The following is a 57,671-nucleotide window of genomic DNA, read 5'->3' as shown; positions in this document are numbered from 1 at the left end:
GGTCATACGGACCTGGTGGGAGCCCAGGAACGTGTACGCGAGGTTGCCGGTGAGCCCGGCCGTGGTGAGCGTGCCGTAGTCCGTGAGGTACTTGCCCACCCCGTCGACACCGCTGAGCGTGTAGTCGTACATGTAGGTGTGGCCCAACTTGTACTCCCCGGTCCGCTGCAACTCCCTGAGGAAGTACTCGAGCGTCCCCTTCGTGTGCGCGTGCTCGCGGTAGAGGCGGGTGAACTCGTCGTTCGGGCCGAAGCACTGCGACCTGGGGCCGCTACCGGTGAGCCAGCTCCATCCCAGCTCCCACGGGTTGGTGTTGTTGCGGTGCTCGATCGGGTCGCCGAACGGCGTCAGGCAGCTCTCGGCGCCGTCGGGCAGGCCGGTCTTGCCGTCGATCGGCACCTTCGAGTTGTCGATCGCGTCCTGGATCGCCTGCCGGATCGCGGCCTGGACGACCTCGACCCACGCCTCGGTCGCGGCAATGGCCGCCTCGGCGAAGGACTTGCCGGCCGCGAGCTCGGCCTGCCGGGCGCGCGTGGCGGAGGCCTGCGCGTCCGCGGCATAGGACGCGGCCGTCTCGGCGGAGCGCACGGCCCGGTTCGCCGCGTCCCGCGCCACACTGCTCGCCTTACGGGCCTCAGCGGCGGCGTTGGCGGCGGTCTGCGCGGACTGCGCGGCGGCCGCGGCGGAGGCTTCGGCGGCCTCCGCGTTCTGCCGGGCCTCCTCGGCGGAAGCCTTGGCGTCCTTCGCCCAGCCCTCGGCCTTGCTGGCCCAGTCGGTCGCCTCCTGGGCGGCCTGGCGTGCGATGGCCGCGGCCTCGGAGGCGCGCGCCGCGTCCTCGAGAGCGTCCTGGGCGATCTTGGCCGCCCGCGCGATCGCCGCACGGATCGCGCTGATGTGCGTGGCGTGGTCGTGGTCGATGCGCGCGAACTCGTGCTGCGTCGTGCCGATGAACTGGCGCAGCATGTGCGTATCGCCCTCGAGGGCGACCTTCGCCGCGGCCTGTACGTACGGGCCGCCGCTCACCAGGAGCGTGGTCGCCGCCACCTTGTCGTCCTCGTGGACGGCCGCGGCGCGCTCCACGTGCAGGAAGGTGTGCAGCGCCTCGGCGGAGCCGTCCGCCAGGGCCGCCTCGGCGGCACGCCGTACGGCGGTACCGGTGGAGGAGTCCGCGAGGAGCGTGGTGATCTCGACCTCGTTGTCGTCCCTGGCCGCCTCGACCGCGCCCTTCTCCAGGAAGGTCCTGATGGTGCCGGCGTCCTCGGTCTGCAGCGCCGCCGCGGCTGCCGTGGCCACGTTCTGCGTGGAGATCGCTGCGGTGGCCGCGACGAACTCCGCGTTGTCCTGCTGCAGGGCGATGAGCCGGTCGGCCTCGATCCAGCGCAGTACGTCCTCGTCCACACCGGCCAGCGCGTACGCGGCGGCCTCCCGGGTCCACGTGCCCGACCCGTCGAGCAGCTGGACGGCGGCCTGCCGCCCCTTGCTCACGGCCTCCCCGGTCCGGCCGTCCTTGAGCGCCGCCTCCATCGCGGTGATCAGCGCGACGAGTTCCTCGGACAGCCGCGCCTCCTGCGTACGCTCCCGGTTGGCACGCTCCAGACGGTCGGTCTCCTCGCGCCGCTGCTGCTTGGCGACCTCGATCGCTTCCTCGGTCTCCTCGTTCAGCCGGGCGATCTCGGCCTCACGGGCCTCCTGCTCGACCTCCCGCGCCTCGGTGACGGCGTCGTACGCCTTGTTCGCGGCTTCCACGGCGGCGTTCGCGGCGGCGGTGGAGCGGTTGGCGTAGTCCACGGCCTTGCCGGCGTTCCGGGCCGCTTCCTCGGCGGCATCGGCCGCCTTCTCCGCATGGTTGGCCGCGCTGTCGGCGGCCGCGGACGCGGTACGCGCGGCGGCGGCCGACCTGCGGGACAGGGTCGAGGCCCGGCTCGCGGCCGCCGTGGCCCGGCCGGCGGCGGCCTCCGCGATGGCGGCCTGGCGCTGCGCCTCGGCGGCCTGGGACTGCGCGGCACCGGCGGACACGGCGGCGTCGGCCGAAGCGCGCGCGGCGGCGGCCGAGTTGACCGCGGCACCCGCGGCGGCGTTGCCCGCGGCCTCGGCCGCGTCGGAGGCGAGGGCCGCGAGCTTGGCCTTGGCGGCCACGGTGCGCACCCAGTCGACCATGAGCCGCGCGGCCTGCGCCGCCTGGTTGGCGGCCTCCGCCATGTTCGCGTTCTTGGAGGCGCTGATCGCGGCACTGTAGGCACGCGATGCGGCGCGCCCGGCAGCGGCGGCGGCTGCCGCGGCGGCGTTCGCGGCGGACACCGAACGACGGGCCGCGGCCTGCGCGGTACGCGAGGCGGACACCGCGGTGGATGCGGCAGCCGCGGCGCCCTGGGCGGCCCGCGCCGCCTTGTTCGCGGCCCTGGCCGAGCGCTGCACGTCCTGCTCGGCGGCCTGCGCCTCGGCCTTCGCCTCAAGCGCCGCCGCCTTGGCCTTCTCGGCGGCCTGGACTGCCTGCTCGGAGAGCTCGACCGCTTCGTCGGTCTTGCGCTCGGCGATCCGCCCCTCCGACTCCACGATCTTGACCAGCTGCTGGATCTCCGCCGACTCCTCGTCCCGCGCCCGGGCGATGTACTGCCCCGTCGTCAGGAACCACTGGATGGCCCGCGGCGATCCGTCGTCGAGCGCCCGCTCCGCGTACTCCCGCACCTGCGGCGAGGCGGTCACGAGGATGGAGGTCACCTGGACCCGCTGGTCCTCATGGTTCGCGTCGTACTGCCCGGTGGCGAGGAAGGCCCGCAGCGCGAAGTCCGTACCGGTCGCGAGCGCCTCGGAGGACTCACGCTTCACGGCCCTGCCGCCGTGCGCGTTGACCGTGGTCACGGCCACTTCCAGGTCCTCGTGCACCGCCGACTCGAAACCACCCTGCAGATAGGCGGCGACCGCCGCGTCCCCGCCGGACAACGCCTGCCCGATCCCGGCACGCGTCGCCTTGCCCGCGGTGACCAGGGCCTCGGTGAGCGTGAACCGGTTGTCCTCGGCCGTGGCCGCGGGCAGCCTCTCGCCGAGGAACGTGGCCACGTCGTCCGCGCTGCCCACGAGTGCCGCCGCCGCGGCCGCGCGCACCGCGCGGCCGCCGGTCCGGTACGCCTGCACGACCTTGCCGCGGTCGGTGTCGGGCAGCCCTGTACCGCCGTCGGCCGCCGGCGTGTCGGCCGCGTACACGGGCCGGGACCCGAACATCCCCAGGGGCAGCGCCGTCCCCGCCGCGATACCGCCGAAAATGGCCAGTGACTGGCGTCTGCTGAATATCCGTCGTGATTGTGACACCACGACTCCCTTCTCGGTCACGAGGGGAAATCTCGCCGCCCCCTGCGGTACAAGCCCCTTATCGAAGCCCGCGCCCGGTGGACTCGTCCAATGCAGAAACCGGGCAGAACTCGGCTAAGCTTCGGGAATCCTTCGTGAACTGCGTCACACTCCGAAAGGGTTGTGGCGTTCTTGGTAACGAATTGATAGAGGACCGAATTCACTCGACCTTCGCCGACCGGATGCAATTGAACCTTCCGGGCATCGCGACATGACGCTGTCGGTCAATTCGGGTGCAGGCCGGTTCCCGGCCCCGCCGGGGACGCGACCCGCCGAGGACGCGACCCGCCCCACCCCACGGACCCTCGAAGCGTCCGCGACGGCACGCCCGGCCACCCCTTGGACACCTCTCGGCACCCTCTTGCTGCTAGCGTGCACTTGCAAGCCTTTTGCAATAAGAGGTCGGAGGGGATCCGCCATGCCCGTCTACACACTTCCTGAACTGCCGTACGACTACTCCGCGCTGGCCCCCGTGATCAGCCCCGAGATCATCGAGCTGCACCACGACAAGCACCACGCGGCCTACGTGAAGGGCGCCAACGACACGCTGGAGCAGCTCGCCGAGGCGCGGGACAAGGAGACGTGGGGCTCGATCAACGGCCTGGAGAAGAACCTGGCCTTCCACCTCTCCGGGCACATCCTGCACTCGATCTACTGGCACAACATGACCGGTGACGGCGGCGGCGAGCCGCTGGCCGCCGACGGCGTGGGCGACCTCGCCGACGCGATCACCGAGTCCTTCGGCTCCTTCGCCGGTTTCAAGGCGCAGCTCACCAAGGCCGCCGCGACCACGCAGGGCTCCGGCTGGGGTGTGCTGGCGTACGAGCCGCTGAGCGGGCGGCTGATCGTCGAGCAGATCTACGACCACCAGGGCAACGTGGGCCAGGGTTCGACCCCGATCCTGGTCTTCGACGCCTGGGAGCACGCCTTCTACCTCCAGTACAAGAACCAGAAGGTCGACTTCATCGACGCCATGTGGGCCGTCGTCAACTGGCAGGACGTGGCGAAGCGTTACGAGGCCGCCAAGTCCCGCGCGGACGTGTTGCTGCTGGCGCCGTGAGGCGTGCCTGAAGCGTCCTGCCTCGTGATCGTCTTCTCACCCTTCACGGCGGCAGGCGGAATGAGGGAAGCCCCCGCGAGGACGTGACTCGCGGGGGCTTCCTGTATGCCGCTGGGCGCCTCAGGGCTTGCGGGCGAGGCCTCCGTGCTGGCCGATGGGCCGCGGCTCCGTGCCGTCGGGGGCCGGGTCCGGGCGCCACAGCGGGACGGACACCACGCCGGGGTCGACGAGGTCGAGCCCTTCGAAGTAGGCCTCGATCTGCTCCACCGGGCGCAGGAAGTAGGGGACGGCGCCGGTCTCGTTGTAGCCGTCCTGGGCCGCCTCGTAGTCCGGGTCGGTGCCGCGGGAGCCGTCGTTGACGCAGAGGTGGCTGCCGGAGGGCAGGCCGGCCATCAGGCGGCGGACCAGGTCACGGGCCCGGTCGTGGTCGGCGACGTGGCCGAGGATGCCGCTGAGGATGAGGGCGGTGGGGCGGGTCAGGTCGAGGGTGCGGCCCGCGGCCTCCAGGATGCGCTCCGGCTCGAACAGGCTCATGTCCTCGTAGGCGGTGGCGCCCTCGGGGCTGGAGGTGAGCAGGGCGCGGGCGTGCGCGAGGACCAGCGGGTCGTTGTCGACGTAGACGATCCGTGCCTCGGGGGCGTGCCGCTGGGCCACCTCGTGGGTGTTGTCGACGGTCGGCAGTCCGGTGCCGACGTCCAGGAACTGGCGTACCCCGGCCTCCCGCACCAGGTACCGGATGCTGCGGCCGAGGAAGGCGCGGCTGCTGCGGGCGATGGTGACGATGCCGGGGAAGACCGCGGTGTAGGCGTCGCCGGCCGCCTCGTCCACGGGGTAGTTGTCCTTGCCGCCCAGCCAGTAGTTCCAGATCCGGGCCGAGTGCGGCACCGAGGTGTCGATCTCCGTCATGGGGTGGGACTCGCCTCCAGGGTCGGTGTTCGACACATGGTGCTACGTCCGGGCGGGGCGTGCGGCACAACTGCGGCGACGGCGGGCTTCCCGGGATGTGGAGGAAGCCCGCCGCCGAGTGGTGCCGCCGGAGCGGTCCTACAGGTTGCTGAAGTCCGGCCCCTTGGTACGGGTGCGCTTGATCTCGTAGAAGCCGGGGACGGAGGCGACCGCGAGGGTGCCGTCCCAGAGCTTGGCGGCGTCCTCGCCCTTGGGGGCGGGGGTGACGACCGGGCCGAAGAACGCGATCTGCTCGCCGTCGGCGCCGGGGACGGCGATGACCGGGGTGCCGACCTCCTGGCCGACCTTGTCGATGCCCTCCTTGTGGGAGGCGCGCAGCTGGGGCTCGTAGGGGGTGTCGTCCCAGTGGTCCATGAGGGACTCGGGCAGGCCCACGTCCTTCAGGGCGGCGGCGACCGTCTCCTTCTCCGGGCCCTCGCCCTGGTTGTGGAAGCGGGTGCCGAGCGCGGTGTAGAGGTCGCCGAGGACGTCGGCGCCGTGCTCCTCCTGGGCCGCGATGACGACGCGGACCGGGCCCCATGCCTTGGTCTCGAGCATCTCCCGGTACTCCTCGGGCAGCTCGTCGATCTTGTCCTCGTTGAGGACCGCGAGGCTCATCACGTGCCAGCGGACCTCGATGTCCCGGACCTTCTCCACCTCCAGGACCCAGCGGGAGGTCATCCAGGCCCACGGGCACAGCGGGTCGAACCAGAAGTCGACGGGGGTCTTCTCCGACATGTCTCTCCTCAGGAGGCAACAGGGCCGAGCTTTTCTCCTGGCAACCGGCCGCACGCCGTGGCCATTCCCGGCTGCCGCCCGTCAGGGGCACATGGCAGGATCGGTGCTGTCCGCATACTGAACACCACCCGAGGGAGTGCCGCCCGTGCCCGGTGAGAATCTGTCCCGCGACGAGGCCCGGGAGCGGGCCGCCCTGCTCTCCGTCGACGGGTACGAGGTGTCCCTCGACGTACGCTCGGCCACCGGAGAGGCGGAGGTCGCGGGTCCGCGCACCTTCCGTTCCGTCACCACGATCCGCTTCCGCTGCAACGAGCCCGGCGCGAGCAGCTTCGCCGACCTGGTCGCGCCGAGCGTCACCGCCGTGTCCCTCAACGGCCGCGACCTCGACCCGAGCGAGGTCTTCGACGGCTCCCGGATCGTCCTGGAGGACCTGGCCGCCGACAACGAGCTGGTCGTCGACGCCCAGTGCGCCTACTCCCGCACCGGTGAGGGCCTGCACCGCTTCGTCGACCCGGAGGACGGCGAGGTGTACCTGTACACCCAGTACGAGCCCGCCGACTCCCGCCGGGTCTTCGCCAACTTCGAGCAGCCGGACCTGAAGGCACCGTTCCGCTTCGAGGTGCGGGCGCCCGAGGAGTGGACGGTGTGGTCCAACGGCGTCGGCGAGCGCGTCGACGGGGTGTGGCGGTTCGCGGAGACGAAGCCGATCTCGACGTACATCACCTGCGTGGTCGCGGGGCCGTACCACTACGTGACGGATTCCTACGAGCGCGTGTTCGAGGACGGGACGCGACTGGAGATCCCGCTCGGCGCGATGTGCCGCAAGGGACTCGCGCCGCACTTCGACGCCGACGACGTCTTCCTGATCACCAAGCAGGGCCTGGACTTCTTCCACGACCGCTTCGACTTCCCGTACCCCTTCGGGAAGTACGACCAGGCGTTCGTGCCCGAGTACAACCTCGGCGCGATGGAGAACCCGGGGATGGTGACCTTCCGCGAGGAGTACATCTTCCGGGGCAGGGTGACGCGGGCGTCGTACGAGGGCCGCGCCAACACCATCCTGCACGAGATGGCGCACATGTGGTTCGGCGACCTGGTCACCATGGAGTGGTGGGACGACCTGTGGCTGAAGGAGTCCTTCGCCGACTTCATGGGCGCGTTCGCCAACGTCGGCGCGACCCGCTTCAAGGACGCCTGGATCACCTTCGCCAACCGCCGCAAGGCATGGGCGTACCGCGCCGACCAGCTGCCGTCCACGCACCCGATCACCGCCGACATCCGCGACCTCCAGGACGCCAAGCTCAACTTCGACGGCATCACCTACGCCAAGGGCGCCTCCGTGCTCAAGCAGCTGGTGGCGTACGTCGGCCAGGACGCGTTCCTCGAGGGCGCCCGGCGCTACTTCAAGCGGCACGCGTACGGCAACACGCGCCTCGGTGACCTGCTGTCGGTGCTGGAGGAGACCAGCGGGCGGGACATGGCCTCCTGGGCCCGGTCCTGGCTGCAGACGGCCGGCGTCAACTCGCTGACCCCGCAGGTGCTGCTGACCGCCGAGGGCCGCGTCGACGAGCTGGCGGTGGTGCAGGAGGCCGCTGAGTCGCACCCCGAGCTGCGCCCGCACCGCGTGGCGGTGGGCCTGTACCGGCGTACGGCCGAGGGCGCGCTGGAGCGGTACGCGCGCGCCGAGGCGGACGTCGACGGTCCGCGCACGGTGGTGGCGGAGCTCGCCGGTGCCGAGGCGCCCGAGCTGGTCCTCGTCAACGACGACGACCTCACCTACTGCAAGACCCGCTTCGACGAGACCTCGCTGGCGACGCTGCGCGAGCACCTGGGCGCGCTGACCGACCCGCTGGCCCGCGCCCTGTGCTGGTCGGCGCTGTGGAACATGACGCGGGACGCGCTGCTGCCGGCGCGGGACTTCATTGCCCTGGTGCTGCGGTTCGGGGGGCGCGAGTCCGACATCGGGGTGCTCCAGATGCTGCACGCCTGGGCGGAGTCCGCGCTGGTGCACTACGTGGCCCCCGACTGGCGGGAGGCCGGGGGCCGGCTGCTCGGCGAGGGCGCGCTGCGCGAGCTGCGGGACGCGGCGCCGGGCAGCGAGCAGCAGCTGGCGTGGGCGCGGTTCTTCGCGGCGGTGGCCTCGGCCGAGGACGAACTGGGGCTGCTGCGGGGGCTGCTGGAGGGTACGGAGAAGATCGACGGCCTGGACGTGGACCAGGAGCTGCGCTGGACCTTCCTGGAGCCGCTCGCGGCGCACGGCGCGGCCGACGAGAGCGTGCTGGCCGCCGAGCTGGCCCGCGACGACACGGCGTCCGGCAAGCGCCACCAGGTGCGCTGTCTGGCCGCCCGCCCGTCGGAGGCGGTGAAGGCGCAGGCCTGGGCGCAGGTCGTGGAGTCGGACGCGCTGTCGAACGCGCTGGTGGAGGCGACCATCGCGGGCTTCGCGCAGCCCTCGCAGCGGGAGCTGCTCGCGCCGTACGCCGAGAAGTACTTCGCGGCGATCGAGCGGGTGTGGGACGAGCGGTCCATCCAGATCGGCATGGACGTGGTCCGGGGCCTGTTCCCGTCGTTGCGGGACTCCCGGGAGACGCTCGACGCGACGGACGCGTGGCTGTCCGCGCACGAGGACGCCGCGCCCGCGCTGCGCCGGCTGGTGCTGGAGGCGCGGGACGACCTGGCGCGGGCGCTGCGCGGACAGGCGTGCGACGCGGCTGCCGCCGGTCGTTGAGAGCCGGCCGAAGCGACGGGGCCCCACACCCTTTGAGAGCCCATAGCTCTGGCCAATGATTTGGCGCTGCGTCATCGTTACAAGATGCGTGCACTCCGGCCGTAACCCCTGGCCCCGGCCAACCGGACCAGGGGTTTTCGGCATCCGAACACCCGTCCTTTAGGGCGAGGTTGTCCGGGTTTGGTGATGGGTGTGTAACAGCGGTTAAGGGGCGGATACGGCGCGGGAAATCCCCGGTCATGACGCACAACACCCCGCTCTCCCCGCGCCCCCTCCACCACCTGGCCGACGGCCGGCGCCGCCTGATGACGGCCGCTCAGCTGCGGACGCACGGAGTATCCGCCGCCGAGACCCAGGAGCAGTGCCGGCCCGGCGGCCCCTGGCAGCAACTCCTCCCCAACGTCGTCCTGCTCCACCCGGGTCCGCCGACGAGCGAGGAACGCCTGCACGCGGTGCTGCTGTACGCGGCGCGGGACCGGACCGCCGGGGGGAGCGCCGGGGTCACCGCCGGCGTGCCGGTCCAGCCGGGCCGGGAGGAGACGCCCGCACCCGCCTACGCCGAGGCGATGATCACGGGCCTGGCCGCGCTGACGCTGCACGGCTTCGTCACCGCTCCCCCGCTGCCGTCGCTGGACGCCATCGACGTCCTGGTCCCTCGGCTGCGCCGACTGCGCACGACGGGCTGCGCGCGGATCGTACGCACGACCGCGCTGCCCACCGCCGAGCAGGTCACCGGGGTGCCGGTCGCGCCGGTGGCGCGGGCGCTGGCCGACGCGGTGGCGGAGCTGACGGACGCGGGCGCGGTCCGCCGGCTGCTGACGGAGGCGGTGCGCTCCGGGCACTGCGAACCGGCCGCGGTGGTACGGGAGCTGAACCGGGCCCGGCTGCTGAGCCGCCCGCACGTGGTGGACGCCGTGGACTCGCTGGTCGCCGAGGGACGGGCCCTGGCGGAGCAGCGGCTGTACCGGATGGTGCGCGAGCACGGTCTGCCGGAGCCGGTCTGGAACGTCGACCTGCGCCTGCCCGGCGGCCCCCACCTCGGCGGCCTGGACGCCTACTGGCCCGAGCAGGCGGTGGCGCTGGAGCTGGACACCCGCGGCCACCGGCAGCAGCAGGACGACGCGCTCTGGGCGGAACACGCCCGCAAGCGCGAGCACCTGGAACGACTGGGCATCACCGTCGTGCACGTCACGCCGCGCAAGCTGCGGGACTCCCTGGAGCACCAGGCGGCCGTCGTCCGTACGGCGTTGATGGCGGCCGGGGACCGGGCACCCGCGGCGTACGTCGTGGTGTTGCCCCGGTAGTGACGGCCGGGAGCGGCATCAGGAGGGGAGAGGAGGGACCGCGGGGCGCGTGCCGCCCGGCGGTCCCTCCTCACGTGTCCGGCAGGACTACAAGTCTCACAGGATTGTCACAGCGCGCCCCATACGTCCCCGATGGCGTATGGCGGAAGTACGCCATGACTCCATCCCGTCCCGGACAACTCTCCCCAAACAGTGATCCCTTGAGTAAAGCTGAGCGGTCGTCCGGGATCGGATTCCGGACTGCTTCGGCCAGGACCGATCGGGCCCGGTCGTTGACGCACGTTCCTTTACCTACAAGGGATGCCGATGACCCACACCCCCCAGCGCGAACCGATATCGGGCGCGAGACGCGCGGCCCGCACAGCCGTGGCCGCGGGTCTCGTCGCCGCCCTCGCGGCGGCCGCACCGATACCCGCGGCCTTCGCCGCCGACGACCCGTGGACCGCGCCACCCGCCGACGCCTCCGTGAAGTCGGCGCACGACAAGCTCGGTTCCGACGACGCCGACCTGCTCGCCGAGGCGAAGGCGGACGGCGCCAAGAACGTCACGCTGATGGTCGCCACCGCTCCGGGCCGGACCGAGCAGGTGGCGAAGGAGCTGGACGCGGTCGGCGGCGGCACCGTCGGCCGGACCTACGACGAGCTCGGCTACGTCCGCGCCACCGTCCCCACCGCCAAGGCGGACTCGGCCATCGCCGCCGCCGCGAAGCTCTCCTCCGTGCACGGCATCGACCTGCGCGACGAGATCCCGCTGGACGACCCGACGCCGGGCGCGGACATGGCCAAGGGCGCCGCCGAGAAGGGCCGTTCCTACCCGGCGCCGGACCGCGGGACCCCCGCCGAGAACCCGTACAACCCGTCCTTCGAGACGGGCGCCGTCGACTTCGTGAAGAAGAACCCGAAGGCGGACGGCCGCGGCATCACCATCGGCATCCTCGACTCGGGCGTCGACCTCGGCCACCCGGCGCTGCAGAAGACCACCACCGGCGAGCGCAAGATCGTCGACTGGGTGACCGCGACCGACCCGGTCGTCGACGGCGACCGGACCTGGCGCCCGATGACCGCCTCGGTGACCGGGCCGACCTTCACCTACGGCGGGCAGACGTGGACGGCACCGGCGGGCTCGTACCGGGTCAGCACCTTCCTGGAGTCGTACACCACCGGCGGTGACGCCGCGGGCGACGCCAACCGGGACGGCGACACCACCGACTCCTGGGGCGTCCTGTACGACGCGGCGGCCGGCACGGTCCGCGTCGACCTGAACAACAACCAAGACTTCGCCGACGACACCCCGATGAAGCCCTACAAGGACGGCTTCCAGATCGGGTACTTCGGCACCGACGACCCGAAGACGGACGTGGCCGAGCGCCAGCCGTTCGTGGTCGAGATCCGCAAGGACGTCGTCCTCAACGGGGCCGGCGCGAAGGCCGACTTCGTCAACATCGGCGTGATCGAGGGCTCGCACGGCTCGCACGTGGCCGGACTCGCCGCCGCCAACGGCCTGTTCGGCGGCCGGATGGACGGTGCCGCGCCCGGCGCGAAGATCGTCTCGTCGCGCGCCTGCACCTGGAGCGGCGGCTGCACCAACGTCGCGCTCACCGAGGGCATGATCGACCTCGTCGTCAACCGCGGCGTCGACATCGTCAACATGTCGATCGGCGGCCTCCCGGCGCTCAACGACGGCAACAACGCGCGCGCCGAGCTGTACACCCGGCTCATCGACACCTACGGCGTCCAGCTGGTGATCTCCGCGGGCAACTCCGGCCCCGGCGCCAACACCATCGGCGACCCGAGCCTGGCCGACAAGGTCATCTCGGTCGGCGCGTCCATCTCCCGCGAGACCTGGGCCGCCAACTACGGCTCCGCGGTGGAGAAGAAGTACGCGATGATGCCGTTCTCCTCCCGCGGCCCGCGTGAGGACGGCGGCTTCACGCCGACGCTCACCGCGCCCGGCGCCGCGATCAACACCATCCAGACCTGGATGCCCGGCGCCCCGGTCCCCGAGGCGGGCTACGACCTCCCCGCCGGCTACGGCATGCTCCAGGGCACCTCGATGGCCTCCCCGCAGGCCGCCGGCGCCTCGGCGCTGCTGCTGTCCGCCGCGAAGCAGGCGCGCATCGACCTCACCCCGGCGAAGCTGCGCACGGCGCTGACCTCCACCGCCGACCACATCAAGGGCGTGCAGGCGTACGAGGAGGGCGCGGGTCTGATCAACATCCCCGACGCCTGGCGGTCGATCCGCAAGGGCGCCACCGCCCACGAGTACACGGTCAAGGCGCCGGTCGACACCGCGATCGACCAGTTCCTCAAGACCCCGGGCTTCGGCACCGGCCTCTACGACCGTGAGGGCGGCCTGAAGCCGGGCGAGCGCAAGACGTACGAGATCACGCTCACCCGCACCTCCGGGGCCGACAGGGCGATCCGGCACGAGCTGCACTTCGAGAACAACGCCGGCGGCACCTTCCGCATCGTCGGCTCCGACGAGGTGAAGCTGCCGCTGAACGAGCCGGTGACCGTCGAGGTCGAGGCCAAGCCGCGCTCCGAGGGCCTCAAGAGCGCGATCCTGGAGGTCGACGACCCGCGCACCGAGGGCACCGACAAGCTGGTCATGACCACGGTCGTGGCCGCGGCCCCGCTGGAGTACGACTTCTCCGCGAAGGACTCCGTGCAGCGCAACAGCACCGAGTCGTACTTCGTGACCGTCCCCGAGGGCGCGAAGACGCTCGAGGTGGCGATGGGCGGGCTGAAGGGCGAGAGCCAGACCCGGTTCATCGCCATCCACCCGTACGGCGTCCCGGTCGACAACACCTCCACGCCGTACTGCTACAACAACTACCTCGACGGCAACGGCTGCCGCCCCGACGTGCGCGCGTACGCCGACCCGCAGCCCGGCGTCTGGGAGATCGAGGTCGAGTCGCGGCGCACCTCGCCGCTGCTGGACAACCCGTACACGCTGGACGTCACCGTCCTGGGCGCCACCTTCGACCCCGAGGTCGTGACCGTGCCCGAGGCCAAGGCCGGCACCCCGGCCGCCGCCTCCTGGAAGGTGACCAACCGGCTGGCCGCCCTCGAGGGCAAGCTGGTCGGCGGCCCGCTCGGCTCGGCCGAGACGACGCGTCCGACGATCAAGCAGGGCGAGAAGGCCACCTCCACGGTGGAGGTGCCCGAGGGCGCCACGTCGCTCGACGTCGCCATCGGGGGCGTCTCCGACACCGCCTCCGACCTGGACCTGACGGTCTACGACAAGGACGGCAACGTCGTCGGACAGTCCGCCGACGGCGACTCGGAGGAGTCGGTCTCCGTCCCGAAGCCGGCCGCCGGTACGTACACCGTCGAGGTCGTGGGCTACTCGGTGCCGTCGGGCAGCACGGAGTACGACTACCGGGACGTGTACTTCGCCGCGTCCCTCGGCTCGGTCACCGTGGACGACTCGGCGCCGGTGGAGCTCGGCACGGGCGCCTCGGCGACGTTCTCCGGCAGCGTCACCGCGCTGGCCGCCGCGCCGGAGGGCCGTGAGTTCTTCGGCCGGGTCCAGCTGGTCAACGCCCACGGCACGGCCGCGGGCCTCGGCAGCGTGCGGATCGGGAAGGTCGTGCCGTAGTCCGGTGCGGTGCGGTGCGGTCAGGGGCGGGTGCCTTGTCGGGCGCCCGCCCCTTCGTCGTGGCACCCCGCATCGGGGCGAGGCATACGTCACATCGTCGTGTGGAGCGGGAAGGGATGGGCAGGGGCCGGAACAGCACAGCTTGCGGCGCGGAGACCGGTTGAGGTGAATTTATGCAGCTCAACCGGGTTACCGTCGAAGGACCGCGCCTGCTGTCCGAGCCGCCGCGTCCCAGGGTGCGGGCACTGGGCGCAAAGAATTGGACAGGTGGGCCGGGCTGAGCCCCATGATGGAAAAGTCTCGGCCGAGCAACGCGCGCGTGAACACACGCGCACAAACGGAGAAGGAGTCACCGTGAGGGTCGGAATCGTCGGAGCCACCGGTCAGGTCGGCACGGTCATGCGCAGGATCCTCACGGAGCGCGACTTCCCGGTCACCGAGCTGCGCCTGTTCGCCTCGGCCCGCAGCGCCGGCAAGGAGCTGGACGGGGTGACGGTGGAGGACGCGGCCACCGCCGACTACTCCGGCCTGGACATCGTGCTGTTCTCCGCGGGCGGCGCCACCTCCAAGGCGCTGGCCGAAAAGGTCGCCTCCCAGGGCCCGGTCGTGATCGACAACTCCTCCGCCTGGCGCCGTGACCCGCAGGTCCCCCTCGTGGTGTCCGAGGTCAACCCGCACGCGATCGCCGACCGCCCCAAGGGCATCATCGCCAACCCGAACTGCACCACGATGGCCGCGATGCCGGTCCTGCGTCCCCTGCACGCCGAGGCGGGCCTCGAGGCACTGGTCGTCGCCACGTACCAGGCGGTGTCCGGTTCCGGGCTGGCCGGTGTGGACGAGCTGTTCGAGCAGGTCAAGAAGGTCGGCGACGACGCGCCGAAGCTCACCCACGACGGGTCGGCGGCCGAGTTCCCGAAGCCGGAGAAGTACGTGGCGCCGATCGCGTACAACGTGCTGCCGCTGGCCGGCTCCATCGTCGACGACGGCCTGCACGAGACGGACGAGGAGCAGAAGCTCCGCCACGAGTCCCGCAAGATCCTGGAGATCCCGGAGCTGAAGGTCTCCGGCACCTGTGTGCGCGTGCCCGTCTTCAGCGGCCACTCCCTCCAGATCAACGCCCGCTTCGCCCGCCCGATCAGCGTGGAGCGCGCCAAGGAGCTGCTGGCCGGCGCCCCCGGCGTGGCGCTCAGCGAGGTGCCGACCCCGCTCCAGGCCGCCGGCCAGGACCCGTCGTACGTCGGCCGCATCCGCCAGGACGAGACCGTGGACAACGGCCTCGCCCTGTTCGTCTCCAACGACAACCTGCGCAAGGGCGCCGCCCTGAACGCGGTGCAGATCGCGGAGCTGGTGGCGGCGGAGCTGAAGGGCTAGGGCCTGTCCCAGCCCCGCCTCACCTCGTAGAGGAAGCAGCCGTACTCGACGGCCCGGACGTGGACGAACGCCACGGCCGGGTCGTCGAACGCTTCCCGGAGGGCGGGCGCGAAGCCGTCGGGCCCGTCGTCGGCCTCGACCAGCCGCCCGCCCAGGATCCGCCCGTCGGTGGAGTAGCGGCGGAGCGTGCGGTGCGCGCCGGTGAAGGCGAGGCCGTCCCCGTCCGGCCCCGCGCACTCCTCGGCGTGTATGAAGACCGGCCCCTGCTCGTCGTACGCGCCCGGATCGGCGCCCGCCCCGGCCGCCCAGCGGCGCAGCGGGGCGTAGGAGACGAGGGCGATCCTTTCACCCGGGCGGCTGCGCCGCAGGCAGCAGCGGAGCGGGGCGCCTCCCTCCTCATCGGTCAGCGGGGCCGGCGCGCGGCCCGCGTCGTCGGTGGTGCGCAGTTCCTTCAGGGCGGCCGGCGGGACGGGCCGTGCGGTGTAGTGCTGCATGACACCCAGGCTCGCGCGCGCCCGGCGCGCGCACCGGCGGGAAACGGACATCGCGTTCCGTGCGGCCCACGTGGAAGGATGGCGCAACCCACACATAACGAGGAGATGACCGCGTGCCTGGCACAAACCTGACTCGCGAAGAGGCGCAGCAGCGGGCGAAGCTGCTGACCGTTGACTCGTACGAGATCGATCTCGACCTCACCGGCGCGCAGGAGGGCGGCACCTACCGGTCCGTGACCACGGTGCGCTTCGACGTGGCGGAGACCGGCGTCGAGTCCTTCATCGACCTGGTCGCACCGACGGTCCACGAGGTGACGCTCAACGGCGACGCCCTCGACCCCGCCGAGGTGTTCCAGGACTCCCGTATCGCCCTGCCGGGGCTGCTGTCGGGGCGCAACATCCTGCGCGTGGTCGCCGACTGCGCGTACACCAACACCGGTGAGGGCCTGCACCGGTTCGTCGACCCGGTCGACGACCAGGCGTACCTCTACACGCAGTTCGAGGTGCCGGACGCGCGCCGGGTGTTCGCCAGCTTCGAGCAGCCGGACCTGAAGGCGACCTTCCAGTTCACCGTGAAGGCGCCCGAGGGCTGGACGGTCATCTCCAACTCGCCGACGCCCGAGCCGAAGGACAACGTCTGGGAGTTCGAGCCGACCCCGCGCATCTCGTCGTACATCACGGCGCTGATCGTCGGCCCGTACCACTCGGTGCACAGCGCCTACGAGAAGGACGGCCAGTCCGTCCCGCTCGGCATCTACTGCCGCCCCTCGCTCGCCGAGCACCTCGACGCGGACGCCATCTTCGAGGTGACCCGGCAGGGCTTCGCGTGGTTCCAGGAGAAGTTCGACTACGCGTACCCGTTCAAGAAGTACGACCAGCTCTTCGTGCCGGAGTTCAACGCGGGCGCGATGGAGAACGCGGGCGCGGTGACCATCCGCGACCAGTACGTGTTCCGTTCGAAGGTGACGGACGCCGCGTACGAGGTGCGGGCGGCGACGATCCTGCACGAGCTGGCCCACATGTGGTTCGGCGACCTGGTCACCATGGAGTGGTGGAACGACCTGTGGCTGAACGAGTCGTTCGCCACCTACGCCGAGGCCGCCTGCCAGGCCGACGCGCCGGGCTCGAAGTGGCCGCACTCGTGGACGACGTTCGCCAACCAGATGAAGACCTGGGCGTACCGGCAGGACCAGCTCCCGTCCACGCACCCGATCATGGCGGACATCCGCGACCTGGACGACGTGCTCGTCAACTTCGACGGCATCACGTACGCCAAGGGCGCGAGCGTGCTCAAGCAGCTCGTCGCGTACGTCGGTGAGGACGCGTTCTTCCGGGGCGTGCAGGCGTACTTCAAGCGGCACGCGTTCGGCAACACGCGCCTGTCCGACCTGCTGGGCGCGCTGGAGGAGACCTCCGGCCGCGACCTGAGGACCTGGTCGAAGGCGTGGCTGGAGACGGCCGGCATCAATGTGCTGCGCCCGGAGATCGAGACGGACGCGGAGGGGGTCATCACGTCCTTCGCGATCCGCCAGGAGGCCCCGGCGCTTCCCGCGGGGGCCAAGGGTGAACCGACCCTGCGGCCCCACCGCATCGCGATCGGCGCCTACGACCTCGACGCGAACGGCAAGCTCGTGCGCGGCGACCGCGTCGAGCTGGACGTGGACGGTGAGCTGACGGCAGTACCGCAGCTGGTCGGCAAGCGCCGCCCGGCGGTCGTGCTCCTCAACGACGACGACCTGTCGTACGCCAAGGTCCGCCTGGACGAGCAGTCGCTGGCCGTCGTCACCGAGCACCTCGGCGACTTCACCGCGTCGCTGCCGCGCGCCCTGTGCTGGGCCTCGGCGTGGGACATGACCCGGGACGCGGAGCTCGCCACCCGCGACTACCTCTCCCTGGTCCTGTCCGGCATCGGCAAGGAGTCCGACATCGGCGTGGTGCAGTCGCTGCACCGCCAGGTGAAGCTGGCCATCGACCAGTACGCCGACCCGACCGCCCGCGAGGCGCTGCTCACCCGCTGGACCGAGGCCACGCTGGCCCACCTGCGGGCCGCCGAGGCGGGCAGCGACCACCAGCTGGCGTGGGCGCGGGCCTTCGCCGCGACGGCCAGGACGCCGGAGCAGCTGGACCTGCTGGACGCGCTGCTGGACGGCACGCAGACGATCGAGGGCCTGGCCGTCGACACGGAGCTGCGCTGGGCGTTCGTGCAGCGCCTCGCGGCCGTGGGGCGGTTCGGCGGCTCGGAGATCGCCGCCGAGTACGAGCGGGACAAGACCGCCGCCGGTGAGCGCCACGCCGCCACCGCGCGTGCCGCCCGCCCGACCGAGGCGGCCAAGGCGGAGGCCTGGGAGTCGGTCGTGGAGTCCGACAAGCTGCCGAACGCCGTGCAGGAGGCGGTCATCGCCGGCTTCGTCCAGACCGACCAGCGCGAGCTGCTGGCGCCGTACACGGAGCGGTACTTCGAGGCGCTGAAGGGCGTCTGGGAGTCCCGTTCGCACGAGATGGCGCAGCAGATCGCGGTCGGCCTGTACCCGGCGGTGCAGGTGTCCCGGGAGACCCTGGACCGCACGGACGCCTGGCTCTCCTCCGCCGAGCCGAACGCGGCCCTGCGCCGGCTGGTCTCGGAGTCCCGCTCGGGCGTGGAACGCGCGCTGAAGGCCCAGGCGGCGGACGCGGCGGCGCAGTAACTCCGCCACGCGGCAGGACCAGGGGCGCCCGGTGTCGTGCCGGGCGCCCCTGGTGTGCGTTGCGCCCGGACGTCGTTCAGCCGTCGCCGCCGGGGGCGTTCGGGCGGGCGTCCGCCACCGTGCGCAGGGCCGTGAGGACCGTGCCGACCGCGGCGCCCTCCCCGGCCCCCTTGCGCACCGCCGCGACCACGTGCCGTACCGGGCGGTCCGCGTGCAGCTCGCGCATCACCACACCGTCGCGCGGCACGGCCGCCATGCGCGGGACCAGGGCGACGCCCATGCCCGCCTCGACCATCGCGAGGATCGCCGTCCAGCCGGCCGCCGCATGGCCCTGGTGGGGCCGGAACCCGGCTGCCTCGCAGGCTCCGCGGGTGATGTCGGACCAGGGCCCGCTGCCGCCGAAGATCCACGGTTCGGCGGCGAGGTCGGCCAGCCGCAGTTCGTCGGCGGCGGCGAGCGGGTGGTCCTGGGACAGGGCGACGTCCAGCGGGTCGGCGAGCAGCGGCACCCGGGTGAAGCGCGGGTCGGCGGCGGTCGGGGCCTGGGCGGCCAGCGACAGCGCGAGGTCCACCTCGCCGGCGGCCAGCAGCTCGTACGCCTCCTGCGCCTCCGCCTCCCTCACCCGCACCGCGATCCCGGGGTGCGTCACCCGCAGCGCGGTCACCGCCGGTACGACGAGCGCGGGTACGGCGGTGGAGAAGGCGCCGACCCGCACCTCGCCGGCCTCCCCGTGGACGTGGGCGGCCAACTCGGCGTCCGCACGTTCCAGTTGCTCGAAGACGGCCTCGGCGTGCCGCAGTACCAGCCGGGCCGCGTCCGTCAGCCGGACGCGTCTGCCCTGGGCCTGGAGGAGCTCCACCCCGAGCTGCCGGGAGAGGTTCGTCAGCTGCTGGGACACGGCCGACGGCGTCATGCGCAGCGCCTCGGCCGTCGCGGTCACCGTGCCCCTCTCCCGCAGCGTGCGCAGGATCCGCAGCTTGCGGATGTCCCAGTCGGCCATGGCGGCAACCTACCGGCGCGCGCCCGCGCCGAGGACGACGCCGCCGAGGATCAGCGCCATGCAGCCCGCCTGCGCCCAGCCGGTCGGCTCGGCGAGCAGCGCCCAGGACAGCAGGGCGACGCACACCGGCTGGAGGTAGTAGACGACCCCGGCGCGGGACGGGCCGATCAGGGAGATCGCCTTGTTCCACGCGAAGAAGGCGACCGCGGACGAGGCGATGCCGACGTAGAGGAGGGGCAGGACCGTGCCCGGGGACGGTGTGAAGCCGCCCTGGACGGCGAGGCTGACGGCCTGGGCGGGCAGCAGCATGAGCGTGCCGAACAGGAACGTGGTGAAGAGGAACGCGGCACCGTCCAGACCGGCGGGCCGGCGGCGCAGCAGCGCGCTGTACGACCCGAAGCAGCAGGCGGCGGCGATCATCCACAGGTCACCGGCCGAGAAGGACGCCCCGCCTCCGACCAGCAGCAGCACACCCGCGCAGGCGATGAGCAGCCCGGCGATCCGGCGGGCGCCGAGCCGTACGCCGCCCGCGCGTTCGTAGACCGCCATCAGCACCGGGGACGCCGCCATGATCATGCCCATGTTGGCGGCGGGGGTGGTGACGCCGGCCTGGTTGACGAGGGTGTTGTAGACGGTCACGCCGAGCAGGGAGGCGAGGAGGACGAAGCCGAGGTGGCGCCGGATCAGTGCGCGTTGCCGCCAGGCCCGCCGGGCGCCGAAGGGGGCGACGACGGCGAGGGCCACCACCCAGCGCCAGAACGCGTGCTGGACGGGCGGCACGCTGTCGCCGAGGGCGCGGGAGGTGACGAAGCTGCCGGACCAGACGAGGGTGGCGAGTACGGCGAGACCGATGCCGAGGGCGACGGGGGCCCCGGGGGTGTGGGGGGCAGCGGCGGAGGTGGGGGCGAGGGTGGTGGTCCGGCGGTCGGCTACGGCCACGGAGGTCCTTTCACTGGTCGGCGCGATCAGCGCGGTGGAGCTACCGTCGCAGCCCCGCACCCATCAGGTCCATCGAATCTTTTCGACTGTTCTTTGAAGGAGAGCTGAAAGGTCGGGCCTCCGCGGCCGTCTCCCTGTGCGGCGCGAGCTGCCCGGCGACGGTCGCCCCGAACGCCAGCGCCATGCCCGCCAGCTGCACCGGCGTCAGCGCCTCGCCGAGCGCCGCCCAGCCGACCACGGCGGCGGTCAGCGGGGAGAGCGGGCCGAGGAAGGTGACCTGGGTGGCGGTGAGCCGGCCGATGCCGCGGAACCAGAGCCAGTACGCCACCGCCGTGTTGGCCAGTGCGAGGTAGAGGTAGCCGCCGATCGCCGGGCCGTCCAGCGCCGGCGGGGCGCCCTCGGCCAGGAGGGCGAGCGGCGCGATGAGCAGGCCGCCCGCGGTCAGCTGCCAGCCCGTGAGGGCGAGCGGGCCGACGCCCTCGGGGCGCCCCCACCGCTTGGTGAGCACGGTGCCGGCCGACATGGACGCGGTGGAGGCGAGGGCCGCCAGCACGCCGAGGACGTCCAGCGCCCCGGCCGCCTTCAGCACCACCAGACTGACGCCGAACGCGGCGGCGACGCCGGTGAGCACGGACCGGGCGGTGGGCCGCTGCCCGAGCAGCAGCGCCGAGAGCCCGACGACGAACAGCGGGCCGACCGAGCCGACCGCGGCGGCCATGCCGCCCGGCAGCCGGTAGGCGGAGAGGAACAGCAGCGGAAAGAAGGCCCCGATGTTCAGCGCGCCCAGCACCGCCGCCTTCCACCACCAGGCACCGCGCGGCAGCACCCGGGCGAGGGCGAGCAGCACCAGACCCGCGGGCAGGGCGCGCATCAGCCCGGTGAACAGGGGCCGGTCGGGTGGCAGGAACTCGGTGGTCACGGCGTAGGTGGTGCCCCAGGAGACGGGGGCGAGGGCGGTGAGCGCGATGAGGGCGGGGCGGCCGGTGGCCATGGTGGGCACCCTTCGGGGACGGCGGGTGAGGCAGGTAGCTCGATGGCTCGGTAGCGGGGTAGCTCGGTATCGGGTTAGCTCGATGGAAAGTAGCTTAGCTACAAGCAAGTTTCCGTCAAGCCACTTTCTTGCAGGCGAGTGGGATTGACTCGATACTCGTGCCATGACCGAACGCCCTGCGCCGCACCCCGCCGAGCCGCACAAGGACCCCGTCGACGCGATCATCGACCAGTGGGCGGCGGTGCGGCCCGATCTGGACACGGCCGCCATGGAGGTGTTCGGCCGGATCTACCGGCTCGGGCGCGCGATGGGCGACCGGATGGAGAAGGCGTACGAGCGCTTCGGCATCTCCCGCGGGGAGTTCGACGTCCTGGCCACGCTGCGCCGCTCCGGCGAGCCCTACACGCTCTCCCCCCGGCAGCTCTCGGCCACGCTGATGCTCACCACCGGCGGCATGACGGGCCGCCTCGACAAACTCGAACGGGCCGGACTGCTGCGCCGCTCCCCCGACCCGCACGACCGCCGGGGACTGCGGGTCACCCTCACCGACCGGGGGCTGGAGCTGATCGACGAGGCGGTCGGCGCCGGGCTCGCCGTCCAGACGGAGGCGCTGTCCGCCCTCGACGCGGAGCGGGCCGGCCAGCTGGCCGACCTGCTGCGGGACCTCCTCGTCGGCACCGAGAGGTAGGCGAGGAGGTCCCGCGGCGGGCCGCTCAGCCCACGTGCGCGGCGAGCGCCGCCCCGGTGCGGGTCGCGTCGGCGTCGTCGGCCGCCCAGGCCACGTATCCGTCGGGCCGCACCAGCACAGTCGTGCGGCGCCCGCCCGCCCAGCGCGCCACGGCCAGCCGGTCCTCGCGGCCGGCTGCGGCCCCGTACGCCTCCGCGTCCGGAGTGATCAGCACGAAGCGTCCGCCGCGCAGCGCCTCGTACAGCCGGCCGCCGCCCGCGAGGGCCACGTCGGGCACACGGGTGCCGGTCAGCCGGTGGGAGCCGCGGGGGGCGGCGTAGCGGAACCCGACGCCGGTGATGCGGCCGATCACCCGGCGGCGGGCCGGGCCCACGTGGTCGAGGAGGGTGGTGACGGCGGCGCGGAGCGCCAGGGTCCAGGGACGCTTGGCCATGGCGAGGCGGACGATGCCGCCGCTGCTGCGCAGGACCGACCTGCCCACGGGGTGCCGCTCGGTCTGGTAGGTGTCCAGCAGTTCGGGACCGGCGTGCCCGTGCAGGACGGCCGCCAGCTTCCAGCTCAGGTTGGCCGCGTCCTGGAGGCCGGTGTTCATGCCCTGGCCGCCGGCCGGAGAGTGCACGTGCGCGGCGTCGCCGGCGAGGAGGACGCGACCCACACGGTAGGCGGGCGCCTGCCGTTCGTCACTGTGGAAGCGGGACATCCAGCGGGCGTCGTGCATCCCGAAGTCGCGACCCAGGGCGAGGCGGGTGATCTCCTTGACCTCGTCGAGGTCGAGGGGCTCGTCGTCGGGGACGTTCCGGCCGCGGTGCCAGCCGATCACGCGGTAGTACCCGTCGCCGAACGGCGCGAGGAACGCGAAGGCGTCCCCGACGGCGTCGGCGGTCAGCAGCGTCTCCGGCTCCTCGGCGAGGCGCACGTCGGCGAGGACGACGGAGCGGATGACCGAGCGGCCGGGGAACGGCAGCCCGATCGCCTTGCGCACGGTGCTGCGCATGCCGTCGGCGCCGACGACGTAGGCCGCCCGCAACGTCTCCGTCTCGCCGCCCGGACCACGGACCTCGACGGCCACGGCGTCCTGCGCCCCGCGCCCCGTTCCGTTCTCCACCGGGTCCTGGCGCACGCCGGTCGTCTCGGTCTCGTACCGGAACTTCACCCCGGCCGCCACCGCCCGCCGCTCCAGCACCTTCTCGACCTCGTACTGCGGGAGGACGAGGAGATGACGGAAACGGGAGGGGAGGGTGTCGAGGTCGACGGTGAGGCCGCCGAAGAGGCGCAGGCGGTCCAGGGGCCGGCCGACGGCCTCCAGGTCGTCCGCGAGGGCGCGGGCGTCGAGCTGTTCGAGGGTGCGGGCGTGCAGGACGAAGGCGCGGGACAGGTTGCTGATGCGGTGCGGGCGCTTTTCGACGAGGGTGACGGGGATGCCGGCGGCGGCGAGGTCACCTGCCAGGAGCAGGCCGGTGGGGCCCGAGCCGACGACGATCACGGAGCCGGGGGTGGTGTGCCGGGTGCCGTTCCTCTTGCCGTTCATCGGGGCCTCCTTGCGATGCCAACGCTTGTTTGCCAACAACTGTTTGCCAACGCTTGTTTCCACCGTAGGGCCCCTTGCGCACGGGGTCAACACTTGTTGGCCCACACGTGTTGGCCTACGCTCGTGGGCATGCCCCGCACACGCTCCGACACCACCCGATCCGACACCACCCGATCCGACACCACCCGATCCGACACCAGACGCTCCGACACCACCCGCGCCGCGATCCTCGACGCGGCCCGCGAGCGCTTCGCCGCCGACGGATACGAGCGGGCCACCATCCGCGCGATCGCCCGGGACGCGGGCATCGATCCGTCGATGGTGATGCGGTACTACGGCAACAAGGAGGGCCTGTTCGCGGCGGCCGTCACCGTCGACCTCGCGCTGCCCGACCTGGCCGAGCGGCCGCGCGACGAGGTCGGACGGGTCCTGGTGACGCACTTCCTCGCCATGTGGGAGGAGAACGAGGTGCTCACGGCCCTGCTCCGGGTCGGCGTCACGAACCAGGCCGGCGCCGAGCGCATGCAGGGCATCTTCCGCGACCAGCTGCTGCCGGTCGCCCGGCGGGTGTGCCCGGACCCCGAGCAGGCCCCCGCGCGGGCCGCGCTCGTCGCGACGCAGGTGCTCGGGCTGGCGCTCACCCGGTACGTACTGCGCCTCCCGCCGGCCGTGGCGCTCCACCGCGAGGAGGTCGTGGCCTGGCTGGCGCCCACGCTCCAGCGCTACTTGACGGCGCCGAGCCCTTGATCCCCGGAGCACCCCTGACCCCTGGAACACCCGAGGGCGCCGTCCCCTCCCGCGTACGGCTGATGCGCGTACGTGCGGTGGGGGCGGCGCCCTCGGTGAAGTTGTGGTACGGCGTCAGGCCTTCGCGCCGGCCTTCGCCTTGGTCTTGATGTTGCGGGAGGTCACGCGGTGCTCCTCCTTGGACCTGTCCAGGACCATGACCAGGCCCGCGATGACCACGAAAAGCGCGATCGGGGCCAGGACGTAGAGGCCCAGCGTCTCGATGACGCTCAGGCGCGGGCCGGGGTCGTCACCGTCGTCGCGGGTCAGCGCGAGCGCGGGGGACGACATGAGCAGCATCATCAGCGTCGTACCGGCTGCCAGGGCGCCGGCGCGCAGGGCGTTCTTCTTGTCCACGGTGCAAAGTTAGCGAACGGCCGGAAGGGCCGCGCGCCCGGGGTGCCGTACGAGGGCCGCGAGGGGCCCCGGGGCGTCCCCCGCTCAGCCGCCGGCGCACTCCCGTACGGCGTCGATCAGGGCGTGCAGGCGGGGCGAGGCGGCCAGGTCCTCCAGGGTCACCGGGCGGCCCTCGGCGTCGGCGACGGGCAGCCGCCAGTTCGGGTACTGGTCCCAGGTGCCGGGAAGGTTCTGCGGGCGGCGGTCACCGACGGCGTCGGGGAGCCAGATGCCGGTCATGCGGGCGGGGGTGCGCAGCAGGAAGCGGTGGACGGCCTGGATCTCCGCCTCCTCGGCGGGGGTTCCGGTGTCGCCGCCGGTGCCGTGCAGCAGCCCGAGCCGGGCCAGTACGTCGAGCCACTCCGCGGTGTCCGCGGCGGCCTCGGCGCGCTCCTCCTCCAGCGGGCGGGTGAGCAGGCCGAGGCGGTCGCGCAGCTCGACGTGGTCGCCGGTGAGGCGGGCCGCGGTGGGCGGCAGGTCGTGGGTGGTGGCGGTGGCCAGGCAGTCGGCGCGCCACCGCTCGGGGGGCAGAGGGCTGCCGTCGCCCTCCCAGTCCCGCTCGAACCACAGCACCGAGGTGCCGAGCACCCCGCGTTCGCGCAGCGCCTCGCGCACGCCGGGTTCCACGGTGCCCAGGTCCTCGCCGATGACCACGGCGCCGGCCCGGGTGGCCTCCAGGACGAGGACGGCGAGCATCGCCTCGGCGTCGTAGCGGACGTAGGTGCCCTCGGTGGGCGGGTGGCCCTCGGGGACCCACCAGAGCCGGAAGAGGCCCATGACGTGGTCGATGCGCAGCGCTCCGGCGTAGCGGAACAGGCCCCGCAGCAGGCGTCGGAAGGGGGCGTACCCGCAGGCGGCGAGGCGGTCGGGGCGCCAGGGCGGCAGACCCCAGTCCTGGCCACGGGAGTTGAAGGCGTCGGGCGGTGCGCCCACCGACATGCCGGCGGCGAAGTACTCCTGCTGGGCCCAGGAGTCGGCGCCGCGCGGGTGCACGCCCACCGCGAGGTCGTGGACGATCCCGACCGGCATGCCGGCCTCGCGGGCGGTGCGCTGGGCGGCGGCGAGCTGGGTGTCGGTGAGCCAGGTGAGGCGGGAGTGGAAGTCGACGCGGTCCATCAGCTCGGTGCGGGCGCGGTCGGTGTCGGCCGAGCGGGGGTCGCGCAGGCCCTCGGGCCAGCGGTGCCAGTCGGGGCCGTGGACCTCGGCGAGCGCGCACCAGGTGGCGTGGTCCTCCAGGGCGGTGCCCTGTTCGGCGAGGTAGTCGCAGTAGGCGGCGCGGCGGCCGGGGCCGAGGGGGACCTGGTGGAGCAGTTCGAGGGCGTCGCGCTTCAGCTCCCACACGGCGTCCCGGTCGATCAGGGCGCCCTTCTCCAGTACGGCCTCGCGCAGCCGCCCCGCCCGTTCCCGCAGGGTCCGGGCGCGCTCGTGGTCGGTGACGTGCGCGAACTCGGGCACGTCCTCGATCCGCAGGTGGACGGGGTCGGGGAAGCGGCGCGAGGAGGGCCGGTACGGGGAGGGGTCGGTGGGGGCGCCGGGTACGGCGGCGTGCAGCGGGTTGACCTGGATGAATCCGGCGCCGAGGGCGCGTCCGGCCCAGGCGGCCAGTTCGCCGAGGTCGGCGAGGTCGCCCATGCCCCAGGAGCGGTGGGAGAGGAGGGAGTAGAGCTGGACGAGGAGTCCGTAGGAGCGTCCGGCGGGCGTGGGCAGCCGGGCGGGCGCGATGATCAGGTGGGCCTCGGCGGTCCGGCCGTCGGGCGCGGTGGCGGTGAGTCGGTGGACGCCGGGCGGGAGCTGTCCGGCGTCGGCGCGGATCTCGCCCTGCTCGGTGTCGACCCGCAGCCGGGTGCCCGCGGGCAGCGCGGCGAGGGCCGCCGGCGGGCCGCCGCCACTCCGGCCGACGACGGTGGGCGGCAGCAGGCACTCGCGCAGCTCGGTCTCACGCGCGGTGAGCGCGGCCCGTACGGCCTCGGGCGTGCTCGTGTCCACGCCGAGGGCGGCCAGCGCGTGGGTGACGGCGGTGGCCGAGGCCGTGACGGTGCGGTCCGGTGAGGGGCTGTAGGAGGTGGCGACGCCGTGCAGGGCGGCGAGCCTGGTCAGTTCCTCGGGAAGGTCCTCGGTGGGGGGCTCGGCCGGCCGGGCTGCGGGCATCTGCTTCCTCTACGACCTCGTGGGTTCCGGGACAGCGAAGGAGGGGCCGCCCTGCTCCGGCACGTCGGCCGTGAGTTCGGGCGAGGACTCGCTGGTCAGCGGTACAGCGTCGGCGAACGGCGATTCGCTGGTGAGGGGCTCGGCGTCGGGCAGCGGCGGTTCGCTGGTCAGCGGGGTCTCGGCGCAGCTGCCGGTGGCACCGAAGACGCAGTAGTGCGGGGTGTCGGAGGCGGCGGAGGAGTCCACCCAGGGTTCGGACGGCTCCGCCACCGGTTTGGAAGGGGCCGGGAGCAGGAGGAGTGCAGCCACGGAGGTCTCCTTGGTTCGAGGTGCTTCGACGGGTTACGGCAGCCCTACCCAGTCGACGCGAGGACAGACGCCCCGGGGCCGACAACGTGGCCCTGGTCACACCATCCCTCCCCATAAATACCTACGCACCGGGTCGAAAGAATCTCCCGACCCGCTCACAGATCACGCAAACCGGTCACAGGGACGCCGCCGTCCCAGCGACCCACGCGAGGCTATTCACTCAGTACATGTACTTAATGGATACTGATCCCCATGAGCACCCGTCATATCCTTCTGGGCCTGCTCGCCTCGGGACCGAGCCACGGCTATGACCTGAAGCGGCGTCACGACGAACGCTTCCCGCAGGCCCGCCCGCTGGCCTACGGGCAGGTCTACACGACCCTGCAGCGGCTGGTCCGCGACGGCCTCGCGGAGGTCGACGGCACCGAGTCGGACGGCGGCCCGGAGCGGACGGCGTACCGCGCGACGGACGAGGGCGCGCGCGAACTGGCGCACTGGGCGGCCGAGATCGCACCGCCCGCCCCCTTCGTGACGAACGAGATCTTCGCCAAAGTCGTCGTCTCGATCCTCACCGGTGGCGACGCGGGCGCCTATCTGCTGGCCCAGCGCGCTGCCCACATGGGCCGGATGCGGGAGCTCACGGCGGTCAAGACGGCCCCGGGCACGGATCTGACGACCGTGCTCTCGGCCGACTACGCCCTCAACCACCTCGACGCCGACCTCCGGTGGATGACCACCACGGCGGCCCGGCTCACCACACTGACCGCGGAGGTCCGCACGGCATGACGAACGGGGACACGACACGGCCACTGCTCGCGGCCCGCGAACTGGTCAAGGCGCACGGCAGGACCGAGGCCCTGCGCGGCGCCTCCGTCGAGCTGCGGGCCGGCGAGATCCTCGCCGTCACCGGGGCGAGCGGCAGCGGGAAGTCGACGCTGCTGCACTGCCTGGCCGGGATCGTCCGGCCGGACGCCGGCTCGGTGACGTACAACGGTCAGCGGCTGGAGGAGCTGCCGGAGAAGCGGCTGAGCGAGCTGCGCCGTACCGACTTCGGCGTGGTCTTCCAGTTCGGGCAGCTGATCCCGGAGCTGACGGCACTGGACAACGTGGCGCTGCCGCTGATGCTGGCCGGCACCGGCCGCACCGAGGCCCGGGCGCGGGCCGGGGAGTGGCTGGAACGGTTCGGGACGGCCCTCCTGGTCGCGCCCGCGGTGTACGCGTCCTGCCTCCTGTCGGCGGCGACGGCCCTGCCCCTGCTGGGCCGCTCGGTACGACCGGGGGAGCTGCGGTACGTGTGACGATGTCCGAAGGCGTGAGCACTCCGGGGTGTGCGACGCTGCGGAAGCCGTGCCCCCGGATTCCAGCCCGGGACGAATCGTCAAGGAAGCACATGGCGTCACTGCCGCAACGACTCCTCCAGGCGCTCGACCGGTTCAACGCCGCTCATCCCTGGGACCACAACGCCCACTACCACCGCTGGATCCTGCGGCAACTCCCCCGCCGGTTCGGCAGCGCGCTGGACGTCGGTTCCGGCAGCGGTGACCTGGTCCGGCTCCTCGCCACCCGCGCCGACGAGGTCCAGGGCATCGACGCCGACCCCGTGATCACCTCGCGGGCGCGCGCCCTGACCCCCGAGGCAACGCCGGCGTCGTTCACGGTCGCGGACGCCATGACCGGGCTCCCCGCCGGGCCCCACGACGTCATCACCTGCGTCGCTGCCCTCCACCATCTGCCGTTCACCGATGCCCTCGCCACCTTCCGCAGGCACCTGGCTCCCGGCGGCACCCTGGTCGTCCTCGGCGTCTTCCGGCCGCAGACCGCCACGGACCACCTGCTCGGCGCGGTCGCCGTCCCCCTGAACGCCGCCACCGGGTGGCTCAAGAACAAGGGCCGCAGAGCGCCCCGCCCCACCTCGATGACCGCCCGGACCCGACCGGCCGACATGACCTTCCCCGACATCACCGAAGCGGCCCGCACGGTACTGCCCGGCGCCCGGCTGCGCCGTCGCCTCTTCTGGCGCTACACACTCACTTGGCGACAACCCTGAGCGGGCGGCCCGGCCGGACGGCGGGCGGTACGAGACCGTGCAGACGCTGCCCTTCGGCAAGGAGGTCGTCCTGCCCGAGCCGGTCGGGAGCGCCCTGGAGACCGAGCCGCTGAAGAACTCGGTGCGCCGACCGGGGACAGACCAAGGCCCGGACGTCAGGCGGAAATGCCGTCGATCCGGGCCATGGCGTCGTCCGCGCCGTACGGTTGCAAGTACGGCAGCCAGCGCGGGTCCCTGTGGCCCGTGCCGATGATGCGCCAGGCCAGGCCGGTGGGCGGGGCGGGTTTGTGGCGCAGACGCCAGCCCAGCTCGACGAGGTGCCGGTCGGCCTTGACGTGGTTGCAGCGGCGGCAGGACGCCACCACGTTGTCCCACGCGTGCAGTCCCCCGCGGCTGCGCGGGATGACGTGGTCGACGCTGGTGGCGACGCCACCGCAGTACATGCACCGGCCTCCGTCACGGGCGAAGAGCGCCCGGCGGGTGAGCGGGACGGGCCCCCGGTAGGGGACCCGCACGAACCGCTTCAGCCGGACCACGCTGGGTGCGGGCACGGTGACGGTCGCGCTGTGCAGGTAGGCGCCGGACTCCTCGAGGCACACGGCCTTGTTCTCCAGGACGAGGACGAGCGCGCGGCGGAGCGGTACGACGCCGAGTGGCTCGTACGACGCGTTGAGGACCAGGACATGCGGCACGGGTGCCTCCTTGGGCGTCGGCGGCGCGTGGCTCGCGCCGGGACGATCTGCAGTCAGTCTCCCCTCATGCCTGGTGGAAGCGCCACCATGTCCCGGTAACGGGCTGGGAGTGTTTTCGACCACACAGGATGGATCCCCATGACCGTGACCAGTTCAAGCGCGGATGAGCATCCGCTCTGCTGTGCGCTTGCGGCCGATCCGCGCGCCATGCCCCGTTAGTGTGGTGATTCCGCCCGTCCGGTGACCATTCCGTGACCTTGGACCGAACCGCCACCGGCGGTGGGCGGTCGTTGCACCTGGAGGTAACCGCCGTGTCCCTGTCCGCCGCCGTCCTACGGGCCGCCGGTCCGTCGCCGTCCCCGTCCCCGTCGGAGTCGACGAGCACCCCGGCGGTGCCCTCGCTCCAGGAGGCCCAGCAGAGCGCGTCGAACGCCGCCGGCTGGGTCGAGGAGAACTGGTCGACATGGCTCGCGATCGGGCTGCGGGTGCTGCTGATCGTGGTGATAGCGGCCGTGCTCCGAGCGGTGGTGCGGCGGGCGATCACCAAGCTGATAGACCGCATGAACCGCACGGCCGGAGCCGTCGACGGCACCGCGCTGGGCGGGCTGCTGGTCAACGCCGAGCGGCGCCGTCAGCGCTCCCAGGCCATCGGCTCGGTCCTGCGCTCGATGGCCAGCTTCATCATCCTCGGCACCGCGGCCCTGATGGTCCTGGGCACCTTCCAGATCAACCTCGCCCCGCTGCTGGCCTCCGCCGGTGTCGCGGGCGTGGCGATCGGCTTCGGCGCCCGCAACCTGGTCACCGACTTCCTCTCCGGCGTCTTCATGATCCTGGAGGACCAGTACGGCGTCGGCGACACCATCGACGCGGGGGTGGCCTCCGGCGAGGTCATCGAGGTCGGGCTGCGGGTGACCAAGCTGCGCGGCGACAACGGCGAGATCTGGTACGTCCGCAACGGCGAGGTAAAGCGGATCGGCAACCTCTCCCAGGGCTGGTCGACGGCCGGCGTGGACGTGACCGTCCGCTCCGACGAGGACCTGGACAAGGTGAAGGAGACCATCGGCGCGGTCGCCGAGCGGATGAGCAAGGAGGAGCCCTGGAACGAGATGCTCTGGGGCCCGATCGAGGTGCTCGGCCTGGACTCCGTCCTCCTCGACTCCATGGTGGTGCGGGTCTCCGCGAAGACCATGCCCGGCAAGTCGCTGACCGTCGAGCGGGAGCTGCGCTGGCGCATCAAGCGCGCCTTCGACGCGGCCGACATCCAGATCGTCGGCGGTCCGGAGGTACCGGGGCAGGCGGCCCCGGCCGCCGACCCGACCGCGGGTGTCGCCGCACCCTCGGCGTACGCGAGCACCGTGTCGCCGCAGTCCGTCGCGGCGTCCCCGATCCCGCCGACGAGCACCACCAAGTAACAGCACCGGCACTCTTCCCGCCCCCGAGGCAACGTCCGCGTTGCCTCGGGGGCGTTCTCTTGACGCCCCCTCCCCGGCGGGCCTACGTTCCTCAGTCAACAGGAAACCTTCCTAACAGACATTCGTGACAACCCCGACAGGCAGGTGTGGACACGCATGGCAGGAACCGTCGGGACGCCGGGCACCCCGCGCGTCCTGCGCGCCATGAACGACCGGGCCGCCCTGGACCTCCTCCTGGAACACGGACCGCTGTCCCGCACCCGGATCGGCGAGCTCACCGGCCTGTCGAAGCCGACCGCCTCCCAGCTGCTGGCCCGCCTGGAGGCGGCGGGACTCGTGCTGGCGGGCGGCACGACCGAAGGCCGCCCGGGCCCCGGCGCCCAGCTGTACGAGGTCAACCCGGCCGCCGCCCACGCCGCCGGACTCGACGTCACCGCGGACCGCATCGTCGCCGCGGTCGCCGACATCACCGGGCGCACGGTCGGCCGGCACGAGCTGCCCACCCCCGGCCGGCGCCCCGCCACCCCCGTCGTCCAGCAGGTCACCGACGCCCTCGACGGCGCGGTGAAGGCCGCCGGACTGACCCGGGGCGACGTCCACCGCCTCGTCATCGGCACCCCGGGCGCCTTCGACCCCGGCAGCGGGCGGCTGCGCTACGCCTCCCACCTGCCCGGCTGGCACTCCCCCACCCTCCTCGACGAACTCGCCGCCGCCCTGCCGATGCCGGTCGAGTACGAGAACGACGTGAACCTCGTCGCCGTGGCCGAGCAGCGCCTCGGCGCGGCCCGGGGCCACGAGGACTTCGTCCTGCTGTGGAACCAGCAGGGCCTGGGTGCCGCCCTGGTCCTCGGCGGCCGGCTGCACCGGGGGTGGACCGGCGGCGCCGGCGAGGTCGGTTTCCTGCCCGTGCCGGGCGCCCCGCTGGTGCGCGAGGTCAGCCGCACGGGCAGCGGCGGCTTCCAGGAGCTGGCCGGTTCACAGGCGGTCCCGGCGCTGGCCCGGGAGCTCGGCGTCGCGCCCCTGCCCTCCGGGTCGTACCACGAGGTCGCCGCCGCGCTCCTCGCCCGGGCCGCGCAGGCCGGCGGCGACGGCAACAGCGACGGCGACGGCAACAGTGACGGCGACGGAGCAGGCGACCCGCACCGCCGCCTGCTGCGGACGTACGCCACCCGCCTCGCCACCGGTCTCGCCTCCCTCGTCTCCGTCCTGGACCCCGAGCTGGTCGTCCTGAGCGGCACCTCGCTCACCGCGGGCGGCGAGCCGCTGCGCGCCCTGGTCCAGGACGAGCTGGCGGAGCTGGCCGCGCCCAGGCCCCGGCTCGTCGTCGGTGCCGTGACCGAGCACCCCGTCCTGCGCGGCGCGCTGGAGAGCGCGCTGGCGACCACCCGCGACGAGGTCTTCGACACCGAACACCGATCAGCGAAGGGTTGATGGAAAGTGATCTCTTCGGAGGCAGCGCGATGAAGCTCACCGTGGTCGGCGGCGGTTCGACCTACACACCCGAACTCGTCGACGGATTCGCCCGGTTGCGGGAGACGCTCCCGGTCGAGGAACTGGTCCTCGTCGATCCGGCCGCCGACCGGCTGGAGTTGGTGGGAGGCCTCGCCCGCCGCATCTTCGCCCGGCAGGGCCACGACGGCCGCGTGGTCACCACCTCCGACCTGGACGCGGCCGTCGACGGCGCCGACGCCGTGCTGCTCCAGCTGCGCGTCGGCGGCCAGGCGGCCCGCGAGCAGGACGAGACCTGGCCGCTGGAGTGCGGCTGCGTCGGACAGGAGACGACCGGCGCGGGCGGCCTGGCCAAGGCGCTGCGCACCGTGCCGGTGGTGCTGGACATCGCCGAGCGGGTCCGCCGGGCCAACCCGAACGCCTGGATCATCGACTTCACCAACCCGGTCGGCATCGTGACCCGCGCCCTGCTGCAGGCCGGGCACCGGGCGGTCGGCCTGTGCAACGTGGCGATCGGGCTGCAGCGCAAGTTCGCCGCGCTGCTCGGGGTGGCGCCCGCCGAGGTCCACCTGGACCACGTGGGCCTCAACCACCTCACCTGGGAGACCGCCGTCCGCCTCGGCGGGCCCGAGGGCGAGGACGTCCTGCCCCGGCTGCTGGCCGAGCACGGGGACGCGGTCGCCGCCGACCTCCGTCTGCCCCGCCCGCTGCTGGACCGCCTGGGTGTCGTCCCCTCCTACTACCTGCGCTACTACTACGCGCACGACGAGGTCGTCGACGAGCTGCGCACCAAGCCCTCCCGGGCCGCCGAGGTGGCGCAGATGGAGCGCCGGCTCCTGGAGATGTACGGCGATCCGGCCCTGGACGAGAAGCCCGCCCTGCTCGCCAAGCGCGGCGGCGCCTACTACTCGGAGGCGGCCGTGGACCTGGCCGCCGCCCTGCTCGGCGGCGCGGGCTCCCCGTACCAGGTGGTCAACACCTCCAACCGGGGCACGCTGCCCTTCCTGCCCGACGACGCGGTGATCGAGGTGCCGGCCGCGGTGGGCGGCAAGGGCGCCGCTCCGCTGCCCGTACCGGCCGTGGACCCGCTGTACGCGGGGCTGATGGCGAGCGTGACGGCGTACGAGGACCTGGCCCTGGACGCGGCGCTGCGCGGCGGCCGGGACCGGGTGCTGCGGGCGCTGCTCGCCCACCCCCTGGTCGGCCAGTACACGTACGCCGAACAGCTCACCGACCGGCTGATCGCACACAACCGGGAGCACCTGGCGTGGGCCTGACCGCACATGTCCTCGCCGTCGACGCGGGGAACAGCAAGACCGACGTGGCGGTCGTGTCGGCCGGCGGTGAGGTCCTGGCCACCGCCCGCGGCGGCGGGTTCCGTCCGCCGGCCGTGGGTGTCGAGCGGGCGGTGGACGCCCTCGCCGACGCGGTGACGCGGGCCTTCGGGGCGGCGGGCGTCACCTCCGTCGGCCACGTCTCGGCGTGCCTGGCCAACGCCGACCTGCCGGTGGAGGAGGAGCAGCTGGCCGCCGCGCTGGGCGCGCGCGCCTGGGGCGCGAGCGTGGAGGTGCGCAACGACACGTTCGCGATCCTGCGGGCGGGCATCGACGAGCCGCTCGGGGTCGCCGTCGTCTGCGGGGCCGGCGTCAACTGCGTCGGCATGCGTCCCGACGGCCGCACCGCCCGTTTCCCCGCCGTCGGGCGCCTCTCGGGCGACTGGGGCGGCGGCTGGGGGCTGGCCGAGGAGGCGCTGTGGCACGCGGCGCGGGCGGAGGACGGGCGCGGGGAGCCGACGGAGCTGGCCCGCACCCTGCCGGCCCACTTCGGGCTGGGCTCGATGTACGCCCTCGTCGAGGCGCTGCACCTGCGGCACATCGAGCCCGTCCGGCGCCACGAGCTGACCCCGGTGCTGTTCGCCACGGCGGCCGACGGCGACCCGATCGCCCGGTCGATCGTGGACCGGCAGGCCGACGAGGTGGTGGCCATGGCCACGGTCGCGCTGACCCGGCTGGACCTGCTGGCCGAACGGACGCCGGTCCTGCTGGGCGGCAGCGTGCTGGCCGCGCGGCATCCGCAACTCGACGACCGGGTACGGGAACTGCTGGCCGCGCGCGCCCCCGGGGCCGTACCGCGCGTGGTGACGGAGCCGCCCGTGCTGGGCGCCGTGCTGCTGGGGCTGGACCGGGCGGGGGCGGCCGACGGGGCGCGGGAGCGGGTGCGGGCGCACTTCGCCGTCTGAGGTGGCGGCGGCCGGTGCCCGGTCCGGGGAACCGAACCGGTTCCGGTGGCGTATTCATGGGCAGGGGTGGTGCGTTGCACCCGGATGCGGTACACCCGGATCGGATCAAGAGCGGGTGAAGGCCGGTGCGAATGCCGGTGCGGGCAGCGATACTTGCGGCGACGGATGACCATGGGGGAGGTCAGCAGTGACTCGACCGACGAACGGCAGCGCGCCGCCGCCGGGTACGGGCCTGCCCACCCCGCCCGCCGCGGCGCCGCAGTCCCGGCCGGTGCCGGGGCAGCGCCCGGGCGGCCCCGCGTCCGCCGCGCCGCCTCCCCCGACCCCGGGTCCCCACCGCACCGCCTTCGCCGAGGGCGTGGACCGGCTGCGTGCGGCGGCGGTCACCGAGCCGGGGCGGCTGCGCATCATCGGCGCGCTGCTCGCCGCGCTCGTCGTCGCCTTCGGCGCCGTCACCGCCTGGCAGATGAACGAGCGGTCGACGGCGGCCGACGACGTGCTGACCAGCAGTCAGCCGCTCAGCTCCGCCGCGGCCGACATCTACCGCTCCCTCGCCGAGGCCAACACCGCGGCCTCCAGCGGCTTCCTCGCCGGCGGCCAGGAGACGAAGGACTCCCGCGACCGGTACGAGAAGGGGATGGCGGCCGCCGCCGAAGGGCTCGTGACGGCCGCCGCCAACTCCGACCCCGACTCGCCGGCCACGGCGACCATCGCCGAGCTCAACCGTCTGCTGCCCGAGTACAAGGGCCTGGTCGAGCGCGCCCGTACCTACAACCGGCAGGGCTTCCCGGTCGGCGGCGCCTATCTGCGCTACGCCAACGAGAAGATGCAGAAGGAGATGCTCCCGGCGGCGGAGGACCTCTACCAGAAGGAGAACCAGCGCCTGGACGCCGACTACGGCGACGCGAAGCCCTATCCGTGGGCCGCGATCGCGCTCGGCGTCCTCGCGCTCGCGGCGCTGGCCTGGGCCCAGCACCGCCACTACCGGCGCACCAATCGCGTCCTGAACCACGGCCTGGTCGCCGCCACGGCCACCGCCACCGTCGTCCTGCTCTGGCTGGTCGTCGGGCACAGCGTCGCGCGGTCCAACCTGACCGACTCCTACGAGCACGGCGTACGCTCCCTGAACGCGCTGAACGAGGCCCGCATCGCCTCCCTCAAGGCCCGGGGCAACGAGAACCTCACGCTGGTGGCGCGCGGCGCGGAGACCAAGAAGGTGGGCGAGAAGACGTACGACGCCTACGACCTGGCCTTCGGGAAGAACATGGAGACCCTCGGCAAGGGTCTGGCCGAGGCGGGGCGGCTCGCCGACAACGAGGCGGGCAAGCAGCCCGTCGCCGCGGCGAACGGCAACATGGCGGAGTGGAAGAAGCGGCACGCGTCGGCCCGTGAGCAGGACGAGAACGGCAACTACCAGCAGGCGCTGGACCTGGTGATCGGCGGCAAGGGCGCTACGGTCGAGTGCTTCGACGGCGTGGACGACGCGCTCGCCACCGCGCTCGCCCACGAGCAGGAGGAGTTCCGGCAGACGGCACGCGACGGCCGGGGCGCGATGGAGTACCTGCCCCAGGGCGCCGGCGTGCTCGCCGCACTGGGCGCGGCCGGCGCGGTGCTGGGCATCGGCCGCAGGCTGTCGGAGTACCGGTGAGGCGGGGTGCGGACCAGGCAGACCGGAGCGACCGGGCTGACCGGGCGCACCGGTGGGAAGGGGTACCCGTGAGAGGGGGCGTGAGGATGCGTGCTGGGCGGTTTCGGGCCGGCCTGAAGGGCTGGGGCGGCGTGGGAGCGATGGCGTTCGCCTGCGCCCTCGCGGTGCTCTTCGCCCTGCTCCTGCCGCTGGTCCGCTCGCACGGCGAGGGCGGTGGCGCGGACAGCGCCGGCCACGGCGTCGCCCGGGGCAGCCAGGCGCGGGCCGCGCAGGAGTGCACGGACCCGGAGAAGCAGACGCTCTCCCCGTCCGGGGCGGACGGCCCCACCATCGACGAGATCCAGAACCGCAAGGGCGAGAAGCGCAAGCTGATCGTCGGCGTCGACCAGAACAGCTACCGCTGGGGATACCGGGACCCGAACAGCGGCGGCGACGCCGAGCTGGAGGGCTTCGACATCGACCTGGTGCACCGCATAGCGCAGGACATCCTCGGGGACCCGGACGCCGTGCAGTTCAAGGCGATCCCCACCGACCAGCGCATCCCCGCGATCCAGGACGGCCGGGTCGACATGGTGGTCCGCACGATGACCATCAACTGCGACCGGCTGGCCGACGTCGCCTTCTCCGCGCCCTACTTCAGGACCGGCCAGCAGGTCCTGGCGCCCAAGGCCTCGGGCATCACGGGGTACGACGCCACGCTGGCCGGCAGGAAGATCTGCACGGCGGCCGGCTCGACGGCGTTGAGCACGCTGGAGCAGGACCAGGAGGACGGCACGCTCGCCGCCGACGTCGACCTGGGCACCACCGTGCCCAACCAACTGGACTGCCTGGTGCGGCTGCAGCTCGGCGAGGTCGACGCGGTAGTCACCGACGGCGCGCTCGCCGCGAGCCAGGCCGCGCAGGACCCCACGGTCGAGCTGAAGGGCGACGCCTTCACCACCGAGTACTACGGCGTGGCGATGAAGCAGGACGCCGACGATCTGGTACGCCGGGTCAACCAGATCCTCGTCGAGTGGCGCGCGGACAAGGCCGGGGGCTGGCAGAACTCGTACGACGACTGGCTGTCCCCGACCATGGGCGACGACCCGGCGAAGTCGGAGCCACCGACGCCGCCGCAGTACCTGCGCAAGAGCTGAACGGCCGCAGCACCGCAGCCGAAGAGCAGGCAGGATGACAGAAGAGCAGGCGCAGGTCCGCGACAGCGAAGGGTGATCGATGGGCGACACGGGATCCACCGGGCCGGTGATGGACCGGGACGAGGTGGACCGTGCGCTGGCGCGGCTCGGCGCGGAGCACGAGGCGATCGAGACCTCGCTCCTCGCCCTCCAGGACCACGCGGGCCGCAGACTCCTCGAGGGCGCCGAGCTGACCGGCGTCACCGCCGAGCGCTGGGCCGCCGCGGAGGCGTCGATCACGCTGCTGTGGACCTACTTCGACGCGTACGCGGGCGCGCTGCGCAGCGCCCGGGAGATCCGCTCCCGGCGCCGCTGGTCGAGCCGCGAGGACCTGGTGGAGCTGACGGAGCTGCTGCGCGGCGAGGCCGTCACGGTGGCGGGCGGCGCCGCCGCCACGGCCCACGCGCCGACGCTGCACGGCGGTCCGGGCCGGCTCAGCGAGCGGTACTCGCTGGTGACGCTGGTGGACCGGATGAACCAGCTCTACGCGACCTCCCTCGACATGGTGGTCGCCGCCGACGCGGTGTGGTCGGCGCTGCCCGCCCGGATCGATTTACTCGCCGCCGAGCTCCAGCGCACCCGCAAGCTCGCGCACTCCGTGGGCGTGCGCCCCGGCGAGCACCCGGCCGGCGACGACCTGGAGCGCATCACCCGCACCCTGACCAGGCTGCGCGAGCAGGTCGTCTCCGACCCGCTGGCCTTCTGGCTGCCCGCGCAGGGCAGTTCGGCGCCGGGCGGCGGCCGGCCGGACACCACGGTGTACGACCGGGAGGCGCGCGCCCTGGAGGACGTGCGGCGCGAGATCGACGCCGTGCTGGCCGTCCGCCAGGACGCCGAGCAGCGGATCGTACGGCTGCGGGACGTGCTCTCCCGCGCGGACCGCACGCTCGCCGAGGCCCGCACGGCGCGCGGCGAGGTGCTGGCGAAGATCGCCGCGACGGAGGTGCCGGTCGTCAGCGGACCGCCGATCGTGCTGCAGGAGCAGCTGGCGGCGGCCGCCGAGTACCGCCGGCACGCCCAGTGGCACCGGCTGTCCCCGCTCCTGGAGTCCCTGGAGGAGAAGGCGGAGGACGAACTGCTGCGCGCCCGCGAGTCCCTGACGGCGGTCACCGCGCCGCTGGCGGTCCGCGCGGAGCTGCGGGGCCGGCTGGACGCGTACAAGGCGAAGGTGGCGCGGCTGGGTTTCGCCGAGGATCCCGAGCTGGTCGAGAAGTACGAGAAGGCGCGCCGCATGCTGTGGAGCGCGCCCTGCGACCTGCGCGTCGCCGAGCAGGCCGTGCTGCGCTACCAGTACGCGGCGGCCGAACTGCTCGGCGCCGCCCCGCGCGTGCCCGGGCAGGGCGGGCCGGTGGACCGGACGGGGCCCGGCGCGTGAGCCACGAGGGGGAGGCAGCGTCATGAGTGAGGCAGGGCGGACGTGTCAGCGTCCCGGCTGCGGCGGGACCTACGAGGACATGGGCGGCGGCGAGCTGTACTGCGACACGTGCGGTCTCGCACCGGTCGTCGCCGCCAACGGCATGGTGGGCTCGACACCCACCGGCATCACGGGCGGCGGCCGGGGATCGCGGGGATCGCGCGGTTCGACGGGCAGCGGGAGTTCACGCTCCAGCGCCCGTAGTGCGCGTACGTCGTCGCAGTCGTCGAAGTCCCGGCGCTCGGTGTCGGGGCGGCTGTCGCGGTCGGTGTCGGGGCGGTCGACGGGCCGGTCGGTGTCGGTGCGCAGCTCGGGCTCCCCCGCCGGTTCCTCGGGGCGCGGGCGGCTCGGCGTCGGCCTGGTGGAGGTCCCGGCGATCCCGCGGCCCGACCCGCGCGCGATGGTGCTGGACAACCCCGAGGTGCCGGAGCGCAAGCGGTTCTGCTCGCGTGCGGACTGCGGGGCGCCGGTCGGGCGGGCCCGCGGGGAGCGGCCGGGGCGCACGGAGGGCTTCTGCACCAAGTGCGGCCACCCGTACTCGTTCGTGCCCAAGCTGAAGGCCGGGGACGTCGTGCACGGCCAGTACGAGGTGGTGGGCTGCCTCGCGCACGGAGGGCTCGGCTGGATCTACCTGGCCGTCGACAAGGCGGTCTCCGACCGCTGGGTGGTCCTCAAGGGCCTCCTGGACACGGGCGACCAGGACGCGATGGCGGCGGCGATCTCCGAGCGGCGCTTCCTCGCGGAGATCGAGCACGCCAACATCGTGCGGATCTACAACTTCGTCGAGCACCTCGACCAGCGCACCGGCTCCCTCGACGGCTACATCGTCATGGAGTACGTCGGCGGCAAGTCGCTGAAGGAGATCGCCAACGCGCGGCGCTCCCCGGCGGGCCGGCGCGACCCGCTGCCGGTCGAGCAGGCCTGCGCGTACGGAATCGAGGCGCTGGAGGCACTCGGCCATCTGCACAGCCGCAACCTGCTGTACTGCGACTTCAAGGTCGACAACGCCATCCAGACCGAGGACCAGCTCAAGCTGATCGACATGGGCGCGGTGCGCCGGTCGGACGACGAGGAGTCGGCCATCTACGGCACGGTGGGCTACCAGGCGCCGGAGGTCGCCGACGTCGGCCCGTCGGTGGCGTCCGACCTGTACACGGTCGGCCGCACGCTCGCCGTGCTGACGTTCGACTTCCAGGGCTACACCACCGTCTACGCCGACTCGCTGCCGGATCCGGACACCATCGAGGTCTTCCGGCAGTACGAGTCGTTCTACCGGCTGCTGGTGCGGGCCACCGACCCCGATCCGGCGCGGCGGTTCGCCTCCGCGCAGGAGATGGCGGAGCAGCTGACGGGTGTGCTGCGCGAGGTGGTGTCGGTCCAGACGGGCCGCGCCCGGCCCGCCGTGTCCACGCTGTTCGGGCCCGAGGTGAGGGTGACGGACACGGAGCTGTTCCCGCGACTGGACGGCGAGGTGTCGCGGCTCGGGGCCAGGGCGCCCCGTACGGGGCGACGCGGCACCGGCACGGCGACCGCGCTGCCGACCGGCACGGTCCCGGCGCTGCCGGGTCCGCCGGGACCGGCCACGGGAGCACCGGGCGGCACGGTCGCGGGCACCGCACCGGGCACGGCTACCGGACCGCCCGGCGGCACAGGCGCGGGGTACCGCTCGCCCGGCGGAGCAGGCACGGGGACCGGATCAGCCGGCGGCGCAGGCACGGGTTACGGGCCGGCCGGTGGCGCAGGCACCGGTGCGGGGCCGGCCGGCGGCGCGGGCGTGGGTGGCGGAGCAGCCGGCGGCGCGGGCGTGGGTGGTCGCGTCGGTGGGGAGGTGTCGGGGCTGGTCAAGTCGGTCGACGCGCCGATCGCCGCACTCGCCCTGCCCGTCCCGCGGGTCGACGCCGGCGACCCCAACGCGGGTTTCCTGGCGGGCCTCATGGCGTCCGCGCCGGGCGAGTTGCTGACCGCGCTGGCCGCCGCGCCCGCACCGTCGACCGAGACCCGGCTGCGGCAGATCCGGGCCCGGCTGGAGAACGGCGACGCGCCCGGCGCGCTGGAGGGCCTGGGCGCGCTGGAGGGCGAACGGCCCGACGACTGGCGGGTGGTCTGGTACCGGGGACTCGCCGCGCTGGTGACCGGCGACCACGAGGACGCCGCGCTGGCCTTCGACGCGATCTACGACGCCTTCCCGGGCGAGATCGCCCCCAAGCTCGCGCTCGGCCTGTGCGCGGAGGTACTGGGCCAGCTCGACAACGCCGCCGAGTACTACCGCCTGGTGTGGTCGTCCGACCCGAGCCACGTGAGCGCCGCGTTCGGGCTGGCCCGCGTCCAGTTGGCCGGCGGCGACCGGACCGGTGCCGTACGGACGCTGGAGTCGGTTCCGGAGTCGTCCATCCACTACACCGGCGCGCGCGTGGCGGCCGTACGGGCGCGTCTGCGGCAACGCACCGCGCCCGCGGGCGACGTGACGTTCCTGGACGACCTGACCGCCGCCGCGCGGCAGGTCGAGGCGCTGGACGTGTACGGTCTGGATCCGGCCCGGCGCGAGCAGCTGTCGGCCGAGGTCCTCGGCTGCGCGCTGGACTGGGTACTCTCCGGAGGCCGGGGTTCCGTCCCACCCGCCGCCGGGGGACGGACGCTGCTCGGCAGCGGCCTGGACGAACGCGGCCTGCGTTTCGGCCTGGAGCGTTCGTACCGCACGCTGGCCCGGCTGGCGCGGGGCGGCGAGGAAAGGATCGACCTGGTGGAACGTGCCAATCGTTACCGCCCCCGGACGTGGGTGTAGTTGATGTCGCAGATGCCCCAGCAGGCCGCTGTGTCGAAGTGCCCGAGCTGCGAGGAACCCCTCGAGTCGGGCGACCGTTTCTGCGGTGCGTGCGGATACGACCTGTCCGTCGTGCCCGCACGGCCCGTGGACAGCCCGACGCTCGCCGTCAACGGCGCGGTGCCCGCCCCGGCGTCGCCGCCTGACGGCGTGGAGTGGCCGGTCGCCCGGGACTCGGACGGCCACGGCCACCCCGCCCCGGTGCACGCCGCGGCCGAAGTACCCGGCACCGACTCGGGCGGCTCACCGCTGCCCCCGACGCCGCCGCCCCCACCCCCGGCGGCACCGCCGGCACCGTCGGAGCCCCCCGCGCCCGGTGTGCGGTTCGACCGCCCGGACCCGCCGCAGGAGCCCGACGAGTACCCGCTGCAGGCGCCCGACCCTCGGCTGGCCCCCGAACCGGCGGCACCCGCCGCCCCGGTGGCACCGGCCCCGGGCGAGAAGGTCTGCGTGGCCTGCCGCGCCGGCCGGGTGGACGACGACGGCTACTGCGAGAACTGCGGTCACGCCCAGCCCCGCGAACGCGACCACATGGAGCAGGAGTCCGGCCCCGTCGCCGCGGTCAGCGACCGCGGCCTGCGCCACCACCGCAACGAGGACGCGTTCTCCGTCGGCTGCACGGCGCTGCCCGACGGAGCGCCCGCCTCCGTGGCGATCGTCTGCGACGGCGTGTCCTCCGCGACCCGCCCCGACGACGCCTCGCTCGCCGCGTCCCGGGCGGCCGGCGAGTCGCTGCTCAGCGCCCTGCCGCGCGGCACGCACCCCCAACAGGCCATGCACGACGCGATCGTCGCCGCCTCGCACGCCGTCAACGCGCTGGCCGAGGAGCCCGCAACGGCCCGCGAGCAGGCCCCGCACCAGAACGCCCCCGCCTGCACCCTGGTCGGCGCCGTGGTGGCCGCGGGCCTGCTGGTCGTCGGCTGGGTCGGCGACAGCCGCGTCTACTGGGTGCCGGTGGACCGGAGCACCCCGCCCGCCCGGCTCACCGAGGACGACTCGTGGGCCGCGCAGATGGTCGCCGCCGGCCTGATGAGCGAGGCCGAGGCGTACGCCGACGAGCGCGCCCACGCGATCACCGGCTGGCTCGGCGCCGACGCGTACGATCTGGAGCCGCACACCGCGTCGTTCAAGCCGGACCGGCCGGGCGTGGTCGTGGTCTGCACGGACGGCCTGTGGAACTACGCGGAGTCCGCCGAGGAGATGGCCGAGGCCGTGCCCCTCGACGCCGCCGCCCGTCCGCTGCACAGCGCCCGCGTTCTGGTCGGCCACGCCCTGGACGGCGGCGGCCACGACAACGTAACAGTGGCGCTCCTGCCGTTCCCCGCCCCGTCGCAGGGGGCAGGATCGGCCTGAGGTCCCCGCACGGGTAGGGCTACGCGCGCGGGCGGTCTCGCGGGCCGCAGGGGGCGGTCCGTGCCGGCAGCGCCATCACCCCCACCACCGTGGGGACGTAGAGGGGGATACGACCTGGCATGGCCAATTTCTCGAAGTCGAACGTGCCGCAGTTCTCGGTGGACGTCTACCAGAACGAGTACCTGCCCGAGGGCGGCCGTGAGGTCAACGCCATCGTGACCGTCACCGCGACCGGCGGCGGCACGATCGGGAGCGCGGTCACCGCGCCCCACCTGTACTCGCCGGGCCAGGGCCCGTCCGCGGCCGTGGCGGTCATGGTCGACTGCTCGGGCTCGATGGACTACCCGCCGACCAAGATGCGCAACGCCCGCGACGCGACGGCCGCCGCGATCGACACCCTGCGCGACGGGGTCCACTTCGCGGTGGTCGGCGGCACGCACGTGGCCAAGGAGGTCTACCCGGGCGGCGGCCGGCTCGCGGTCGCCGACGCCACCACCCGGGAGCAGGCCAAGCAGGCGCTGCGCAAGCTGAGCGCCGGCGGCGGCACCGCCATCGGCACCTGGCTGCGGCTGGCCGACCGGCTGCTGTCCACCGCGGACGTCGCCATCCGGCACGGCATCCTGCTCACCGACGGCCGCAACGAGCACGAGGCGCCGGAGGACCTGAAGGCGGCGCTCGACGCCTGCGCCGGGCGTTTCACCTGCGACGCCCGGGGCGTGGGCACCGACTGGGAAGTGAAAGAAGTCACAGGGATCGCCTCCGCCCTGCTCGGCACCGCCGACATCGTCGCCGACCCGGCCGGTCTCGCCGGGGACTTCACGCAGATGATGGAGACGGCCATGGGCAAGGAGGTCGCGGACGTCGCCCTGCGCCTGTGGACCCCGGTGGGCACCACCGTGAAGTTCGTCAAGCAGGTCGCTCCCACGGTCGAGCAACTGACCGACCGTCGCACCGAGGCGGGTCCCCGCGCCGGGGACTACCCCACCGGTTCCTGGGGCGACGAGTCCCGTGACTACCACGTCTGCGTGGAGGTACCGGCCGCCAACCTGGGCCAGGAGATGCTGGCCGCCCGCGTCTCCCTGGTCATCCCGGAGCCCGGCGGCAGTGTCCAGAACCTCGGCGCGCAGGGCCTCGTACGTGCCGTGTGGACGGACGACATGGCCGCCTCCACGTCGATCAACCCTCAGGTCGCCCACTACACCGGGCAGGCCGAACTGGCACAGGTCATCCAGCAAGGGCTCGATCTGCGCAAAGCGGGAGACATCGACGGAGCAACGGCCAAACTGGGCCGCGCCGTTCAGCTGGCCGGAGCCTCCGGAAACGCGGATACGGCGAAACTGCTTGCGAAGGTGGTGGACGTGGTCGACGCGGCGGCAGGTACTGTGCGACTGAAAGCGAAGGTCGAGGAGGCCGACGAGATGACGCTCGAGACCCGGTCGACAAAGACTGTTCGTGTAAAGAAGTAGAGAAGTAAAGCGCAGCACACCACAGTGACAAGCTCCGCAAGAGGGGGAAGCTCCGACATGCCGACCTGCCCGAACGGACACCAGTCGGGTTCCGACGACTGGTGCGAGGTCTGCGGTCACCGCATGGCCGGTGCCGTGCCGCCCCCTCCCCCACCGCCTCCCGGCGGTGGCTACGGCTTCCCGCCGCCCGCCGGCGCCGGTGCTCCCGGCGGGCCCGGTGGCCCGGGCGGTCCTGGCGGTCCGGGTGGTCCGGGTGGTGGCCCCGGCGCCGAGCCGCAGCTGTGCCCGCAGTGCCGCACGCCGCGCGAGGGCGGTGCGCCGTTCTGCGAGGAGTGCCGGTGGAACTTCCTCACCAACACCGCCACCTCGTACACCCCGGCCGCCCCGCGCCCGCCGGCGCCCGGTCCGGCTCCGCGCTTCCAGCAGCCGCCGTCGGGGCCGTCGTACGGCGGCGGTGACGCGTACGACTACCAGGGCTCGCGCCCGTCCCAGATGAACCGCCCCGCCGAGCCGATCCCCCCGGGCCCGCCCTTCGGCGGCGACCTGTCGGGGCCGGGTGGGCCGGGCAGCGGGCCTGGCGGCCCGGGCGGCCCCGGGGGTCCGGGCGGTCCTGGTGGCCCCGGTGGCCCGAACGGCCCTTCCGACCCCTTCAACCCTGGCCCCGGCGGCCCCGGCGGCTTTGGTGGCCGTCCCGGTGGTCCCGGCGGTCCGAACGGACCTGGCGGACAGGGTGGCCCGGGCGGTCCCGGCGGCCCTGGTGGCCCTGGTGGCCCGAACGGCCCCTCCGGCCCGAACGGCCCCGGCGGACACGGCGGCCCGAATGGCCCCGGCGGTCCCGGCGGTCCTGGTGGCCCGAACGGCTTTTCCGCCCCGCCCGCCCCGCCCGCCTTCGGCGGCGACCCGTCGCGGCCGGTCCCGCCGCCGCCCGGGCCCGTTCCGCCGCCGCCCGGCCCCGGTGGGCCGGGGGGTGCTCCGCAGGGGTTCCAGTCCGGTCCGCCGGCCCCGCCCGCCTTCCCGCAGGAGACCAACCGGCCACAGCAGGGCGGCCCGTCCTTCGGCGGCGGTGACGACGACTGGATGATCTCCCCGCCGTCGTCCCCCGCGCAGGGAGGACCGGGCGGTCCGAACGGCCCGGGCCCTGCCCAGGGCGGCGGCTACGGCTACCCGCAGCCCGGCGCCACCCAGGCCCCGCCGCCCCCGCCCGGCGGCGGCCACGGGCTCCCGCAGCAACCCCAGGCGCCGCAGCAGCCCCAGCGGCCGGCGACCTGGTCGGCGACCATCGGCCCGGACCGCGAGTACTTCATGGCGATGATGCAGCGCTCCGGCCCCGAGGCCGCGGGCCTGAACCTGCCCGCGTACTCGCCCGAGCAGCAGCGCACCCTCACCGGCAACCAGATCACCATCGGCCGCCGCCGGCACTCCACCGGCGACACCCCGGACATCGATCTGGCGGTGCCGCCGGAGGACCCGGGCGTCTCGCACCAGCACGCGGTGCTGGTGCAGCAGCCGGACGGCAGCTGGGCCGTCGTCGACCAGAACTCGACGAACGGCACGACGGTCAACGGCGGCGAGGAGCCGATCCAGCCCTTCGTGCCGGTGCCGCTCCAGGACGGCGACCGGGTCCACGTCGGCGCCTGGACGACGATCACGATCCGCCGGGGATGACCGGCACGGGCCCGTACGCCCGGCCGGTCAGCTGAACGGCCAGGCGTAGGGGCCCTCCGGGTCGTCCAGCCACGCCCAGGCCCGTTCGCCGCTGACGGTGATGCCGTAGCGCTCGCGGCACGGGGCGCCCTCGCGGTCCCACAGCGCGTACGCCTCCTGCGGGTCGAGGCTGCCCCGGGTCAGCGCCAGCAGGAAACGGAACAGGTCGTCGTCCCGGGCCCGGCGCGGCACTCCGCCGAGGCTGGGCGTCTCCGGCGCGGCCCGGTCCGTGCCGCGCAACGGCACGAAGTACGCGGGCGTGTGCAGGAAGTGCCCCTCGGCGTGCCCGGCGTCGCGGACGGTGAGGACGACCAGGCCGGTGGCGAGCGGGGTCAGGACCCTGCCGCCGGGGCGGCACTGGGCGAGCCAGGCATGCGGGACCGAGGGCAGCTCGCAGGTGGCGAGGATCCGGTCGTAGGGGGCGCGTTCGGGTACGCCGCGTGCGCCGTCGCCGGTGACGACGGCCGGGTGGTATCCGGCGGCGGCCAGGTGCCGGCGGGCCGACTCGGTGATCTCGGGGTCCAGGTCGACGGTGGTGACCAGGTCGCCGTCGCCGAGCCGGTGGGCGAGCAGGGCGGCGTTGTAGCCGGTGCCGGCGCCGATCTCCAGGACGCGGTCGCCGTCCGTCACGCCCAGCTCCACCAGCATCGTCGCCATCAGCGACGGCTGGCTGCTGGAGGAGAGCAGTTGGCCGTCGCGCATCCGCGTCGCCAGCGGAATGTCGGCGTAGGCGCCGCGCACCCAGCGCTCGCGGGCCTCCGGGTCGGGGTCCTCGCCCCACCGGCGTTCGTAGCCGCCCCGGACGCCGACGTAGTAGTACGGCACGAAGAGGTGGCGCGGGACCGCGGCGAAGGCATGTCGCCACACCGGGTCGGCCGTCCAGGCGCCGCTCAGCTCGATCTCCCGCACCAGCTCCGCCCGCGCGGAGGCGGCGAGGCCGTCCAGGTCCTGGTGCCCGCCCATGCCTCCACAGTACGGGCCCGGCCGCGGCCGGTGGCGGGGAACGGTGGGTGGTCCTAAGCCTCAGGTCCTATGTCCACGCGTCTGAGACCATGGACGACGTGAATGAGATTCGGCGCGACACGCTTCAGGAGCAGACCTTCTACGAGCAGGTCGGCGGGGAGGAGACCTTCCGCCGGCTCGTCCACCGTTTCTACCAGGGGGTCGCCGAGGACCCGATCCTGCGGCCGATGTATCCGGAGGAGGACCTCGGCCCGGCCGAGGAGCGATTCGCGCTCTTCCTGATGCAGTACTGGGGCGGTCCGACGACGTACAGCGAGAACCGCGGCCACCCGCGGCTGCGGATGCGCCACGCCCCCTTCGCCGTCGACCGGGCGGCGCACGACGCCTGGCTGAAACACATGCGGGTCGCCCTCGACGAGCTGGGGCTGTCCGAGGAGCACGAGGCGACGCTGTGGAAGTACCTGACGTACGCGGCGGCGTCGATGGTGAACACGGAGGGCTGATCCCCGCGCCGCGCCGCCCCGGCGGGAGTCGACGCGCGGCTCGAATGCGCGGATTTCGGTCCCCCGGCACCGGAATCCGGTCACGATCCGGTCAAGTCCGCCTTTCCCACGGTTACCCGCGGCCCGCTCCCTCTGCCATCCTCGCCCGAAGGTCTGGACAAGGTCCGGACAACATGTGCCGGGGGGCCGGGTGTCGGGGTTCGGGGGACTCGTGGGGTTCGTGCTGCTGCGCGCGCGGGCGCACCGCCTGCTGCTGGCCGCGGCGCTGCTCACCGTTCTGCTGACCACGACGGTCCTGGCGACGCTGACCGCCTTCTCGGGCGCCATCGGCGACGCCGCCCTGCGCCACGCCCTGGCGGACCCGCGCACCGCCGCCGACGCCGCGCTGATCGTCAAGGCCGACGTACCGGCCGAGGACCGGGACGCCGCCGACGCGGCCGTACGGGAGGGGGCCGCCAAGACCTTCGACGGGCTGCCGCACACGGTACGGACCCTGGACCGCTCCGGCCCGTACGCGCTGCCGTCCGCCCAGCGGCCCCGGTCCGAGCAGGCCGGCGCTCCCGACCTGACGTTCTTCGCCTCGCTCGACCCGTCGCAGGTCCGCATCGGCGAGGGGCGGATGCCCCGTGACCCGGCGGCCGGGACGGTCGAGACGGCGCTGCCGGTGTCCGCCGCCGAGCGGCTCGGCGTGCGTCCCGGCGACCGGCTCACGCTCACCGACCGCCTCGGCGGACCGGCGGTCCGGGTGGTGGTCACCGGCCTGTACCGGCCGGCCGACGGCCAGGCACCGTACTGGCGGCTGGACGACCTGGACGGGCGCGGCATCGAGCAGGGCGGCTTCACGACGTACGGGCCGCTCCTCGTCCCGCCCGGCGTGCTGAGCGGCGGCCGGGTCAGCGCGGGCTCGTCGGGGTGGCTGGTGACGGCGGACTACTCGTCGCTGACGTCCGGGCGGACGGACGCCCTGCGGAAGGCGGCGCAGGAGGGCACGGCGTGGCTGCGCGGCAGACCGGTGCTCAGCGGTACGACCGCGGCGGCGACCGGTCTGCCGGACATCCTGAACCGTCTCGACCGTTCGCTGGTGGTCTCCCGTTCCACGGTCCTGGTCATCGCCCTCCAGCTCGCGCTGCTCGCGGGCGGCGCGCTGCTGCTGGTGGCCCGGCTGCTGAGCGTCGAACGCGCGGGTGAGCTGTGGCTGCTGCGGGCGCGGGGCGCCTCCCGGGCCCGGCTCGTGGGGGTGTCCGCCCTGGAGGCGCTGCTGCTGGCCGGGCCCGCCCTGGTCTGTGCGCCACTGCTCGCCGGGCCGCTGATCCGGCTGCTGGCCGGGCAGGGGCCGCTGGCCCGGATCGGGCTGCGCTGGGATCCGGCGTCCGGCGGCAGCGGCGCCGTGTGGCTGGTGGCCGCGATCGCGGCGCTCGGGTGCACCCTGGCCGTGACGCTGCCGGCGCTGACCTCCTCGACGGGCACCGGCGGCCGGACGCGGGCGCTGCCGGCGCCGCTGCGCGCGGGCGTGGACGTGGGGCTGCTCGTGGTGGCCGCGGTCGCCTACTGGCAACTGGACCGGCAGACCTCCGGCACGGGCACCGCCACCACGGGCACGAGTACGGGCGCCGACGGTGACCCGGGCACGCTCGGGGTCGATCCGCTGCTCGTCGCGACGCCCGCGCTGGCGCTGCTGGCCGGGACGGTCCTGGCGCTGCGGCTGCTGCCGCTGGTGGCGCGGCTCGCCGAGCGCCGGGCGGCGAGCGGGCGCGGGCTGGCGACGGCGCTGGCGGGCTGGCAGCTGAGCCGCCGCCCGATGCGCGGGGCGGGCCCGGTGCTGCTGCTGGTGCTCGCCGTCGCGCTCGGCACGATGGCGATCGGGCAGAGCGCCTCCTGGTCCCGCTCGCAGGACGACCAGGCCGACTTCCGTACGGGGGCTCCGGTGCGGGTGCTCGCCGCCGCCGAGACGGTCCCCGGCCGCACCGACCGGTACGCGGCCGTCCCGGGGGTGCGGGACGTCGCCCCGGCGGCCCGCACCACGCTGCCCCTGTCCGGCGACCGGACGGCCACCGTGCTGGCCCTGGACACCTCGCACGCGGCGGACACGGTGCTGATGCGCCGGGACCTGGCCGACGAGCCGCTGCCGGAGCTGCTGTCCGGGCTGGCGCCCGCGCAGCGGTCCGCGGGCGCGGAGATCCCGGCGGGGACGGAGACGCTGACGCTGACCGCGAACCTGGCCGGCCGGGGCCTCGACGCTCCGGCCGGGACCGCGGCGGGCTCCGACGGCCCTGACGGTGCCGTGTCCGGCACGGGCCGGTCCCCCTCCGGGATGACGGCGGACGTGGCGGTGACCGTCGAGGACCGCTGGGGGACGCCGTACCGGCTGTCGGCCGGCCGGCTGGACGCGGACGGCCGGGACCACGCGCTCACCCTGGACGTCTCGGGCGGTCCGCTGACCCTCACCGGGGTGGAACTGGTCATGACCCGGCCCAGGGGCGAGGGGGAGCAACACCGTCTGACGGTACGGAAGGTGACCGCCGGGTCCGCCGACGGAACGGACCGGCAGGTGTCGCTGCCCGACGACTGGACGGGGCTGTCGGACGTCTCCGGGCAGGGGCTGGGACCCGCCGACAAGGGCGGCTCGCCCCCGCCGCAGGTGCTGCCGTCGAAGCCGTTCGCGGTCGAGTACTTCACGGGCGAGTCGGACAGCGACATGACCCGGCCCACCTCGGTCCTGACCGTCCGGCTGCGGGTCTCCGGGCCGGCGCCGCCCGAGATCACCGCCGTGGCCACCGACCGGTTCCTCGACTCGACGGGCGCCCGCACCGGGCAGCGCGTCGGTGTGACGCTCGGCGGCGAGCGCGTGCAGGTGCGGATCGTGCGCGCGGTGCGGGAGCTGCCGACCACCGGCCCGGAGGCCGACCCGGCGCTCTTCGGCGGGGCCCTGCTGGTGGATCTGCGGGCGGTGAACCGGGTGCTGCAGAGCGGGTACGACACCGCCGTCCTGCCCACCGAGTGGTGGCTGCGGACCGCGCCGCCGGGGGTGGACGAGGCCGTCGCGGCCCTGCGGGCCTTCCCGGACACGTCACCGGCGCAGGTCCTGGTGCGCGACGAGGTCGCCGAGCGGCTGCGCGACGACCCGTTCGGCGCGGGCCCCGGCGCGGCGTTCACGGCGGCGGCGGGAGTGGCGGCGGCCCTGGCTGCGGTGGGCTTCGCGGTGAGCGCCGTCGGCTCGCTGCGGAGCCGGGGCACCGAGTTCGGGGTGCTGCGGGCCCTGGGCGCCTCGCGCCTGAGGCTGGCCCGCACGGTCGCCGTCGAGCAGGGCGTGCTGGTCGGCCTGGCGCTGCTGACGGGCGCCGCCCTGGGGGCGGTCCTCACCCGGGCGGTGATCCCGCTGACCGTGCTGACCCCGCAGGCCGGCCGGCCCGTGCCCGGCGTGCACGTGGCGCTGCCGGACGACCGGGTCGCCGTACTCCTGGCCGCCGTGACCCTCGTCCCGCTGCTGGTGACGGCGGCGCTGGCGCTGCGCCGGACGGATCCGACGGTGACGCTCAAGGAGCACGGAGGTGGCGGAAGGTGAATCCCGTGACCGCCCCCTGGGTACGCACCCGGCTGCGCGCCGCCCCCGGTGCCGCGGGCGCGCTGGCGCTGCTGGTGACGCTGACCGCGTTCCTGGCCGCCGCCTTCCCGCGGGCGCTGGACCGGTACACGGACGCCGGCCTGAACCGGGCCGTCGAACAGGTCCACGCCGGCCAGACCACCCTCCAGGTGTCCGCGGACCCCGGCTTCGGCGTGGAACTGGCGACCCGGGAGGAGGCGCTGCGTCCCAAGAGCCTCACCGGTCTCTACAAGTCGATCGTGGACACCGTCGAAAGCCCGCTGGTCGTCGACGGCTCCCGGTCGGCGTACGGGGTGCGCACCACGTCCGACCTGCCCTCGCCGGAGGAGTGGCTCCCCCGGCCCGACGGGCTGCCCGCGCAGATGGTCCTCGCCGCCCCGAACGGTCTGGCCGACCACGCCCGGCTGCGGTCCGGCCGGCTGCCCCGGGTCACCGGCGGCCCGGTGACCGCCTCGACCACCCGGGTGGAGGCCGCGGTGACCGAGGAGACGGCCCGCACGCTGCGCATCAAGGTGGGTTCGGTCATCCGCGTGCAGGGCCGCGCCGAGCTCGCCGTCCATGTCACGGGCGTCGTCGCGCCCCGCGACCCCGACGGGGCGTACTGGTCCGTCTGGTCGGTGCTGCGCACCGCCTCCCTGGTACGGGCACCCGGCGGCGACCCGAACGCCCCGAAGTTCTGGCGCGGCGGCCTGCTGCTCGCGCCCGAGGCGGGACCCGCGCTGCTGGGCACGGACGACAACCCGCTCCGCTACTGGCACCTGGTGCCGGACACCGACGCCCTGCACGGCCGCGAACTCGACCCGCTCAGCGCCTCCGTGGCCTCCCTGGAGACCGGGCCGGGCGTGGAGCAACTGCGCTCGATGATCAGCCCGTTCACGGAGGTCGAGACCGGCCTCGACGACGTGCTCACCTCCTACGAGCGGCTCCGCGGCGACATCGGCCCGCTCGTCGCCGTCGCCGCGTCGGGCTCCGGGACGGTCGCCGCCGTCGTCCTGCTGATGACGGGCGGCCTGGCCGCCGGCCGGCGCCGCGCCGAACTCGCCCTGCTGCGGGCCCGCGGCGCGTCCCTGCGGGGCATGACGGGACGGCTGCTGGCGGAGACGGCGGTCGTGGCGCTGCCCGCGGGCGCCCTCGGTCTGGCCGTGGCGGTGCTCGCGCTGCCCGGCGCCCGGCTGCTGCCCGCGCTCTGGGCCGCGGGCGCGGTCACCGCCTTGGGCTGCGCCGCCCTGCCGCTGCGGGCCGCCGCCGCGCACCGCGCCGTACGGCTGCACGGCGGCCGGCGGGACGTGGCGTCCGCCCGTGCGTCCCGGCGCCGTACGGTCGCCGAGCTGACGGCCGTGGCCCTGGCGCTCGGCGCGGTCGAACTGCTGCGCCGGCGCGGTGCGGCGGGCACCTCGGGGGACCTGGTGTCGCTGGCGCCGGTGCTGGTGGGGGTGGTCGCGGCGCTGGTGCTGGTCCGCCTCTACCCGCTGCCGCTGCGCCGGCTGGCCCGTCCGGTGGGACGGCTGCGCGGCGCGGTGGGGCCGCTGGCGCTGGCCCGCGCGGGCCGTACGTCCGTCTCCGCCATGCTCCCGCTCCTCGCTCTGCTGACCGCGTTCACCACGGCGGCGTTCGGCGGTTCGGTGCTGGCCGGGGTGGCGGACGCCCGGGACCGGGCCGCGCTGCTCGCCGTCGGCGCCGACGCCCGCGTCGAGGCTGCGGTCGGACCGCTGCCGTCCGGCCTGCCCGACCGTCTGGGACGGGCACCCGGCGTGCAGGGGCTCGCCGAGGTCAGCATCGCCTACCAGGCCAAGACCTCGGACGGCCGCCAGTCGCTGCCGGTCGCGGGCGTGGAACCCGGCGCCTACGCGGCGCTCGCGGCGCGCACGGGGCTCGGGAAGTTCCCGGAGGCCGAGCTGACGCGGCGGGCCGCCGCGAAGGACCCGCTCCCGGCGCTGGCCTCCCCGACGGTCGCCGAACGGTTCGGCACCGCGCCCTTCCCGGTCCGCATGGAGGACGGCACCTCCGTCACCGTGCGCATCACCGTCGTCCGCGACCGCACGCCGGCCGTCTTCGGCGACGACTTCCTGGTCGTGGACCGGGCCGGGCTCTCCGCCGAGGCGGCCCGGCCGTCCGCGCTGCTGCTGTCCGGCGACCGCCTGGACGCGGGCGCGCTGCGCCGGGCGGCGGGCGACGACGCCCCGGTTCGGCTGCGGTCCGAGGCGCGCGCCCAGTACGTCGACTCGCCGCTGCAGTCCGGCGCGGAGCGCGTCTACACGGCCGCCGTGGCAGCCGGCGCCGGCTACGCCGCCCTGGCCCTGCTGCTGTCCCTCGCCGGCGCGGCCCCCGAACGCGCCGCCCTCCTCGCCCGGTTGCGCACCATGGGCCTCACCCCGGCCCAGGGCCGCCGACTGCTCGTCCTGGAGTCGCTGCCGCAGGCCGTGCCGGCCCTCGCGGGCGGCATCCTGACCGGCTGGGCGGCGGTCCGGCTGCTCTCCCCCGGCATCGACCTGGCGACGATCGCCCTGGCGACGTCCTCGCCGCCACTGGGCCGGGCCCAGCTGCGCACGGACCCCTGGTCGCTGGCGCTCCCGGCGGTCGCCGTGCTGGTGCTGACGGTGGGCGTGGCGGTGGGACAGGCCTGGTGGTCGGGCCGGCGCGGCGCGATCACGGAACTACGGGCGGGGGACGCGCGATGAGACCGGTACGACGACCGCGCAGCAGCCACGCCACCCCGCCGGGGCAGCGAGGACCACGGGGCACCGGAGAACGGGGCACGGGTCGACGGGCCACGGCAACGGCGGCTACGGCAACGGCTGAACGGCAGAGGACTACGGGCGCCGGGCACCAGGCACCGGCGGGTGACGGGCACCGGGCACCGGCGGGTGCTGCGCGCCGGGAGACAGCCGCGGCTGCACGCCGGGCGACGGCACGCACGCGATGCCGGGAGACAGCCACAGCCACGACCGCGCGTCGGAAGAAGGCCACGACGGGACGCCGTGAGACGGCGACGACGCTGAGGAGACCCCGATGACGACCCATCCCACCCTCGCCGAACTCGCCGACCGCGCCACCGCGTCCCGCGACCGTCCCGCCTACGGACACGACGCCCTGATCACCTGCGACCGTCTGGTCCGCATCTTCAGCACGGACGGCGTGGAGGTGCAGGCCCTCCAGGGCCTCGACCTGCTGGTCCGCGAGGGCGAGCTGATGGCGCTGGTGGGTGCCTCGGGCAGCGGCAAGTCGACGCTGATGAACATCCTGGCGGGTCTGGACACCCCGACCGCCGGTGCCGCCCGGGTCGCGGGCCGGGACCTGCTCACGATGACGGCGAAGGACCGTCTGGCCTACCGCCGTACGGTGGTCGGCTTCGTCTGGCAGCAGACGTCCCGCAACCTGATGCCCTACCTGACCGCCGCGCAGAACGTGACCCTGCCGATGCAACTGGCCGGCACCGGCGGGCGGCGCGCGGCACGCACCGAACGCGCCCTGGAACTCCTGGACCTGATGGGCATCGCCGACTGCCGCGACCGCCGCCCGCACCAGATGTCCGGCGGCCAGCAACAGCGGGTCGCCATCGCCGTGGCGCTGGCCAACGAGCCCTCCGTGCTGCTCGCCGACGAGCCGACGGGCGAGCTGGACTCGCACACCGCGGAACAGATCTTCGCCGCCTTCCGCACCGCGAACGAGCGCCTGGGCACCACGATCGTCATCGTCACCCACGACCAGGCGGTGGCCGACGAGGTCCGCCGCACGGTCGCCATCCGCGACGGCCGCACCTCCACGGAGGTCCTGCGCCGCAGCGAGGTCGACGCTGCGACCGGCCACGAGAGGGTGGTGGCCCGCGAGTACGCCATGCTGGACCGGGCCGGACGGCTCCAGTTGCCCGCCGAGTACACCCGCGCCCTGCGCATGCGTGACCGCGTGGCCCTGGAGCTGGAACCCGACCACATCGCCGTACGGCCGGACGACAGCGACGGGGAGTGAGCCGGTCGGGGCGGCCGTCCCGCCCCCGGTGGGAGCGGCAGCAGCCGCTCAGCGCACGCTGATGCCCAGCGCTCCGGTCCCCGCCCGGCGCAGGGCGACGGACCCGTAGGGGGTGCGCAGCCGCAGCCACGCCCCCGAGGAGAACAGCTTCGGCGCGTCCTCACCGGACACGGACGCCCCGGAGGGCCGCAGGAATCCCAGGGACTGGGCCGCGTGCACGGCCCGCACCGGCAGCCCCGTGTCCCCGACCGTCCGGGACCATATCTCCCGCCCGATCCGGTCCAGCTCGGCCCGGGTACGCCGCTCGGGCACCAGCTCCCCCGTGCGGGAGCGGAACTCCGCCACCGCGGCGGCGACCAGCGCGCGCAGCTCGCCCGGGGCGGGCAGCCCCGGCTCGGGCCGCCAGCCGCCGCGCGGAGGCAGCACTCCGGCCCACGGGGGCCCGGTCACCGCGTCCGGGACACCGGCGGTGGCCGCCGTCTCGTCCACGGTCTCCAGCAGTTCACCGGCGGACACGGTGACGTCCAGCGTGACGTCGAGCCCGTTCTCGTACGGCTTGGCCAGCCGCACCGCGCGCACGGCCAGGACCTCGAAGGAGGGCGGCCGCCCGAAGACGGCGAGAGCCGTGCCGGCCGCCTGCAGGCGCACCGCGGCAGAACGGTCGTAGTGGAGCAGCCGGGAGAGGAAGGCCGCGAGATCCGCGGCCTCCCCCTCGTCGGCGAGGTGGAGCACCGTCATGCGGCGACGGCCTCCTCCTCGGCGTCCGTGTACTCCTGGAGGAACTCTCGCTCCTCGGCGGTGATCCGCCGGGGCCGCTGCGCCTCGAAGTCGAACGGCACGATCACCGTGGAGGCGCGGACATAGATCTCGTCCCCGTCCTTGACCTCGTAGGTGAGGGTGAACGAAGCCGCCCTGATCTCCGTGACCCACAGCTCGATGTCGACCGGGTGGTGCCGGTGGACGAGCTGCCGCTTGTAGTCGATCTCATGGCGTGCCACCACGGACCCCTGCTTGAAGTCCTTCTCCGGTCGGAACAGGAAGTCGATACGGGCCTCCTCCAGGTAGCGGAGGAAGACCACGTTGTTGACGTGGCCGTACGCGTCCATGTCCGCCCAGCGCAGCGGGCAGCGGTAGATGTGCCGCAAGATCAGCCCCGGGTCAGCTTCTTGTAGGTGGCGCGGTGCGGACGCGCGGCGTCCGGTCCGAGCCGCTCGATCTTGTTCTTCTCGTAGGACTCGAAGTTGCCCTCGAACCAGAACCACTTGGACTCACCCTCGTAGGCGAGGATGTGGGTGGCGACGCGGTCGAGGAACCACCGGTCGTGGGAGACGACCACGGCACAGCCGGGGAACTCCAGCAGGGCGTTCTCGAGGCTGCTGAGGGTCTCGACGTCGAGGTCGTTGGTCGGCTCGTCGAGGAGCAGCAGGTTGCCGCCCTGCTTGAGGGTGAGGGCGAGGTTGAGCCGGTTGCGCTCACCGCCGGAGAGCACCCCGGCCGGCTTCTGCTGGTCCGGCCCCTTGAACCCGAACGCGGAGACGTAGGCCCGCGAGGGCATCTCGACCTGTCCGACGTTGATGTAGTCCAGCTCGTCGGAGACGACGGCCCACAGCGTCTTCTTCGGGTCGATGTTCTCGCGGCTCTGGTCGACGTAGGAGATCTTGACGGTGTCGCCGACCTTGATGCTCCCGGAGTCCGGCTCCTCGAGCCCCTGGATCATCTTGAAGAGGGTGGTCTTGCCGACACCGTTCGGGCCGATCACGCCGACGATGCCGTTGCGCGGGAGCGTGAACGACAGGTCGTCGATCAGGACCTTCTCACCGAAGGCCTTGTTGAGGTTGTTCACCTCGACGACGACGTTGCCCAGTCGGGGGCCCGGCGGGATCTGGATCTCCTCGAAGTCCAGCTTCCGCATCTTGTCGGCCTCGGCGGCCATCTCCTCGTACCGGGCCAGACGCGCCTTGGACTTGGCCTGCCGCCCCTTGGCGTTCGACCGCACCCACTCCAGCTCGTCCTTGAGGCGCTTCTGCCGCTTGGCGTCCTTCTGACCCTCGACCTTGAGGCGGGTGGCCTTGGTCTCCAGGTACTTGGAGTAGTTGCCCTCGTACCCGTGCAGGCGACCGCGGTCGACCTCGCAGATCCAGCCCGCGACGTTGTCCAGGAAGTA

41 protein-coding genes and 1 pseudogene (2 of these 42 running past the window's edge) are annotated in these 57,671 nt (G+C 73.6%); 26 read left to right on the top strand and 16 right to left on the bottom strand.

Annotated features, from left to right (window positions below; genetic code table 11):
- Nucleotides 1-3,306, bottom strand: partial view of a hypothetical protein gene (locus ACIGO6_RS01940; protein WP_399869997.1) — the 5' portion only. The gene continues 213 nt to the left of window position 1, outside the view; 3,306 of the gene's 3,519 nt are visible here — the first part of the coding sequence; it begins with the start codon at nt 3,304-3,306; its stop codon lies off the left edge, out of view.
- Between the two features lie 457 nt (nt 3,307-3,763).
- Between ACIGO6_RS01940 and ACIGO6_RS01935 the strand changes: the two genes are divergently transcribed.
- On the top strand, nt 3,764-4,405 hold the full coding sequence (locus tag ACIGO6_RS01935) for a superoxide dismutase (protein WP_399869995.1): 642 nt from the start codon (nt 3,764-3,766) through the stop codon (nt 4,403-4,405).
- A gap of 120 nt (nt 4,406-4,525) precedes the next feature.
- Here ACIGO6_RS01935 and ACIGO6_RS01930 read toward each other — a convergent pair whose 3' ends face one another.
- Together ACIGO6_RS01930 and ACIGO6_RS01925 are read right to left on the bottom strand one after the other, a co-directional pair.
- Nucleotides 4,526-5,311 carry an SAM-dependent methyltransferase gene (locus ACIGO6_RS01930; protein WP_399869993.1) on the bottom strand — a complete coding sequence of 262 codons (786 nt, stop codon included), beginning with the start codon at nt 5,309-5,311 and terminating at the stop codon, nt 4,526-4,528.
- Nucleotides 5,312-5,449: 138 nt separating this feature from the next.
- Nucleotides 5,450-6,088 (bottom strand): DsbA family protein, encoded by a 639-nt coding sequence (locus tag ACIGO6_RS01925; RefSeq protein ID WP_399869991.1) that lies wholly within the window; start codon nt 6,086-6,088, stop codon nt 5,450-5,452.
- Between the two features lie 145 nt (nt 6,089-6,233).
- On the opposite strand from ACIGO6_RS01925, the gene pepN (ACIGO6_RS01920) reads away from it, so the two are divergent.
- The 4 genes from pepN (ACIGO6_RS01920) (at nt 6,234) to ACIGO6_RS01905 (ending at nt 15,091) form a co-directional block, all read left to right on the top strand.
- Nucleotides 6,234-8,816 (top strand): aminopeptidase N, encoded by a 2,583-nt coding sequence (pepN, locus tag ACIGO6_RS01920; protein ID WP_399869989.1) that lies wholly within the window; start codon nt 6,234-6,236, stop codon nt 8,814-8,816.
- 239 nt (nt 8,817-9,055) lie between these two features.
- Entirely contained in the window at nt 9,056-10,120 is a 1,065-nt protein-coding gene (locus ACIGO6_RS01915) for a hypothetical protein (protein WP_399869987.1), read from the top strand.
- Nucleotides 10,121-10,426: 306 nt separating this feature from the next.
- Nucleotides 10,427-13,720, top strand: coding sequence for a S8 family serine peptidase (locus tag ACIGO6_RS01910; RefSeq protein ID WP_399869985.1), 3,294 nt, complete (start codon nt 10,427-10,429; stop codon nt 13,718-13,720).
- 354 nt (nt 13,721-14,074) lie between these two features.
- Complete coding sequence (locus ACIGO6_RS01905; protein WP_399869984.1) at nt 14,075-15,091, top strand: aspartate-semialdehyde dehydrogenase; 1,017 nt, start codon at nt 14,075-14,077, stop codon at nt 15,089-15,091.
- Here the strand turns inward: ACIGO6_RS01905 and ACIGO6_RS01900 are convergent.
- Entirely contained in the window at nt 15,088-15,585 is a 498-nt protein-coding gene (locus tag ACIGO6_RS01900) for a DUF1203 domain-containing protein (RefSeq protein ID WP_399869982.1), read from the bottom strand. The genes ACIGO6_RS01905 and ACIGO6_RS01900 overlap by 4 nt on opposite strands.
- A gap of 113 nt (nt 15,586-15,698) precedes the next feature.
- Between ACIGO6_RS01900 and pepN (ACIGO6_RS01895) the strand changes: the two genes are divergently transcribed.
- Complete coding sequence (gene pepN / locus ACIGO6_RS01895) at nt 15,699-18,269, top strand: aminopeptidase N (RefSeq protein WP_399869981.1); 2,571 nt, start codon at nt 15,699-15,701, stop codon at nt 18,267-18,269.
- Nucleotides 18,270-18,345: 76 nt separating this feature from the next.
- Here pepN (ACIGO6_RS01895) and ACIGO6_RS01890 read toward each other — a convergent pair whose 3' ends face one another.
- From ACIGO6_RS01890 to ACIGO6_RS01880, 3 genes are read right to left on the bottom strand one after another with little or no spacing between them, the layout of a single operon-like run.
- Complete coding sequence (locus ACIGO6_RS01890) at nt 18,346-19,269, bottom strand: LysR family transcriptional regulator (RefSeq protein ID WP_399869980.1); 924 nt, start codon at nt 19,267-19,269, stop codon at nt 18,346-18,348.
- Nucleotides 19,270-19,278: 9 nt separating this feature from the next.
- Entirely contained in the window at nt 19,279-20,208 is a 930-nt protein-coding gene (locus tag ACIGO6_RS01885) for a DMT family transporter (RefSeq protein WP_399869979.1), read from the bottom strand.
- A 40-nt stretch (nt 20,209-20,248) separates the two neighbouring features.
- A complete protein-coding gene (locus ACIGO6_RS01880) occupies nt 20,249-21,199 on the bottom strand; it encodes an EamA family transporter (protein WP_399869977.1) in 951 nt (316 codons plus the stop codon).
- A gap of 163 nt (nt 21,200-21,362) precedes the next feature.
- On the opposite strand from ACIGO6_RS01880, the gene ACIGO6_RS01875 reads away from it, so the two are divergent.
- Nucleotides 21,363-21,887 carry a MarR family winged helix-turn-helix transcriptional regulator gene (locus ACIGO6_RS01875; RefSeq protein ID WP_399869975.1) on the top strand — a complete coding sequence of 175 codons (525 nt, stop codon included), beginning with the start codon at nt 21,363-21,365 and terminating at the stop codon, nt 21,885-21,887.
- Nucleotides 21,888-21,912: 25 nt separating this feature from the next.
- Here ACIGO6_RS01875 and ACIGO6_RS01870 read toward each other — a convergent pair whose 3' ends face one another.
- Complete coding sequence (locus ACIGO6_RS01870; RefSeq protein WP_399869973.1) at nt 21,913-23,415, bottom strand: FAD-dependent monooxygenase; 1,503 nt, start codon at nt 23,413-23,415, stop codon at nt 21,913-21,915.
- A gap of 129 nt (nt 23,416-23,544) precedes the next feature.
- Between ACIGO6_RS01870 and ACIGO6_RS01865 the strand changes: the two genes are divergently transcribed.
- Nucleotides 23,545-24,162, top strand: coding sequence for a TetR family transcriptional regulator (locus ACIGO6_RS01865; protein WP_399869971.1), 618 nt, complete (start codon nt 23,545-23,547; stop codon nt 24,160-24,162).
- Nucleotides 24,163-24,276: 114 nt separating this feature from the next.
- Here ACIGO6_RS01865 and ACIGO6_RS01860 read toward each other — a convergent pair whose 3' ends face one another.
- From ACIGO6_RS01860 to ACIGO6_RS01850, 3 genes are all read right to left on the bottom strand, one after another.
- The gene (locus ACIGO6_RS01860) at nt 24,277-24,558 is read right to left on the bottom strand and encodes a hypothetical protein (RefSeq protein WP_399869969.1); all 282 of its coding nucleotides are present in this window, start codon (nt 24,556-24,558) and stop codon (nt 24,277-24,279) included.
- Between the two features lie 84 nt (nt 24,559-24,642).
- On the bottom strand, nt 24,643-26,745 hold the full coding sequence (gene malQ / locus ACIGO6_RS01855; protein WP_399869968.1) for a 4-alpha-glucanotransferase: 2,103 nt from the start codon (nt 26,743-26,745) through the stop codon (nt 24,643-24,645).
- A gap of 9 nt (nt 26,746-26,754) precedes the next feature.
- Nucleotides 26,755-27,054: a hypothetical protein gene (locus ACIGO6_RS01850; protein ID WP_399869966.1), complete on the bottom strand. Its 300-nt coding sequence runs from the start codon at nt 27,052-27,054 to the stop codon at nt 26,755-26,757.
- Between the two features lie 252 nt (nt 27,055-27,306).
- On the opposite strand from ACIGO6_RS01850, the gene ACIGO6_RS01845 reads away from it, so the two are divergent.
- From ACIGO6_RS01845 to ACIGO6_RS01835, 3 genes and pseudogenes are all read left to right on the top strand, one after another.
- Nucleotides 27,307-27,840 carry a PadR family transcriptional regulator gene (locus tag ACIGO6_RS01845; protein ID WP_399869964.1) on the top strand — a complete coding sequence of 178 codons (534 nt, stop codon included), beginning with the start codon at nt 27,307-27,309 and terminating at the stop codon, nt 27,838-27,840.
- A pseudogene (locus ACIGO6_RS01840) lies at nt 27,837-28,241 on the top strand (ABC transporter ATP-binding protein); the annotation flags it as partial. The gene ACIGO6_RS01845 and the pseudogene ACIGO6_RS01840, both read left to right, overlap by 4 nt.
- Before the next feature lie 203 nt (nt 28,242-28,444).
- Nucleotides 28,445-29,101 carry a class I SAM-dependent methyltransferase gene (locus ACIGO6_RS01835; RefSeq protein WP_399869962.1) on the top strand — a complete coding sequence of 219 codons (657 nt, stop codon included), beginning with the start codon at nt 28,445-28,447 and terminating at the stop codon, nt 29,099-29,101.
- 155 nt (nt 29,102-29,256) lie between these two features.
- On the opposite strand, the gene ACIGO6_RS01830 is transcribed toward ACIGO6_RS01835, so the two are convergent.
- The gene (locus ACIGO6_RS01830) at nt 29,257-29,793 is read right to left on the bottom strand and encodes an HNH endonuclease (RefSeq protein WP_399869960.1); all 537 of its coding nucleotides are present in this window, start codon (nt 29,791-29,793) and stop codon (nt 29,257-29,259) included.
- A 251-nt stretch (nt 29,794-30,044) separates the two neighbouring features.
- On the opposite strand from ACIGO6_RS01830, the gene ACIGO6_RS01825 reads away from it, so the two are divergent.
- From ACIGO6_RS01825 to ACIGO6_RS01775, 11 genes are all read left to right on the top strand, one after another.
- Complete coding sequence (locus ACIGO6_RS01825) at nt 30,045-31,205, top strand: mechanosensitive ion channel family protein (RefSeq protein ID WP_399869958.1); 1,161 nt, start codon at nt 30,045-30,047, stop codon at nt 31,203-31,205.
- 156 nt (nt 31,206-31,361) lie between these two features.
- Nucleotides 31,362-32,636 (top strand): ROK family protein, encoded by a 1,275-nt coding sequence (locus tag ACIGO6_RS01820; RefSeq protein WP_399869956.1) that lies wholly within the window; start codon nt 31,362-31,364, stop codon nt 32,634-32,636.
- A gap of 29 nt (nt 32,637-32,665) precedes the next feature.
- A complete protein-coding gene (locus ACIGO6_RS01815; RefSeq protein ID WP_399871565.1) occupies nt 32,666-33,931 on the top strand; it encodes a 6-phospho-beta-glucosidase in 1,266 nt (421 codons plus the stop codon).
- Nucleotides 33,922-34,893 (top strand): N-acetylglucosamine kinase, encoded by a 972-nt coding sequence (locus tag ACIGO6_RS01810; protein ID WP_399869954.1) that lies wholly within the window; start codon nt 33,922-33,924, stop codon nt 34,891-34,893. The genes ACIGO6_RS01815 and ACIGO6_RS01810 overlap by 10 nt, the downstream gene beginning before the upstream one ends.
- 187 nt (nt 34,894-35,080) lie before the next feature.
- Complete coding sequence (locus ACIGO6_RS01805; RefSeq protein WP_399869953.1) at nt 35,081-36,541, top strand: hypothetical protein; 1,461 nt, start codon at nt 35,081-35,083, stop codon at nt 36,539-36,541.
- A gap of 86 nt (nt 36,542-36,627) precedes the next feature.
- Entirely contained in the window at nt 36,628-37,677 is a 1,050-nt protein-coding gene (locus ACIGO6_RS01800; RefSeq protein WP_399869951.1) for a glutamate ABC transporter substrate-binding protein, read from the top strand.
- A 79-nt stretch (nt 37,678-37,756) separates the two neighbouring features.
- The gene (locus ACIGO6_RS01795) at nt 37,757-39,091 is read left to right on the top strand and encodes a hypothetical protein (RefSeq protein WP_399869950.1); all 1,335 of its coding nucleotides are present in this window, start codon (nt 37,757-37,759) and stop codon (nt 39,089-39,091) included.
- 22 nt (nt 39,092-39,113) lie between these two features.
- Nucleotides 39,114-41,912: a tetratricopeptide repeat protein gene (locus ACIGO6_RS01790; protein WP_399869949.1), complete on the top strand. Its 2,799-nt coding sequence runs from the start codon at nt 39,114-39,116 to the stop codon at nt 41,910-41,912.
- 3 nt (nt 41,913-41,915) lie between these two features.
- A complete protein-coding gene (locus ACIGO6_RS01785) occupies nt 41,916-43,304 on the top strand; it encodes a PP2C family serine/threonine-protein phosphatase (protein ID WP_399869947.1) in 1,389 nt (462 codons plus the stop codon).
- Nucleotides 43,305-43,423: 119 nt separating this feature from the next.
- Nucleotides 43,424-44,770: a VWA domain-containing protein gene (locus ACIGO6_RS01780; protein ID WP_399869945.1), complete on the top strand. Its 1,347-nt coding sequence runs from the start codon at nt 43,424-43,426 to the stop codon at nt 44,768-44,770.
- 57 nt (nt 44,771-44,827) lie between these two features.
- Nucleotides 44,828-46,435 carry an FHA domain-containing protein gene (locus ACIGO6_RS01775; protein WP_399869943.1) on the top strand — a complete coding sequence of 536 codons (1,608 nt, stop codon included), beginning with the start codon at nt 44,828-44,830 and terminating at the stop codon, nt 46,433-46,435.
- A 27-nt stretch (nt 46,436-46,462) separates the two neighbouring features.
- Here ACIGO6_RS01775 and ACIGO6_RS01770 read toward each other — a convergent pair whose 3' ends face one another.
- Complete coding sequence (locus tag ACIGO6_RS01770) at nt 46,463-47,437, bottom strand: methyltransferase domain-containing protein (protein WP_399869941.1); 975 nt, start codon at nt 47,435-47,437, stop codon at nt 46,463-46,465.
- An 89-nt stretch (nt 47,438-47,526) separates the two neighbouring features.
- Between ACIGO6_RS01770 and ACIGO6_RS01765 the strand changes: the two genes are divergently transcribed.
- The 4 genes from ACIGO6_RS01765 to ACIGO6_RS01750 all read left to right on the top strand — a co-directional run bounded on the left by ACIGO6_RS01765 (nt 47,527) and on the right by ACIGO6_RS01750 (nt 55,507).
- Complete coding sequence (locus tag ACIGO6_RS01765; protein WP_399869940.1) at nt 47,527-47,940, top strand: globin; 414 nt, start codon at nt 47,527-47,529, stop codon at nt 47,938-47,940.
- Nucleotides 47,941-48,160: 220 nt separating this feature from the next.
- Nucleotides 48,161-51,502 (top strand): FtsX-like permease family protein, encoded by a 3,342-nt coding sequence (locus tag ACIGO6_RS01760; protein WP_399871563.1) that lies wholly within the window; start codon nt 48,161-48,163, stop codon nt 51,500-51,502.
- Nucleotides 51,499-54,219, top strand: coding sequence for an FtsX-like permease family protein (locus ACIGO6_RS01755; protein ID WP_399869938.1), 2,721 nt, complete (start codon nt 51,499-51,501; stop codon nt 54,217-54,219). Before ACIGO6_RS01760 ends, ACIGO6_RS01755 begins: the two co-directional genes overlap by 4 nt.
- 331 nt (nt 54,220-54,550) lie before the next feature.
- Nucleotides 54,551-55,507 (top strand): ABC transporter ATP-binding protein, encoded by a 957-nt coding sequence (locus ACIGO6_RS01750; RefSeq protein ID WP_399869937.1) that lies wholly within the window; start codon nt 54,551-54,553, stop codon nt 55,505-55,507.
- 48 nt (nt 55,508-55,555) lie between these two features.
- Here the strand turns inward: ACIGO6_RS01750 and ACIGO6_RS01745 are convergent, their stop codons facing one another.
- The 3 genes in view from ACIGO6_RS01745 to ettA are tightly spaced (at most 2 nt apart) and all read right to left on the bottom strand, a layout consistent with a single transcriptional unit that may run on beyond the window.
- On the bottom strand, nt 55,556-56,245 hold the full coding sequence (locus tag ACIGO6_RS01745; protein WP_399869936.1) for a hypothetical protein: 690 nt from the start codon (nt 56,243-56,245) through the stop codon (nt 55,556-55,558).
- On the bottom strand, nt 56,242-56,652 hold the full coding sequence (locus tag ACIGO6_RS01740) for an acyl-CoA thioesterase (RefSeq protein WP_399869934.1): 411 nt from the start codon (nt 56,650-56,652) through the stop codon (nt 56,242-56,244). The genes ACIGO6_RS01745 and ACIGO6_RS01740 overlap by 4 nt, the downstream gene beginning before the upstream one ends.
- A 2-nt stretch (nt 56,653-56,654) precedes the next feature.
- A protein-coding gene (gene ettA / locus ACIGO6_RS01735) for an energy-dependent translational throttle protein EttA (RefSeq protein ID WP_399869932.1) crosses the window boundary here: on the bottom strand, nt 56,655-57,671 show its 3' portion. Its footprint extends 648 nt past the window's final position; 1,017 of the gene's 1,665 nt are visible here — the last part of the coding sequence; its start codon lies beyond the right edge, outside the window; its stop codon occupies nt 56,655-56,657.

Source organism: Streptomyces sp. NPDC053750 (genome assembly GCF_044544295.1).
Taxonomy (GTDB): Bacteria; Actinomycetota; Actinomycetes; order Streptomycetales; family Streptomycetaceae; genus Streptomyces.
This window is presented reverse-complemented; position numbering and strand designations above follow the sequence as displayed.

What these genes read in the sequence shown, in the direction of transcription:
- ACIGO6_RS01935 (WP_399869995.1), top strand. Translation starts at nt 3,764, where the DNA reads ATGCCCGTCTACACACTTCCTGAACTGCCGTACGACTACTCCGCGCTG.
- ACIGO6_RS01930 (WP_399869993.1), bottom strand. Translation starts at nt 5,311, where the DNA reads ATGACGGAGATCGACACCTCGGTGCCGCACTCGGCCCGGATCTGGAAC.
- ACIGO6_RS01925 (WP_399869991.1), bottom strand. Translation starts at nt 6,088, where the DNA reads ATGTCGGAGAAGACCCCCGTCGACTTCTGGTTCGACCCGCTGTGCCCG.
- ACIGO6_RS01915 (WP_399869987.1), top strand. Translation starts at nt 9,056, where the DNA reads ATGACGCACAACACCCCGCTCTCCCCGCGCCCCCTCCACCACCTGGCC.
- ACIGO6_RS01910 (WP_399869985.1), top strand. Translation starts at nt 10,427, where the DNA reads ATGACCCACACCCCCCAGCGCGAACCGATATCGGGCGCGAGACGCGCG.
- ACIGO6_RS01900 (WP_399869982.1), bottom strand. Translation starts at nt 15,585, where the DNA reads ATGCAGCACTACACCGCACGGCCCGTCCCGCCGGCCGCCCTGAAGGAA.
- ACIGO6_RS01890 (WP_399869980.1), bottom strand. Translation starts at nt 19,269, where the DNA reads ATGGCCGACTGGGACATCCGCAAGCTGCGGATCCTGCGCACGCTGCGG.
- ACIGO6_RS01880 (WP_399869977.1), bottom strand. Translation starts at nt 21,199, where the DNA reads ATGGCCACCGGCCGCCCCGCCCTCATCGCGCTCACCGCCCTCGCCCCC.
- ACIGO6_RS01875 (WP_399869975.1), top strand. Translation starts at nt 21,363, where the DNA reads ATGACCGAACGCCCTGCGCCGCACCCCGCCGAGCCGCACAAGGACCCC.
- ACIGO6_RS01870 (WP_399869973.1), bottom strand. Translation starts at nt 23,415, where the DNA reads ATGAACGGCAAGAGGAACGGCACCCGGCACACCACCCCCGGCTCCGTG.
- ACIGO6_RS01865 (WP_399869971.1), top strand. Translation starts at nt 23,545, where the DNA reads ATGCCCCGCACACGCTCCGACACCACCCGATCCGACACCACCCGATCC.
- malQ (WP_399869968.1), bottom strand. Translation starts at nt 26,745, where the DNA reads ATGCCCGCAGCCCGGCCGGCCGAGCCCCCCACCGAGGACCTTCCCGAG.
- ACIGO6_RS01845 (WP_399869964.1), top strand. Translation starts at nt 27,307, where the DNA reads ATGAGCACCCGTCATATCCTTCTGGGCCTGCTCGCCTCGGGACCGAGC.
- ACIGO6_RS01835 (WP_399869962.1), top strand. Translation starts at nt 28,445, where the DNA reads ATGGCGTCACTGCCGCAACGACTCCTCCAGGCGCTCGACCGGTTCAAC.
- ACIGO6_RS01820 (WP_399869956.1), top strand. Translation starts at nt 31,362, where the DNA reads ATGGCAGGAACCGTCGGGACGCCGGGCACCCCGCGCGTCCTGCGCGCC.
- ACIGO6_RS01815 (WP_399871565.1), top strand. Translation starts at nt 32,666, where the DNA reads ATGAAGCTCACCGTGGTCGGCGGCGGTTCGACCTACACACCCGAACTC.
- ACIGO6_RS01800 (WP_399869951.1), top strand. Translation starts at nt 36,628, where the DNA reads ATGCGTGCTGGGCGGTTTCGGGCCGGCCTGAAGGGCTGGGGCGGCGTG.
- ACIGO6_RS01795 (WP_399869950.1), top strand. Translation starts at nt 37,757, where the DNA reads ATGGGCGACACGGGATCCACCGGGCCGGTGATGGACCGGGACGAGGTG.
- ACIGO6_RS01790 (WP_399869949.1), top strand. Translation starts at nt 39,114, where the DNA reads ATGAGTGAGGCAGGGCGGACGTGTCAGCGTCCCGGCTGCGGCGGGACC.
- ACIGO6_RS01785 (WP_399869947.1), top strand. Translation starts at nt 41,916, where the DNA reads ATGTCGCAGATGCCCCAGCAGGCCGCTGTGTCGAAGTGCCCGAGCTGC.
- ACIGO6_RS01780 (WP_399869945.1), top strand. Translation starts at nt 43,424, where the DNA reads ATGGCCAATTTCTCGAAGTCGAACGTGCCGCAGTTCTCGGTGGACGTC.
- ACIGO6_RS01775 (WP_399869943.1), top strand. Translation starts at nt 44,828, where the DNA reads ATGCCGACCTGCCCGAACGGACACCAGTCGGGTTCCGACGACTGGTGC.
- ACIGO6_RS01770 (WP_399869941.1), bottom strand. Translation starts at nt 47,437, where the DNA reads ATGGGCGGGCACCAGGACCTGGACGGCCTCGCCGCCTCCGCGCGGGCG.
- ACIGO6_RS01765 (WP_399869940.1), top strand. Translation starts at nt 47,527, where the DNA reads ATGGACGACGTGAATGAGATTCGGCGCGACACGCTTCAGGAGCAGACC.
- ACIGO6_RS01750 (WP_399869937.1), top strand. Translation starts at nt 54,551, where the DNA reads ATGACGACCCATCCCACCCTCGCCGAACTCGCCGACCGCGCCACCGCG.
- ACIGO6_RS01745 (WP_399869936.1), bottom strand. Translation starts at nt 56,245, where the DNA reads ATGACGGTGCTCCACCTCGCCGACGAGGGGGAGGCCGCGGATCTCGCG.